The sequence below is a fragment of the Pelosinus sp. sgz500959 genome, assembly GCF_042610375.1.
Taxonomy (GTDB): Bacteria; Bacillota; Negativicutes; order DSM-13327; family DSM-13327; genus CTSoil-075.
Map to the genome: position 1 here is coordinate 461,372 of NZ_JBGJZL010000001.1, position 57,671 is coordinate 519,042.

General features: G+C 38.3%; 50 protein-coding genes, 1 pseudogene and 1 riboswitch (2 of these 52 running past the window's edge). Of the genes and pseudogenes, 11 read left to right on the top strand and 40 right to left on the bottom strand.

Annotated elements, in window-relative coordinates; genetic code table 11:
• Both pgl and zwf read right to left on the bottom strand, forming a co-directional pair.
• Nucleotides 1-526, bottom strand: the 5' portion of a protein-coding gene (gene pgl / locus ACAN52_RS02020) for a 6-phosphogluconolactonase (RefSeq protein WP_378951430.1). Its footprint begins 218 nt before the window's first position; the window shows 526 of its 744 coding nt (coding positions 1-526); its start codon is at nt 524-526; its stop codon lies off the left edge, out of view.
• Complete coding sequence (zwf, locus tag ACAN52_RS02025; RefSeq protein ID WP_378951433.1) at nt 513-2,039, bottom strand: glucose-6-phosphate dehydrogenase; 1,527 nt, start codon at nt 2,037-2,039, stop codon at nt 513-515. The genes pgl and zwf overlap by 14 nt, the downstream gene beginning before the upstream one ends.
• Nucleotides 2,040-2,405: 366 nt before the next feature.
• On the opposite strand from zwf, the gene ACAN52_RS02030 reads away from it, so the two are divergent.
• The gene (locus ACAN52_RS02030; protein ID WP_378951436.1) at nt 2,406-2,696 is read left to right on the top strand and encodes a hypothetical protein; all 291 of its coding nucleotides are present in this window, start codon (nt 2,406-2,408) and stop codon (nt 2,694-2,696) included.
• A 55-nt stretch (nt 2,697-2,751) separates the two neighbouring features.
• Here the strand turns inward: ACAN52_RS02030 and ACAN52_RS02035 are convergent, their stop codons facing one another.
• The 8 genes from ACAN52_RS02035 to ACAN52_RS02070 are packed head-to-tail and all read right to left on the bottom strand — an operon-like array spanning nt 2,752 to nt 10,864.
• Nucleotides 2,752-3,654: an alpha/beta hydrolase gene (locus tag ACAN52_RS02035; protein WP_378951439.1), complete on the bottom strand. Its 903-nt coding sequence runs from the start codon at nt 3,652-3,654 to the stop codon at nt 2,752-2,754.
• Nucleotides 3,655-3,659: 5 nt separating this feature from the next.
• On the bottom strand, nt 3,660-5,387 hold the full coding sequence (locus ACAN52_RS02040) for a sulfate adenylyltransferase subunit 1 (protein WP_378951442.1): 1,728 nt from the start codon (nt 5,385-5,387) through the stop codon (nt 3,660-3,662).
• Nucleotides 5,388-5,427: 40 nt separating this feature from the next.
• Complete coding sequence (gene cysD, locus ACAN52_RS02045; protein ID WP_378951445.1) at nt 5,428-6,228, bottom strand: sulfate adenylyltransferase subunit CysD; 801 nt, start codon at nt 6,226-6,228, stop codon at nt 5,428-5,430.
• A 13-nt stretch (nt 6,229-6,241) separates the two neighbouring features.
• Nucleotides 6,242-6,556 (bottom strand): ferredoxin family protein, encoded by a 315-nt coding sequence (locus ACAN52_RS02050; RefSeq protein ID WP_378951448.1) that lies wholly within the window; start codon nt 6,554-6,556, stop codon nt 6,242-6,244.
• Nucleotides 6,540-8,228 (bottom strand): adenylyl-sulfate reductase subunit alpha, encoded by a 1,689-nt coding sequence (locus tag ACAN52_RS02055; RefSeq protein ID WP_378951451.1) that lies wholly within the window; start codon nt 8,226-8,228, stop codon nt 6,540-6,542. Before ACAN52_RS02055 ends, ACAN52_RS02050 begins: the two co-directional genes overlap by 17 nt.
• 36 nt (nt 8,229-8,264) lie before the next feature.
• A complete protein-coding gene (locus ACAN52_RS02060; protein WP_378951454.1) occupies nt 8,265-9,059 on the bottom strand; it encodes an ABC transporter permease in 795 nt (264 codons plus the stop codon).
• Entirely contained in the window at nt 8,971-9,810 is an 840-nt protein-coding gene (locus ACAN52_RS02065) for an ABC transporter ATP-binding protein (RefSeq protein WP_378951457.1), read from the bottom strand. The genes ACAN52_RS02060 and ACAN52_RS02065 overlap by 89 nt, the downstream gene beginning before the upstream one ends.
• A gap of 10 nt (nt 9,811-9,820) precedes the next feature.
• Complete coding sequence (locus tag ACAN52_RS02070; protein ID WP_378951460.1) at nt 9,821-10,864, bottom strand: aliphatic sulfonate ABC transporter substrate-binding protein; 1,044 nt, start codon at nt 10,862-10,864, stop codon at nt 9,821-9,823.
• A 307-nt stretch (nt 10,865-11,171) separates the two neighbouring features.
• Nucleotides 11,172-11,274, top strand: a riboswitch (SAM riboswitch).
• Nucleotides 11,275-11,370: 96 nt separating this feature from the next.
• On the opposite strand from ACAN52_RS02070, the gene ACAN52_RS02075 reads away from it, so the two are divergent.
• From ACAN52_RS02075 to ACAN52_RS02095, 5 genes are all read left to right on the top strand, one after another.
• Nucleotides 11,371-12,507 carry a trans-sulfuration enzyme family protein gene (locus ACAN52_RS02075; protein WP_378951463.1) on the top strand — a complete coding sequence of 379 codons (1,137 nt, stop codon included), beginning with the start codon at nt 11,371-11,373 and terminating at the stop codon, nt 12,505-12,507.
• A gap of 496 nt (nt 12,508-13,003) precedes the next feature.
• Nucleotides 13,004-13,573 carry a tryptophan transporter gene (locus tag ACAN52_RS02080; protein WP_378951466.1) on the top strand — a complete coding sequence of 190 codons (570 nt, stop codon included), beginning with the start codon at nt 13,004-13,006 and terminating at the stop codon, nt 13,571-13,573.
• The gene (locus ACAN52_RS02085) at nt 13,573-14,436 is read left to right on the top strand and encodes an energy-coupling factor ABC transporter ATP-binding protein (protein ID WP_378951469.1); all 864 of its coding nucleotides are present in this window, start codon (nt 13,573-13,575) and stop codon (nt 14,434-14,436) included. The genes ACAN52_RS02080 and ACAN52_RS02085 overlap by 1 nt, the downstream gene beginning before the upstream one ends.
• A complete protein-coding gene (locus tag ACAN52_RS02090; protein ID WP_378951471.1) occupies nt 14,429-15,271 on the top strand; it encodes an energy-coupling factor ABC transporter ATP-binding protein in 843 nt (280 codons plus the stop codon). The genes ACAN52_RS02085 and ACAN52_RS02090 overlap by 8 nt, the downstream gene beginning before the upstream one ends.
• Entirely contained in the window at nt 15,246-15,920 is a 675-nt protein-coding gene (locus tag ACAN52_RS02095) for an energy-coupling factor transporter transmembrane component T family protein (protein ID WP_378951474.1), read from the top strand. Before ACAN52_RS02090 ends, ACAN52_RS02095 begins: the two co-directional genes overlap by 26 nt.
• A 54-nt stretch (nt 15,921-15,974) precedes the next feature.
• Here the strand turns inward: ACAN52_RS02095 and ACAN52_RS02100 are convergent, their stop codons facing one another.
• The 6 genes from ACAN52_RS02100 to ACAN52_RS02125 form a co-directional block, all read right to left on the bottom strand.
• Nucleotides 15,975-16,307 carry a PTS lactose/cellobiose transporter subunit IIA gene (locus tag ACAN52_RS02100; RefSeq protein WP_378951477.1) on the bottom strand — a complete coding sequence of 111 codons (333 nt, stop codon included), beginning with the start codon at nt 16,305-16,307 and terminating at the stop codon, nt 15,975-15,977.
• A 34-nt stretch (nt 16,308-16,341) separates the two neighbouring features.
• Nucleotides 16,342-17,757, bottom strand: a complete 1,416-nt coding sequence (locus ACAN52_RS02105) for a PTS sugar transporter subunit IIC (protein ID WP_378951480.1) — start codon at nt 17,755-17,757, stop codon at nt 16,342-16,344.
• Between the two features lie 18 nt (nt 17,758-17,775).
• Nucleotides 17,776-18,087: a PTS sugar transporter subunit IIB gene (locus tag ACAN52_RS02110; protein ID WP_378951483.1), complete on the bottom strand. Its 312-nt coding sequence runs from the start codon at nt 18,085-18,087 to the stop codon at nt 17,776-17,778.
• A 216-nt stretch (nt 18,088-18,303) separates the two neighbouring features.
• Nucleotides 18,304-21,045, bottom strand: coding sequence for a sigma 54-interacting transcriptional regulator (locus tag ACAN52_RS02115; protein ID WP_378951485.1), 2,742 nt, complete (start codon nt 21,043-21,045; stop codon nt 18,304-18,306).
• Nucleotides 21,046-21,230: 185 nt separating this feature from the next.
• Entirely contained in the window at nt 21,231-22,580 is a 1,350-nt protein-coding gene (locus ACAN52_RS02120; protein ID WP_378951488.1) for an S-layer homology domain-containing protein, read from the bottom strand.
• Between the two features lie 389 nt (nt 22,581-22,969).
• A complete protein-coding gene (locus ACAN52_RS02125) occupies nt 22,970-24,211 on the bottom strand; it encodes a benzoate/H(+) symporter BenE family transporter (RefSeq protein WP_378951491.1) in 1,242 nt (413 codons plus the stop codon).
• A 112-nt stretch (nt 24,212-24,323) separates the two neighbouring features.
• Between ACAN52_RS02125 and ACAN52_RS02130 the strand changes: the two genes are divergently transcribed.
• Nucleotides 24,324-25,820 carry a PLP-dependent aminotransferase family protein gene (locus ACAN52_RS02130; RefSeq protein WP_378951494.1) on the top strand — a complete coding sequence of 499 codons (1,497 nt, stop codon included), beginning with the start codon at nt 24,324-24,326 and terminating at the stop codon, nt 25,818-25,820.
• Between the two features lie 24 nt (nt 25,821-25,844).
• Here the strand turns inward: ACAN52_RS02130 and ACAN52_RS02135 are convergent, their stop codons facing one another.
• Complete coding sequence (locus ACAN52_RS02135) at nt 25,845-27,479, bottom strand: ATP-binding protein (RefSeq protein ID WP_378951497.1); 1,635 nt, start codon at nt 27,477-27,479, stop codon at nt 25,845-25,847.
• Nucleotides 27,480-27,765: 286 nt separating this feature from the next.
• On the opposite strand from ACAN52_RS02135, the gene ACAN52_RS02140 reads away from it, so the two are divergent.
• Together ACAN52_RS02140 and ACAN52_RS02145 are read left to right on the top strand one after the other, a co-directional pair.
• On the top strand, nt 27,766-28,197 hold the full coding sequence (locus ACAN52_RS02140; RefSeq protein ID WP_378951500.1) for a response regulator: 432 nt from the start codon (nt 27,766-27,768) through the stop codon (nt 28,195-28,197).
• A 10-nt stretch (nt 28,198-28,207) separates the two neighbouring features.
• Complete coding sequence (locus tag ACAN52_RS02145) at nt 28,208-29,917, top strand: EAL domain-containing protein (RefSeq protein ID WP_378951503.1); 1,710 nt, start codon at nt 28,208-28,210, stop codon at nt 29,915-29,917.
• Nucleotides 29,918-30,024: 107 nt separating this feature from the next.
• On the opposite strand, the gene ACAN52_RS02150 is transcribed toward ACAN52_RS02145, so the two are convergent.
• Genes ACAN52_RS02150 through ACAN52_RS02165 form a run of 4 tightly spaced genes read right to left on the bottom strand, consistent with a single transcriptional unit; the run spans nt 30,025 to nt 33,557 of the window.
• Nucleotides 30,025-31,287 carry an aconitase/3-isopropylmalate dehydratase large subunit family protein gene (locus tag ACAN52_RS02150; RefSeq protein WP_378951506.1) on the bottom strand — a complete coding sequence of 421 codons (1,263 nt, stop codon included), beginning with the start codon at nt 31,285-31,287 and terminating at the stop codon, nt 30,025-30,027.
• 26 nt (nt 31,288-31,313) lie between these two features.
• Nucleotides 31,314-31,808, bottom strand: a complete 495-nt coding sequence (locus tag ACAN52_RS02155; RefSeq protein WP_378951509.1) for a 3-isopropylmalate dehydratase — start codon at nt 31,806-31,808, stop codon at nt 31,314-31,316.
• Nucleotides 31,805-33,061, bottom strand: a complete 1,257-nt coding sequence (locus ACAN52_RS02160; RefSeq protein WP_378951512.1) for a 3-isopropylmalate dehydratase large subunit — start codon at nt 33,059-33,061, stop codon at nt 31,805-31,807. Before ACAN52_RS02160 ends, ACAN52_RS02155 begins: the two co-directional genes overlap by 4 nt.
• Nucleotides 33,062-33,074: 13 nt before the next feature.
• Complete coding sequence (locus tag ACAN52_RS02165) at nt 33,075-33,557, bottom strand: 3-isopropylmalate dehydratase small subunit (protein WP_378951515.1); 483 nt, start codon at nt 33,555-33,557, stop codon at nt 33,075-33,077.
• Between the two features lie 189 nt (nt 33,558-33,746).
• On the opposite strand from ACAN52_RS02165, the gene ACAN52_RS02170 reads away from it, so the two are divergent.
• Together ACAN52_RS02170 and ACAN52_RS02175 are read left to right on the top strand one after the other, a co-directional pair.
• A complete protein-coding gene (locus ACAN52_RS02170; protein WP_378951518.1) occupies nt 33,747-34,634 on the top strand; it encodes a LysR family transcriptional regulator in 888 nt (295 codons plus the stop codon).
• Nucleotides 34,635-34,902: 268 nt separating this feature from the next.
• The gene (locus ACAN52_RS02175; RefSeq protein ID WP_378951521.1) at nt 34,903-36,663 is read left to right on the top strand and encodes a methyl-accepting chemotaxis protein; all 1,761 of its coding nucleotides are present in this window, start codon (nt 34,903-34,905) and stop codon (nt 36,661-36,663) included.
• Nucleotides 36,664-36,757: 94 nt separating this feature from the next.
• Here ACAN52_RS02175 and ACAN52_RS02180 read toward each other — a convergent pair whose 3' ends face one another.
• The 19 genes and pseudogenes from ACAN52_RS02180 to ACAN52_RS02270 all read right to left on the bottom strand — a co-directional run.
• Nucleotides 36,758-37,633 carry a sugar phosphate isomerase/epimerase family protein gene (locus tag ACAN52_RS02180; protein ID WP_378951524.1) on the bottom strand — a complete coding sequence of 292 codons (876 nt, stop codon included), beginning with the start codon at nt 37,631-37,633 and terminating at the stop codon, nt 36,758-36,760.
• 54 nt (nt 37,634-37,687) lie between these two features.
• Nucleotides 37,688-39,061, bottom strand: coding sequence for an MFS transporter (locus tag ACAN52_RS02185; RefSeq protein ID WP_378951527.1), 1,374 nt, complete (start codon nt 39,059-39,061; stop codon nt 37,688-37,690).
• A 381-nt stretch (nt 39,062-39,442) separates the two neighbouring features.
• Nucleotides 39,443-40,111 carry a GntR family transcriptional regulator gene (locus tag ACAN52_RS02190; RefSeq protein WP_378951530.1) on the bottom strand — a complete coding sequence of 223 codons (669 nt, stop codon included), beginning with the start codon at nt 40,109-40,111 and terminating at the stop codon, nt 39,443-39,445.
• A gap of 403 nt (nt 40,112-40,514) precedes the next feature.
• Nucleotides 40,515-40,988 (bottom strand): annotated as a pseudogene (locus ACAN52_RS02195) (sigma 54-interacting transcriptional regulator); the annotation flags it as partial.
• Nucleotides 40,989-41,160: 172 nt separating this feature from the next.
• On the bottom strand, nt 41,161-41,373 hold the full coding sequence (locus ACAN52_RS02200; protein ID WP_378951533.1) for a hypothetical protein: 213 nt from the start codon (nt 41,371-41,373) through the stop codon (nt 41,161-41,163).
• Between the two features lie 236 nt (nt 41,374-41,609).
• Nucleotides 41,610-42,737 (bottom strand): MFS transporter, encoded by a 1,128-nt coding sequence (locus ACAN52_RS02205; RefSeq protein WP_378951536.1) that lies wholly within the window; start codon nt 42,735-42,737, stop codon nt 41,610-41,612.
• A gap of 37 nt (nt 42,738-42,774) precedes the next feature.
• On the bottom strand, nt 42,775-43,944 hold the full coding sequence (locus ACAN52_RS02210; protein WP_378951540.1) for a glycerate kinase: 1,170 nt from the start codon (nt 43,942-43,944) through the stop codon (nt 42,775-42,777).
• 137 nt (nt 43,945-44,081) lie between these two features.
• Nucleotides 44,082-45,041 carry a D-2-hydroxyacid dehydrogenase gene (locus ACAN52_RS02215; RefSeq protein WP_378951821.1) on the bottom strand — a complete coding sequence of 320 codons (960 nt, stop codon included), beginning with the start codon at nt 45,039-45,041 and terminating at the stop codon, nt 44,082-44,084.
• A 20-nt stretch (nt 45,042-45,061) separates the two neighbouring features.
• On the bottom strand, nt 45,062-45,973 hold the full coding sequence (locus tag ACAN52_RS02220; RefSeq protein WP_378951543.1) for a sugar phosphate isomerase/epimerase family protein: 912 nt from the start codon (nt 45,971-45,973) through the stop codon (nt 45,062-45,064).
• Nucleotides 45,974-46,015: 42 nt separating this feature from the next.
• Nucleotides 46,016-46,909 (bottom strand): 4-hydroxy-tetrahydrodipicolinate synthase, encoded by an 894-nt coding sequence (gene dapA / locus ACAN52_RS02225; RefSeq protein WP_378951546.1) that lies wholly within the window; start codon nt 46,907-46,909, stop codon nt 46,016-46,018.
• Nucleotides 46,910-47,015: 106 nt separating this feature from the next.
• The gene (locus ACAN52_RS02230; RefSeq protein WP_378951549.1) at nt 47,016-47,783 is read right to left on the bottom strand and encodes an HpcH/HpaI aldolase/citrate lyase family protein; all 768 of its coding nucleotides are present in this window, start codon (nt 47,781-47,783) and stop codon (nt 47,016-47,018) included.
• Between the two features lie 239 nt (nt 47,784-48,022).
• Nucleotides 48,023-48,688, bottom strand: a complete 666-nt coding sequence (locus ACAN52_RS02235; protein WP_378951552.1) for a GntR family transcriptional regulator — start codon at nt 48,686-48,688, stop codon at nt 48,023-48,025.
• 165 nt (nt 48,689-48,853) lie between these two features.
• The gene (locus tag ACAN52_RS02240) at nt 48,854-50,029 is read right to left on the bottom strand and encodes a lactonase family protein (RefSeq protein WP_378951555.1); all 1,176 of its coding nucleotides are present in this window, start codon (nt 50,027-50,029) and stop codon (nt 48,854-48,856) included.
• Between the two features lie 38 nt (nt 50,030-50,067).
• The gene (locus tag ACAN52_RS02245) at nt 50,068-51,441 is read right to left on the bottom strand and encodes an MFS transporter (RefSeq protein WP_378951558.1); all 1,374 of its coding nucleotides are present in this window, start codon (nt 51,439-51,441) and stop codon (nt 50,068-50,070) included.
• A gap of 205 nt (nt 51,442-51,646) precedes the next feature.
• Nucleotides 51,647-53,638 carry a methyl-accepting chemotaxis protein gene (locus ACAN52_RS02250; RefSeq protein WP_378951561.1) on the bottom strand — a complete coding sequence of 664 codons (1,992 nt, stop codon included), beginning with the start codon at nt 53,636-53,638 and terminating at the stop codon, nt 51,647-51,649.
• Nucleotides 53,639-53,932: 294 nt separating this feature from the next.
• Entirely contained in the window at nt 53,933-54,874 is a 942-nt protein-coding gene (locus tag ACAN52_RS02255) for a transketolase family protein (protein ID WP_378951564.1), read from the bottom strand.
• A gap of 2 nt (nt 54,875-54,876) precedes the next feature.
• On the bottom strand, nt 54,877-55,707 hold the full coding sequence (locus tag ACAN52_RS02260; RefSeq protein WP_378951567.1) for a transketolase: 831 nt from the start codon (nt 55,705-55,707) through the stop codon (nt 54,877-54,879).
• 133 nt (nt 55,708-55,840) lie between these two features.
• Nucleotides 55,841-56,809, bottom strand: a complete 969-nt coding sequence (locus tag ACAN52_RS02265) for an ATP-dependent 6-phosphofructokinase (RefSeq protein WP_378951570.1) — start codon at nt 56,807-56,809, stop codon at nt 55,841-55,843.
• Nucleotides 56,810-57,008: 199 nt separating this feature from the next.
• Nucleotides 57,009-57,671, bottom strand: the 3' portion of a protein-coding gene (locus tag ACAN52_RS02270; protein WP_378951573.1) for a DUF362 domain-containing protein. The gene runs 426 nt beyond the window's last position; only the last 663 of its 1,089 coding nucleotides appear in the window; its start codon lies beyond the right edge, outside the window — the gene reads right to left on this strand; its stop codon occupies nt 57,009-57,011.

Genomic DNA, 57,671 nt, shown 5'->3' on the forward strand with positions numbered 1-57,671 from the left:
GATACATGTCTTGCTCTTGAAGGTAGACATGGCTTACCCAATCATTTTGCACCTTGAGAACATCAGTCCCAGGAAAAAGAGAGGCTGTATGCCCATCATCACCTAATCCTAAGAAGACAAAATCAAACTGTGGTGCTTGATGACTAAAAGTAGAGTGCAATACTTTTTCATAATTTTTCGCAGCATCACATGGCGAATCCTCATAGATAATAGGATGAATATTCTCCTCTGGAATGGCGACATGATTCAAAAAAGCCTGGCGCGCCATCTCTTGATTGCTCAAAGAATGAGTTTGGGGTACACACCGCTCATCACCCCAATAGAAATGAATTGCTTGCCAAGGCAGACGACTACAATAAGGTTCCGACCTTAGCAGTTCATAGGTTTTACGTGGCGTCCCTCCTCCAGCTAAAGAAACATGGCAAATGCCCCGACTTTGTACTGCTTGTTCTACGGTCTTAACAAATAATTCTGCAGCTTCTATACTTAGTTGCTGTGCATTTTCATAGACTTTAATCGTTGCCATCTGATCCCTCTTTTCTGATTTCACATTCTAGGCATGCAGGTTTTAACCATTCTCGTCCATCTGCAGTAATGAGATTTTCAGCTTCCTGGGGTCCCCACTCCCCTGCAACATAACTAGGCAATGGATTTTCTCTATCATTTTGCCAGGTTTCTAAGATCGATCCCAATACAGTCCAAGCCATTTCCACTTGATCACTGCGCATAAATAAGCCAGGGTCACCGCGCATAATATCCAATAGCAAAGTTTCATAGGCTTCTGGCGATGATACTTGGAAAACTTCATTATAACTATAATGCATTTCAACTGGCTTAATTTTCATAACAGGCCCTGGCTCCTTAGCCTGGGTTCGTAGCATAATCCCTTCTTCTGGTGCGATTTGAATGGCTAGACGATTAGGTTGAATTACCTTTTCAGAAAAAGGATGATGAGGAACAGGCCGAAATTGCAAGGATATTTCCGAAGCGCGCGCTCCCATACACTTACCAGTGCGTAGATAAAAGGGAACCCCTTGCCAACGCCAATTATCAATATAAAATTTAATCGCTGCAAAGGTTTCCGTTCTAGAGTCAGCCGCTACATTCTCTTCTTCCAGATAACCTGGGACATGTTTACCGTCCACCACTCCACTCACATATTGGGCGCGTACAGCGACTTTTGCTACATCTTCTGTGGTAATAGGACGAATTGCATGCAATACATCTACTTTTTTATTACGAATTTCCTCAGCGTTAAAAGAAGTAGGCGGTTCCATGGCGACTAAGCACATGAGTTGCAGCAAATGATTCTGAATCATATCCCTAAGGGCTCCTGCGTTTTCATAATAACCACCGCGTCTTCCGACACCAACCTGTTCAGCAACGGTAATTTGTACATGATTAATGTAACTTCGATTCCAGATCGGTTCCCACATGGCATTAGCAAATCGAAAGGCTAAGATGTTTTGTACGGTTTCTTTCCCAAGATAGTGATCAATGCGATAAGTTTGGGATTCATCAAAAACATCTGCCAATATTTTATTTAACTCTTGTGCTGACTCTAAATCCCGCCCAAAAGGTTTTTCAATGACAATTCTATATTGGTCGTTTCCATGAAGGATTCTAGATTGGCCTAACTGCTTTACAATGGGTTCAAATAAGGTCGGTGGTGTTGCTAGATAAAAAATCTTAGTGGCTGACTTTTGCCACCCTTGATCTAATTGTTCGAGCAAGGATTTATAAATGGTAGAATCCTGATAATCAAGTTTACTATATGTCACAGCACTTGCAAATTTATCCCAATCCTCTTCCTTATGGATTCCACTGCGAGAAAATTTTTCGACTCCACTTCGTAGTTGCTGGCGAAAACCATCATCGCCTAAGGAAGTACGAGCTAAACCAATAATACAAAATGGATCAGGCAGCAGGTCATTCATAAATAAATCATAGATAGCTGGTATAATTTTTCGCTGAGCTAAATCACCAGATGCACCAAAAATACAAATCACTGTTGGCTTTATACTCAAATCTCCTACCATATTTTTGCCCCTTTCTCATCAATCTCTACCAATTGCCGTTTTTTCTCCTTTTAGGCTTAGTATACCTCTTTTTCTTTCTGATAGATAGAATTGTATGGTCATACTTTAACTAAAATCTTTATTTTTTCTACTCTTTTTTGCCTATTTACAATACAGTCCATTACTACAAAATTTTATAATAATTTATCATCCTAGTCCATGTATTGATTTGAAAAACTCAGCAAAATGTAGTACTCCATAGGATATTAATTGACATTTTAAATAGGTAATCATATAGTAATAGAGGTAGCTTATCCGATTATGAATTTAATTAACAGCTAGAACTAAATAGGGAACTTTAAAGTTATTTCACAAGGGGGTATTATTATGTCAGCAGTAAAAGAATTGGTTAAACTAGGTAAATTATATGCTTGTTTAGGAATTTTAGGGTTATTTGTTTTTTTAATGATAAACCCGCCGCATCCTGTAAACCATACGATAATCGAAGCTGCTAAAGCTAGCGTTCAATCAATCATTGTAAATCCAACGATAAAAAATGTATTTATGTTATCCTTACTTCTTTATACTCTCTTCGTAGTCGTGGAAAGCTTGTCATTTATCCGTGATCTAGCAGGACGTTTATTTCATAAAAGCAAAGAGAATAATGTGACTGAGTAACTTTGCGATTTAAATCAATAATTCCCTGTACTAATCTAGTACAGGGAATTATTTTTTATGCAAGCCATTGTAGTATCATTGTTTGTAGCTCTTTTTCCCATAATGGAGAATTATAAGTATGATCGGCTCCCTTTATCACGTATAAGTTGCAATGACCTTGCGATCTCTTTTCCAATATCCGTTTATATTGGTAAGCATTTTCTAGTGGTGTATCCTTATCATCACTTCCATGAATCAGTAATACATCACCTTGAAATTGATGAATTGCCTCGAGAGGCCGTATAGTGGGCAAAGAGAGAAATAATTCCCGCCCGATTTCAAACCCTTCATAATTAATAACACTCTCTTTAAGACATTTTTCGTAAAGTTCTGGGCCTACAATCTGGGTAATATCATCAAAAGGATTCGCCACAGGCGATAGCAAAATCAGCCGATGGATTCTATCATCCACAGATGCTACACTTGCTGCAATAGCCCCTCCTAAACTATGACCGACTAATGTGATTTGTTTGCAATTCACATTAGGATGCTCTAGTAAGCGATCAATTGCCTTACTAGCTTCCTGAATCTGCTGAGTGATGGTAACATCCCGATACTCACCTGAACTCTCACCACAACCGCTAAAATCAAAGCGTAATACTACAAAACCAGCCTGACATAGCTGACGGGCTGTTTTAACAAAAATTCGATGTTGTCCAACTTTACTGCTAATAAACCCATGACATATGACTACAGCAGGTTTCTTTTCCTCTTTAGTACATTTAGGTATATGCAGTACACCACTTAGTTGATGCGAATCTGTATGAATGATGATCTGTTGTTCCATAGCTTTCTCCTCCCTCCTTACAAAACCTAAAAAATCTCTATTAAGAGCAAGTATATCTTTTTTTTCATAAACTGAAAAGGCTAAGATCATATCAATCAGATATGTCTTAGCCTTCGGTTTTCCAATTAGCATCAACTTTAAATTTGATATTCAATTTCCAATGCTTTTACTGCTGTTAAATAGCGTATTTGTCTAAATTTCATAAACTCAAACCATTGATTTGCAAAAGCAGTTAATTTAGACTGTCCTGACTGCTGAAGAGCTCCAAGATCTGCTACAAATTTCGCAAACTCTTCGGCGGAATGAATCCGAATAAATGATCCTTGTGAATCAATAAAAGGTAGGGCATCATATTCATAATCACTAAGCGCCCCAATATCTTGTAATTTGGATTTTCTGATCTTAGCGACAAGATTAGTTTTCAAGTCCAAAACATTAAAATCTCCTGGATATTCATAGGTCACACCAGTGGATGGTATAACGTCGCCAATAGCAAAAGAATGAGGAATCGCACCGATTTTTTTGATCCCGTTTTCAGAGAATAGATAATAATATTCATCAAAAGCGCTGACCACAATTTCAGCATCTTGTTTCAGGAATTTGCTCACTAATTGACGTTCTTGTACGAGTCCTGTCACAATGCCGCCACCACATACATCATAACCATCAACAATGACAAAACGTCCTGTATTTTGATTATTTCTAAATTCATCAAAACAGATTGGTCTTTTCGTTTTAATCGTAACTTCAGCCACATCATTAGTTTTTGCTTGATTGGCATTTTCAATATTTTCTAAGGTTGTGGCATCAATGACCTTATTAATCGCATAAATTTCGCACTCTACTTCTTGTGTAGCCAACTTGAATTTATATTCCTTATTTTTAACTAGATCATTTTTTCCCATCCAAAATAAGCTGACTTTAAAAACATCTGCCGTTTTAGGCGTATCATAGGTATGAGAAATGAATTCACCACGTTGATTAAAAAACTCATCTTCTACAGTAATGCCTACAGACATACCAGCAGAAATACTATCTTTCTTGTCTTTATCAGCCCAATACTCAATGCTTTTTACCTTTGTTACTTTGTTGCTGGGAGAGATGAGAATTTCATCACCAGTTTTCAAGGTACCAGCTTCAATTCGACCGGCAATAATCCGCCTGTTATCAAACTTGTAAACATCTTGTATAGGAAAACGCAGTGGTTTGCCTTCAAGGCCTTTATCTTTTTCAAATAAATCAATGGCCTTGAGGATTGGTTCCCCTTTGTACCATGGCATTTTATCAGATTCAGTTGTGATATTCTCTCCATTAAAAGCAGAAATAGGTATATATTTTAAAGGATATACATGAAGACCGTTCAAAAACTCATTCATTTCTTGCTTAATCGCATTAAATTTTTCTTCTGAATAATCAATGAGGTCCATTTTATTGACTAACACATAGGCTTTTTGTATCCCAAGCAGTGATAAAATATAGCCATGTCTTTTTGATTGTTCCTGAATACCTTCATTAGCATCAATAATAAGGAGAGCCGCCTCGGCGCTTGCTGCTCCAGAGATCATATTTTTCAAAAATTCTTTGTGACCCGGGGCATCAATAATGACATAATCCCGTTTATCAGTACGGAACTGTAATTGTGTAGTATCAATTGTTATCCCTTGTTTTTGTTCTTCTTCAAAAGCATCAAGGAGATAAGCGTATTCAAAAGGTTTACCTTTTTCCTTAGCAATTTTCTTAACCCGATCAATGGCTCCCTCAGGTAGGGATTTTGTATCATATAATAAACGACCGATGACTGTGGACTTGCCATGATCAACGTGTCCTACAACAACAATGTTTAATACTTCTCTTGTAATATCCATGGTTTTCCTCCTTAAAATAGATCAAATTTCGTCCACAGTGCTACATATACCCATCCTTGCGAAGTTTTTGCATAGCATAGGAATCTTCTTGGTCTTGTGCTCTCCCGGCTCTCTCGCCTACTTTAGTATTTTTAAGTTCTTCAATGATTTCTTTTACTGTCACAGCATTAGAATCGATTTGTCCTGTGCATGGAGCGCACCCTAAACTGCGATAGCGTTTACCATTTTTCGCGAAATACAGATCAACGAGTTCAATATTTTCTCGTTCGATATAGGCCCATATGTCCATTTCATTCCAATGTAAAATCGGATGGACTCGAATGTGGTTACCTTTAGGGAAGTCAGTCTTGAACTGATCCCAAAGTTCTGGAGCTTGGTTCGTGTAATCCCACTCTGAATCTTTATTCCGTTCACTAAATACCCGTTCTTTCGAACGTGATCCTTCCTCATCGCGGCGAATTCCTAAAATTAACCCTTCAAATTCATATTTAGTAACAACCTGCTGCAGACCATCTGTTTTCAACGCTTTGCAGCAAACAAGTCTTCCTTGGTGTGGCCCCATGCCAGCATCTAAAGCCTCTTGGTTCTTATGGACAATGAGTTCTATATTGTATTCTTTCGCCATTCGATCCCGAAAGGCAATCATTTCTGGAATTTTATTGGTTGTATCCACATGGATAAAAGGAAATGGGCAGTGACCGAAAAACGCTTTCTTAGCCAGCCATAACATAACCGTTGAGTCTTTACCGATTGACCACAACATCCCGAGTTTACCAAATTTTTTGTAGGCTTCTCTTAATATAAAAATACTTTGCGCTTCTAATCGATCTAAATGGTCCATATTCTTATCCTCCTTAATATGCATTAGCTTGGTTTTTATCTGTGGTCAGCTTTTGTTCACTACCATCTGGTGCAACAACAATCCAATGAAGGAGTTGCCCTTCCCGTTTGGTATATAAAAAGCTTCCTTGCCCACCCATATCTGTACCAAGATAATATTTAATGGCATGATCATTACATTCTTTTACACAAGAGGTGCAGCCCCAACATTCTTTGGGATATTTTATTTCCGTTTTTCCAGCACCATTTTTATAAAGCAAGCTACCAGGGCATACCTGACGGCATTTTCCGCAGCCTGTACATTTGTGACTATCAATCATTATGCTCATAAACGTCATCCTTCTTTACTAAATCCCGTAATATGATCTTAACTTTTCCATCTTCCAACTGTGAATTAACAAATTTTAACCAATTTTCATCATCTTGTTTAGGATAATCCGCATTTTCTTGGAAAGAGTGCCATCGGGTCTCTTGTCTAGCCTCAAGATGTTCAATGAGAGTTGTACAAACATAAAGACGATCTATCACTTCATGGATAAACATCAGCTGATGTAAATCACTTGCTTTTAGCTGTTGACTAATGACTAGTAGTTCACCAATTCGCTTTTTAGCAACTTGCAGTTTAGCATGATTAAAAACATATCCCGAAGAAATTCCACCCGCATAATCATCCATGACTTTCTGCATGGCATCTTCGATTTCTTCCACTGTATAAAGTCCCGAATCATCCTGTAAAAAACCATTGATCTTTATCAATTTTTGTTGAACATCTTTAACGTTAGGTGCCTTATTACTTTTGTCTTGTACATAAGTTAATGCCGACAAGGCCGCAATTTCACCTTCTACAAAACAGCCTGTTACGTATTTCTGAGGACTTCCCCCTGCTACATCACCAGCTGCATATAGCCCAGGGATGGTCGTCCCTCTAGCCGTATCTACCCAATAACCACTGCCTGTATGGCCACCAACGATATAAGGTTCAGTACCTTCAATTTCAACATTTTCTTTAGCTGGTCCTTTGCCGCTTTCCAGCCACCGTAAGGTTTGGGCAGGCGCCATATTAAGATACGCTTTATAAAGATCGTCTTCTTGTTTTTCCGTAATTCCAACTGTTTGTAAATAACAAGGTCCGCGGCCTTCTCGATTTTCCATTACTGTCGAATACATACGAATGGAAGTTTTGGGGATGCCAGTACTTTTGTCATATTCTACGCCCAGACTATTAATTTGTTGCGCCCCTATCCCTTGGGCAATGGTACCTGTAGGTGCAATGGTATCTTTACAACGCAAGGCAATAAAACGCATTTCAAAAGTCGTCATTTCAGCCCCAGCTCGTATGCCCATGGCATAACCAGCTCCCGTATTAAAGGGAGAATACCACATTTTATGTTTAGAAAATCCTGGATTGTTTGGCTTATAAAGCCCTGCGGCACCTCCCGTGGTACAGATTACAGCTTTAGCAGAAATCACATATAAAATATGAGTATCAAGAGAAAAACCATAAGCTCCGATTACTTTTCCCTCTTCTACAATATAATCTGTAATAGAAACGCGATTAAGTACTGTAACCTGAGATTCTTTCTCCACAGCATCAGCAAGGAGTGGCTTAATATTTTCCCCGTTAATTTTTATATTCCGCGTGCCCCTAGACACATATTCTCCAACCTCATCCTTTAGAATAACAAGTCCTAATTTTTCCATTTTTTCTGTAACAGAATTGAGACCTTGGGCCATGGTATATACAAGATCTTCTCGCACCAGACCTTCAGCATCATTTTTAACATAATTTAAATAAGATTCCGGTGTTTGACCTTTGACAATATAAGCATTTAAGGCATTAACACCAGCCGCCAAACAACCACTTCGTTTGATATTTGCTTTTTCAGCAATTATAACCTTCGCCCCTGATTTTTCAGCAATGGTGATAGCGGCAAAACAACCAGCCGTTCCTCCACCAATAATCAGAATATCAGTTTCAAGATTTTTAATTTCTAACTCCACCTGTGTAGCACCTACTTTCACATTAAGGACGGTTGATTAGACCTTATCCAATCCCCATTTTTGCCTAATATTGATCTCCATCCGACCAAAGATCAGCTTATCCACAGCAACTCCGAGTACAACAATTACAATCATAATAGCCATAACCTGGCTAATATCAGCTAGATCTCTCCCCACCATCAGAACTTGCCCCAATCCCTTAGTGGCTGAAATCATTTCCCCAGCCATGAGCGCCCGCCAAGCAAAAGACCAACCTTGTTTTAAACCAGAAATAATGCTCGGCAAACTGGCTGGAATAATCACATTCCAATACAGATTAAAACCTTTAGCTCCCATGGTTTTTGCTGCCCGCACAAAGAGAGGATTGATGTTTTTCATCCCAGACTCAATGGCAATCGAGACCGCAAAAGTAGAACCAATTGTAATAACAAAAATAATAGCGCTCTCATTTAATCCATACCAGAGAATAGAAAAAGGTAACCAACAAATACTTGGTAGGGTTTGTAATCCTAAGATCAATGGGCTTACATGTTCATCAAGATATTTAAACCGTACAATAGCAAGCCCTACAATAATCCCAATAACAATGGATAATAAATAACCAACAATGATGCGTTTAGCACTGGCAAAAACTGCAATACCTAAACTACCATCAGCAATCAAATCCCATAAGGTCGTGAAAACAGCGATGGGAGATGGAAAAATATAAGGTTTCCATAACCGTAACCAATCTACACCAATTTTATATGCCAGTTCCCATATTGCTATCAGAATCAGATAAAATAGTATCTTTTTTACTAGTCCAATCATTGTCGAATTCAGCTTTGGCAACTTTCTCCACCTCCTCTTTCAATTCTTTCATAATATCTGCTGCCAGATAAGCTAAATCAACATTTTCAGGCTGCCTGGGTCTGGCAAGCTGAATGTGAAACTCTTTTTTAATAACCCCAGGGTTCGCTGCCATAACAATGACTCGATCAGCTAAAAGAACAGCCTCCTCCACATTATGAGTGACAAAGATAATATTCTTTTTTGTTTCAAGCCAAATTTGTTGGAGTTCAACCTGGAGAATACTCTTCGTCTGACTATCAAGAGCTGCAAAGGGTTCATCCATCAAAAGTACTTCTGAATCAAGAGTTAAGGCTCTCGCCAGTGCAACTCGCTGCCTCATTCCTCCAGATAATTCATGAATGAAACAATTTTGAAACCGAGTTAAATGCACCATTTTAAGATACTTCTCTGCTTTTTCTCGCCGCTCAGCTTTTGGAATTCCGGCAAGTTTCATCCCAAATTCAACATTATCAATGACTTTAAGCCAGGGAAATAAGGCGGCCTCTTGAAACATGACAACACGATCAGGACCGGCCTCTTTCACCTCGTTACCATTACAAATTACTCTACCCGTTGTGGCCTGTTCGAGACCAGCAATAATATTGAGGAGCGTGGATTTTCCACACCCTGATGGTCCCAAAATGCAAACAAATTCACCTTTATGAAACTCAACATTAATGTTATGGAGAGTATTGATCTTATCGGTTTTTGTGATAAAACTTTTACTTACATTCTCTACAATGACACTCATCCATAGCACCTCAATTTTCTATTTCTTTTAGCCCTTTTTCTTTTAGCACTTTATTTAAAATTTTAAAGTTAAACAAATCTTTAAGGTCTGGAGCTGCTTTAATAAACCCTGCATCTAAAGACAACTTTACAAAATCAACTACAGAATCTTTTTCTGGATCATTGGTCACTGTTAAGCGTTTAAAAGCATCATCCAAGATTTGTTTGGCCAAAGGTTTACCTGTTAGCTCTTTGATTTGTGCATTTATACTTTCTTTTGCTTTCTCAGGATTTTGATTAATATAAGATGTTAACTCAACATGAGTTCGAAGAAATTTTTCAATGAGTTCAGGATGTTCTTTAATAAATTTCGTATTGGCAACAACAACAGCTGTCGTATAATTCCCATCACGCCACACTTGTTTTTGATCTAACAATATATTCGCTTTGACTTCACTCACAAGACGTGCTCCCCATGGTTCGGGAACAAGAGCAGCATCAATTTCGCCTTTATCAAGTAAGGTTTTTATATCAGGATTATCCGCTTGCCTAACTTCTACCGTACCACCTTTGGTCGTATCCTTTAAGCCATTTTCCTGTAAAATATGGCGCAGAGATAAATCTTGGGTATTGCCGAATTGGGGAACAGCAACCTTTTTACCACTTAATTCTTTTACATTCGTTAACACTAAATCTTTTCTTGTAATTAAAATGGCCCCTGCATCTGTTGCTCCTGCAATAATCTGCAAATCACCTTTCGATTTCGTATAACCATTAATCGCAGGACCAGGTCCGATATAACCGATATCTACTTCACCAGCAAATAGAGCTTCAATTTCTGCAGGACCCGCATTAAATGTTTTCCATTCAATGGGATTTGATTCTCCTAATGCTTTCTGAAACTCACCATTGGCTCTGCCCACAAGGGCTTGAGAATGAGTAATATTAGGGAAATGAGCAATCCTAACTTTCACATTTTTGTTTTCTGCCGTATTCGTAGAAGTAGAGCATCCGCTTATTCCCCCAGCTACTGCAACAACCAGTGCCACTATAAGTCCAAGCTTTACAAATTTCATTTTCATCGTCCTCCTTATTACTTAATTTTTAATAAAATAAAAAAGACTAAGAGTATCCGCCCTTGAATAGGACATACTCTTAGCCTTTGGTTTTCCAATCGGCTGTTTTATTTAATTTTTCTGATTGTACCATGATAACTTTTACGTGTCAATCTATTTTGATTAAGAAATTTTATATACTAATACAAAAATTTTTAACTCCAAACATCAAAAATGCGATATTGAAGTTAATTTCTTTAATACAACTTATATATATAAATATTGACATCATATCACTGATTATGATATTATCATTAAAAAATTAAACTTCTTATCCAGAGTGGTCGAGGGACTGGCCCTATGACACCCGGCAACCGGCAGCAATGTCACGGTGCTAACTCCAGCAGGATGATAATCCTGAGAGATGAGAGGAAGATGTTGCAAGTTCGCAAACCTCTTTCCTCGAAAATCGGAAAGAGGTTTGTTTTTTTACTATTATTTTACGGTCATATAATAAGGAGGTTTCTATGAATCTACACTCGAAAATTGTTCATATTGGTGTCTGTACTGATGAAAAAACAGGTGCAATTAGCACACCGATTTATCAATCGGCAACATTCCGTCACCCTGCCCTTGGTCAAAGTACAGGTTTTGACTATACACGTAGTCAGAATCCTACTCGCAAGGTCTTAGAAGAAGGAATCGCTACCCTCGAAGGCGGCAGCTTAGGACTTGCTTTTGCTTCAGGTATGGCCGCTATTACGGCATTATTGATGATTTACAAGACAGGTGATCATTTAATTGTGATTGAAGATTGTTATGGCGGTACTTACCGCGTCATCGATAAAGTTTTTAACAATTTTGGTTTAACAGTCACCTTTGTTGATGGCAGCCATCTTAACGAAATCGTGGACGCCATCACACCTTCAACAAAAGCAATTATCGTTGAAACACCAACCAACCCCCTCATGAAAATTGTAGATATCTCTGCAGTTATAAAAGTTGCCCAACCTCATGGTATTCATACGATTGTTGATAATACTTTTTTAACCCCTTATTTTCAGCGTCCTCTTGAACTAGGAGCTGATGTGGTCATTCACAGTGGCAGTAAATACTTATCGGGACATAATGATTTAGTTTGTGGACTCATCGTAGCAAAAGATCTTGAACTTGGTGAACGCATTCGTTATATACAAAATTCTACTGGTGGTATCTTAGGTCCAAATGACAGCTGGCTACTCATTCGCAGTATTAAAACCCTAGCTATACGAATGGAAAAACATAATTCCAATGCCTTAGCCGTCGCAAAATGGCTCCAAAAACATCCAAGAGTGGTGAAAGTTTATTATCCAGGTCTTGATGATCATCCTGGAAAGGCTATACATGACCGTCAAGCATCTGGTTATGGCGGTATGTTATCTTTTGTTGTCGATGATGCAAAATTAGTTCCGACCATATTACGTGAGGTTAAGCTCATTCGCTTTGCGGAGAGCCTTGGTGGAGTAGAATCCCTAATTACATTACCCGCTGTACAGACCCATGCCGATGTGCCTGTTGATGTGCGGAATCGTCTAGGAATCTCGGGCTGTCTGCTTCGCTTATCTGTGGGCATTGAAAATGAAGACGATATTATTCAGGATTTAGAGCAAGCCTTATCTCTATAAGTTGCTGCCTTTAAACTTTGACTTGGTGATTCCTTGAATCTTCCACTCATTTTATCAGCCGCATCGGCGTCCAAGATTTCCCCAAAAAGTTAAATTCATTTTCACAATAAGTCTAAAAAACACCTTGACAACGATCATCTTAACTGTTACAATACGTTAAAATACATCCTTATTATCATCTATGATCAGGAAGAGTATACAATACGAAGAGGGTTTCAGCGAGCCAATGACAGTGAAAGTTTGGCACTACTCGGTATGTAGAATGGGCCTGTGAGATACAGTCTGATCCACAAATTGTGGGGTAGGCGCTGTCGGGATTCTTCCGCCGTTATCAGGAAGCAGGTATCGGATATCATGTATCCCGTACTGTGTAACACCTGGCTTTCATGAAAGCCAATCAGGGTGGCAACGCGGATTCACTCCTCGTCCCTATACAATGGGATGAGGAGTTTTTTATATTTAATTTTATAGTTAAAAATAAAGGAGAGCGATCAATATGGAACTGAATAAAAATGAACCTGAACTCATTATTCATGAAAATAATAAAGGTGGTAAGTATCGCTGGGTTACTGTCACAACCTTACTCTTAGCGATCGGGGCTATTTTACATTTAGTAAGTCCTAGTATTGGCGGCATCACTCCCAATTGGACAATTGCCATGTATTGCATTGCCATCAACTTAACCAAACCAACGGTTAAACAATCTTTCGGTATCGGACTTGTTGCTGCGGCAATCAATATTCCTACTTCAAAATCAGCTTTTCCTTACGGTAACTTATTAAGTGAACCCATCGGTGCCGTTGTTTGTGCATTAATCGTCTGTCTTTCCTGCCAAATATCCTTAGGTAAACTCAATATCAAACCTGCTATTACAGGATTTATTAGTACGGTTGCCAGCGGCATGACTTTTATTACAACCCTCAAAATTGTTCTTTCCTTACCAATGTCCGTTTATCTATATGCCATGATGCCTGTTGTCTTTTCTGTCGCCCTTCTCAATGCAGCCATCACCCAAATTCTTTATTTCCCCGCAAAGAGATTATTTGACGCTAAAGGTGAGCAATAATGTCCGACATTAGTCTGCAAAATTTTAGTTATGCCTATAACCATCCTAAAAAAGTCCTCCATAATATCAACCTTACGGTGGAAAGCGGTTCTTTTTCTGTGGTACTTGGCCCCAGTGGAGCTGGTAAAACAACCTTATGTCTTGCCATTGCAGGAGCTGTCCCCCATTACTTTGGCGGCAGTTCCGCTGGTGAAGTCCATGTAGCTGGAATTCACACGCAAAAATCTACCATGCATGACTTAGCCCTCACCGTCGGTACGGTCTTACAAGATTATGAAACTCAATTAGTCACAATGACTGTAGAAGAAGAAGTTGCCTTCAGTCTAGAGAACATCGGTACTAATCCTATAGAGATTGCCCAAAGGGTCAAAGACTCTTTGGAAAAAGTCGGTTTAACAGGTTATGATAAGGAGCCTGTCACTGCTTTATCTGGAGGGCAAAAGCAACGTCTCGTTTTGGCTAGTGTACTCGCAACAAATCCTAAAATATTAGTTCTGGATGAACCAACCTCAGCCTTAGATCCAGAAGGAACTGCATCCCTTTATCGTTTATTGGGAGAGTTAAATAAAGAACACGGTATCACAATTCTAGTCGTAGAGCACGATATTGCAACCCTTCTCCCTTATGCAGATCAGTTTATCCTTCTTGAAAATGGTCAATTGATTTTAAGCGATACCCCAGAAAATGTACTCTCTTTCATGAATAGCCAGCAAATTTTTGTTGAAGCCATACCACCTCTTTGGCAGCTTAAATTCCAATTAGAAAAACAAACCACAACACAATTTGGACCATGGCGTCGAGAACAAGACGCCATCACGGAACTTAGGCAGTTTCTTCTCAAGGAGGTAGCCAAGGATGCTTGAACTACAAAAAATCAATTTTGCTTACAAAGGTAAAGCTCCTGTGATTCATGATGTATCCCTAACCATCAACTCAGGTGAATTCATTGGGATCGTTGGTCGTAACGGCAGCGGTAAAACCACCCTGACTCGTCTTATAATGGCTTTGTTAAAACCGATATCCGGGGATATTTTATTTCAAGGCAATACCATTGCCAATCCTACCCCAGCCAAAATGGCACATCATATTGGCTATGTTTTTCAAAATCCCGATCGTCAAATTTTTCATGATACGGTCGCAGAAGAGGCTGCCTACGGTCCAAAACAGCTAGGCTATAATCCCGAACAAATCAAAGCTTTTGTCACTGAATCCCTCGCTGTTACCGGTCTCTCTGAGTTAACCAATGCCTATCCCCTCTCATTATCAAAGGGTCAAAAACAACGGCTTACCATTGCTTCGGCCCTTGCCATGCAACCGAAAATATTAATTCTTGATGAACCAACTAGTGGTCAAGATGCTCGTGAACGAGATGACCTCTTACAATTATTACGTAAGCTCAATGGTCAAGGTATGACTATCCTCCTAGTAACTCATGATATGGAACTTTTATCAGCCTGCGCCCAAAGGGCAATTGTAATGGCAAAGGGACATAAAGCTTTTGACGGCACTATTGCTCAATTGTTTGAAGATACGACCCAATTGGCAAGTTGGGGGCTAATTGAGCCAGCTGCACTTACCATTTCGAGGCAACTTGCTGATTTGGGCCTAAAACAAACAGCCTCAATTCATGAACTCAGCCAAGAACTAGTCACTCGATTAGGGAGGAATCACTATGCACACAATAGCACCCATGACTAAACTCGCCTTAACAGTCTTCGTTACCATATGGGCGATTGTACTTCAATCCCTACCTGCCTTAACCTTACTGATTATTTGCCAAATTCTCATCCTCATATCAGCTCGGGTAAGCCGTACAGTGTATAAGGGTATTGCTAGCTTATTTGTTTTTGCTGCACTACTTGCTGGTATGCAATATTTGATCAATCATGATACTCTCTTAGCCGCTGTCACCGCGAGTAAAATGATTGCTATGACACTGGTCTTTTTCATTTTACTCGCTACAACACGCATGCAAGATTTATCTGCTGCTCTGGTCATGCAATGCCATATTCCCTATGAATATGCCTTTATGCTAACGGCAGCCTTGCGATTTATCCCTGATTTCTTAGCTGAAATCACAGCCATTCAAGAAGCCCAAGCTTGCCGCGGTTATGCCCCCCAAGGCAATCTGATTCAGCGTTTTTTTTCTTATATGGCAATCATTAAACCCCTCGTCTTAAAGGCTGTCACCCGTTCAGAAACTATGGCCCTCAGCCTAGAATTACGTGGCTTTGGCAGCCGGAAAGTACGTAGTTTTGGCAATAAAGTGGCCTTGAATATCCCTGACTATGCACTGCTCCTCTCAATGGTCACAGTGACTTCATACTTAATTATTCAAATACATTAATCTTTAGAAATCAGAAATGGCGCAATCCCTATGGAATAAGGGATTGCGCCATTTTTACAGTTTTAAACTGTTCTTTATTTCTCGAATTTCTTTTTGCATGTCCATCATATTAGCCATAATATCTTTGGCTAACATACATGTCATCAGATGGTCTTGGGCATGTACCATGAGTAATTTGACTACGGTGCTATCACCCGCCGCTTCTTTTTGTATTAAATCAGTCTGGACTTTATGGGCCGCTTGCAATTGTTCTTTGGCCGAGTCCAAAGATGTTTGCGCTTCTGCATATTGCCCGTTCTTACAAAGCTGAAAGGCCTCAAAGATATCACTTCTCGCTCCGCCAGAATAAACAATGATTTTAAAAATTACCTCTTCACTGATTTCCATAATAACCTCCATATTTTATAAAATTAAGACAAGATCAGATACTAACACTATGGCTTTTACGAGAAGAATGATTCTCTGATTTCTCTTCCTGTTCTAGCAATTGTTTTTCAAAAACACGGAAGAAAGGATAATACAATACATAATCTAGTGCAACTAGGAATAAGACAAACACGCCAGCTTTCCAGTCCAATGTAGAAATGAACGCGCTGATTGGTGCTGGAGTCGTCCAAGGTGCATTTACAAATCCAGGGGCTATCATTCCGGCTTTAACAACGATGTATGCAATCACGCCATTAATGGCTCCAACAAAAATGAAAGGAATTGCTAGAACTGGATTAAAGACCAAAGGTACACCAAAAATGATAGGTTCATTGATATTGAATAAAACAGGTAACCATCCAAGTTTTGCGATGGTTTTCATCTGCTGTGATTTACTCCTTATCATTAGAAGGACCAGAGCCATCGTAGCCCCTGAGCCACCGATTAAAACAAAGCAATTCCAAAAGGGAGTTGTAAAAATATGAGTCAACGGTAATCCCGCAATTTTTTCAGTAGCATTCGCTAATAAATTGGCATCCATAAATGGCGACGCCACTCCGCCCACAATCGCGGCACCATGTAACCCCATGAACCATAATATTTGACAAAAAACAGATATAAAGAAAATTCCTGGTGCACTATCAACAGCGCTAACAAGTGGTGCAATCAATTTCATAATGGCTTCTGGTAGAATTACGTGGAAATTACTTTGTATAATCAGACTTACCATATAGAATAAAAATATATTTACAATCATAGGAAGAAGAGCTTCAAAGGATGCCGCTACAGCAGGAGGTACGCCTTCAGGCATCTTAATTGTATATTTTCTTTCCCTCATAAATTTCATCACTTCGACTACAAGTAAACCGACAATGATGGCTGTGAAAATTCCTTTGGCATCCAAAAAGTTCGAAGGTAAGACTCCTGATCCCAATTTAGCAAGTGCTTTGGCATCCATACCATCTTTTACTTTGGATAACAAGACTGCACTTTGTGTGGGTGCTGAAACCAGCAAGAAAGTTGTAGCGGCCATAATCGCGCCTGAAAGCGGATTAAGTTTATAAGATGATGCTAGATTATATCCGACTGCCATGGCAACAAACAAAGCCATAATACCCATAGTCATGGAAAAAGGAACCATAATTTCTGTGAAATTAGCCTGAGCCCACTGATGCCACCCCAATAATAATTGAGTAAAAATATCTGTCCCGGTTGCCGTCTTTGGATCAATCGGTGGGAAGGCAAGTATTAAGCATAGACCACCAACAATTGTCAGTGGAATGGCGGCAATTACACCATTACGTATCGCTAAAATATGAGGTTGGCTGGCAATGGCAGTCGCCACAGGTCCGAGTTTTTCTTCCAAGAATTGATTAACTTTCTCACCAAATGCTTGTTGTTGATCGCTCATGATAGATTCTCCTTTTATTTAATTTTTACTTTGATATAACTTTCTAGCAAAATCCAATATTTTAGCTCCTTGAAGAGTACCATAATCCATCATGTTAATGACATCTAAAGGGATGCCTTTAGTAGCTGCAATTTTCCCTAGATCCCCTTTACGGAACTTTAATTGTGGTCCGAGTAACACTACATCATACTCACTGAATTCATCCTCAAAGTTTTCTGCTGCGATGGCATGAATAACGCTACTTGCCTCTTCTGGCGTAAGAGCTTTTTTCATTTTTTCAACAACTAAGCTGGTAGACATACCCGCTGAACAAACCAATAATATTTTCATTTCATCATTTCCTTTCTTCTTTTACTCTTTTATAATGCAACTATCATGCCAATGTCCCTTTACAGAGTCCCGTATACGAGAAAACAGGCTACTATCACTGTTAGCCTGTCTATACTCTAATTTAATTTATACTCTTTTTATACACTAAATCTAAAATTCCCCAGTGCTATTCATTATTTTATACACATTAGCGTTCTTTTCTGTAAATTATACACATCATATACTCATAATTGTCCTAAATATATACCAGATCTCATCTTCTGTAAAATGTATGTGATAAAAATTTTCTAAATTTTCAATACTCAATCTAATTAATCCAAATTCATAAGAAAATTTACTCATCAGATCATCCTTACTAAAACAAGATGGACCTGGCTCATTTAATTTTATGCGTCGTATGGCACATGCCAAATGCATGATTAAGCCGACAACAATTTCGGGCTTTACTATAATCTGCATTTTTTCTTGTAATTGATCAATAAAATCATTAAAAATCCTTTGATAGTCTTCCATGTCAACATCGTCAAGTTCATTTTCCATTGCTGCAAATACTCGATTATAGATGGTATTTGTTTCAGCTTTATCAACGACTTCTCTCAGCCGTCCCAATTTATCGTCCTCAAAAAGTTCTGATACAGATACAAAGGGTATATTATAAAGATCTGGATTAAAGCTCCCTACGAGGGCTATGATTTTAGTCTCTTTCGAAAGCTTATTAATTTTATTCATGAGTTGATTTTTATCATTAATCGCAAGAGGAATGATTTGAATATTTTTATCTTTTATATTCAGCCGATCTTCTAACATATTTTTGATTTTAATCGCACTACCTTCACCCGTTGTACATAATGTAATGATAATATTACTTTTTTCAGGAACTAAGGTTTTTGTAATACTCGTCGTATAGTTTACAAATAAAGATTTATTATTTTTGATATCATCAAGCACATCGATAATACTATTTCCACTTGATGTCTTTCTCGCACACTCAATCACAATGAGAGTTGATACCATATCTAACACTTGTATTTCCAGCCCTGTTTCTTCACTAATCAGTTCACCAAACATCGTGAGAGCTCCCATATCCACAAGCAATAGCACCCCAGCACCTCGATGTTTTTTTATAATAATATCTTTTATATCTTCATAGGCGGCCTGCGGGCTCTTATCAAGTAACATATCATAAGCATAAACATTATCTGCTCCTGCCAGCTTTATCGCTACCTCTGCCATGGATGAAGCTGTACCTCTTCCATGAGTGGCAACAACTACAATAGGAATATTTTTGATCATATGTTCGCTAATGTCATCTACGGATAAAAACATGGCAATAAAACCGACTTCATCAATGGGAATATGGATATCATATTTTTGCTCAACCATCTCAGAGAAATTAAGAGCTACGGCATATTCTTTAGGATGTTTTTCAATAATATCTTTAAGGTTGTGATTGATAATTTTTTTATCTTGTTTGATTCGTTCAATACTTGATTTCATATGTAAACAAAGACCATAAAAAACCTTAGTTGGAAATACTTTTCTCAGATTTTCCCCTGCAAATTTTAAGAGATTCTCTACAATGATGATAATATCATGATCAACAATTTTAGAAAGTTCGTCTTTATTAACTCCTTGTTCAAAATTTCTGATGAATTTTTTGAAATAATTTTCAATATCAAATGACATTACAAAATTAATTTCATGTTCATCAACGCCTCGTTCCTGCAAATCCTGAATGCGTTTTTCAATATCCCCATAAAAATTTTTAGGGAGCGAATAATCATCATTTTCGACTAGTTCTTCTGTCTTGTTAGGCTTAAAGCAAATTCTAGCATCGCCTTTCAAAAGCTTATCCACCAAATCAACATGGTTTTTATATAAAATAAGACCTTGACGAACACGATTGGAAAAATCAGTACTATGTACTTGTATGCTTCTTTTTCCTCGCGAAATACACTTCATAAAAGCATTGGCACAACCAAGCTGAATGTCACTCTTGAGATGTCCAACATTACCAAAACAATTATAGAGCAGCAAACTGCGCAATGTATTATTCGAAACAATGATTTCTTTGCCGATCCGATGTGACTCTATTTTAAAAAATTCACATACTAGCTCAAATCGTTCTTCGAGCGTTCGATCTTTTAAGGCTGGTAAAGAGATATTCATGGGTATCCTACGGGTAAATGTCATGAGTAGCGAGCTATCTATTTCTTCAGTGGTCGCACAAATGATTAATAATTCGCTTTTCTTTTTATTATCAACATCGCCCAAAGGACTATATAACCCTTTATCAATCAGATAAAATAGCATTTCCTGTCCTTCTGGTGGTAGTCTATGTACTTCGTCTAAAAATAATATGCCCCCGTTAGCCTTCTCTACAATGCCAGGACGATCCTTATCCGCACCAGTAAAAGCGCCTTTTTTACAACCAAATAGATGCGCTAATAATAATTGAGGATTGTTAGCATAATCAGCACAGTTAAAGGATACGAAGGGAGCAATGGGTGAATAAATGCCACTTTCGACAGCAAAATTATGCATCATTTCAGCGAACATGGTCTTCCCCACTCCTGTAGGTCCAAGAATAATGGTATGTAGACCATGAGGCGGATACAATACGGCTGCTTTAGCGCGTTGTATACATTTCTCCAAACTTTTTGTCCCACCAATCAGCATATCAAAATTATTCTTAACATGTTGCGGTTCTGCTATAGCACTATTAGAATCCACAGCATACAAAACTGGCTTTCCTTTAATTTTTATAATTTGACCTGTATCATATAGGGCATTTAATATAGCACTTACATTTGTACGTTGCATGCCTAGACTATCAGCAATTTCACTTGCACAACAGCCGATAACACCGTGATCAACATATCTATTTTGCTCCATACAGGTTTTTTTCAAATAGTTCACGATAATATCTTGACTCTTCTTTGGTCTCATCATCATCATACTCCATCTTCCCTGATTTAAGGCGAGACTATCGAATTTATTAGATCAAATAAATCCTCAGCAATTATAAATTCTCTTTCCATCTGTTTTTCCCTTCCGAGGAACATTTTAAGAAAAGAAAAGGCTTATTATTACAATTTGCAAAAGACCGCTAACACTCGTTAGCGGCCTTTTGTATCATAATACTAAAAATGAAGGTCAACAGAAGTACGAATTAGCTTGCGCGAAAGATCTTTGGTTGCTCCAGTTGTGCCAGAAGTGTTAAGTTTCTGATCAGAGTAAAAGGTTGACCATTGAATATTTTTTCCAAGTGCATAGTCAACACCTAAGATCCATCCCTTAGAATCTGTTCGTAATGAATCCCATTCATCATCATGAGAAGGGTCACCATTTGCTCCAAATTTAAAATATCGAGCGTAAATTCCGTAAGAACCAGGAACATTAGCATCATAACCTTTATAATCTAGCCTTACATGTTGACTTGTATTAAAGTCATTTGCATTGGTTCTAGCGTAAGTCGTAGTCAATTTAAAATCTTGAGCAATTTTCGTAGTCACTGTCAATCCACCCCAACTACTCATTTGCTGAGTTGTTGTTGTCGAACTTGCAGGAACCCATACTGATGGATTCTGGGAAATATCCCAATGCCCTGCTGTTGTCGTTACCAGATTATTTTTTTTGTTACCACCAACTAGTAAATTGATATTTACATTTTTTGAAATATCGCCGTTGAAATTAACGCCATAAATGCTTGTATTCGTGGCATCCTTGAGAGTCATTGCCCCATTTCCCTGAGTCGGTTTAGCAACAAATGCAGTCGTTTTCAATTGGCCGGTAGGAAGGTCAAGCCATAAACCTGTTGCTTCATGCCCCCACACAACATTGTCAGTGAAACCAAACCATTTTCTACCGCCTGTAACACCGACGTCGCCAATCTTACCATCAGCCCAAATTCTGAACCAAGTACCATCACCAGCATTATTATCAGGAGGATTTACGCCGCCCCAACCGCTAGTCGTGTACTCATGTCTTGTCTCACTTGCCCAATGGCCTGTCCAATTGTCATTTACTTTACCAGAACCTTCTAATGCTAAGAAATAATGTTTGTTGCCGCCACCATTATTCACACCATTACTGCTATCACTATCGTATTTAGCGCGAACAAATCCACTCCATTTTAAACTATCAACTTTCTTTTCTAAACGATCATATTTCACATCCAACTTAGTTAACTCAGCGGCATATTCAAGGGATAATTTATCAATAATTGCTTTATTATTTGCGTCAGCTTGATCTAGCTTAGACATGGCTTTTGCTACAATAATTGCCATTTCATAACGGCTGATGGGTTGATCGCCACGAAAACTATGATCCCCATACCCTTCAAGAATACCATTATTAACCAATTGAGTAACCGCACCATATGACCAGTGTTTTACAGGGACATCAGAAAAAGGATTTGCCGCTGCAAAGGATGTACCCGCTACGCCAAGTACCATTGCAGCTGCCAGGGAAGCTATTACTTTCTTTTTCATAATACAATCGCTCCTTAGGTTTTATTTCTCATGTATCGATTATGATTGCGCTCAATTCGCTCGGGAACGATCTAAGTGTCTACATTTCCTTACATCATCCAGAGCTCACTAAGTTACTCATCTATATTGCAATTAACATGCCAATATTTTCAGAATAAACGATCATTTTCATAAAATGAATTTAATTTTATTTTGAATACTATAGGCGATTCAATACTTTAGCGCAAAAAAACTTCCAAAAATTTTTTTTGGAAGTTTTAAAAGAAATTTTTTAAGAAATGGTGTGTATAATTCCCATTTCAATGTGTATATCCTTATCCTTTGATGTGTATAAATTATTTCTGAATGTGTATTTCTTTTTCTTCTTATTTGCAATGAGAGTATATTATTTATCCTTGAGACGTTATAGTTTCTTCTGAAGTTAGACTCTTAGTATTTCCTGTAAGAATATAATTCGTTACCAGACCTGCAATCAATCCCCAAAAGGCCGCTCCGACTCCTAAAATTGAAATTCCAGATATGGTAACAAGGAATGTAATCAGCGCACTTTCTTTTTGTAGTTCCTCGCTCATAGCCGATGAAAGACTAGAAATGATCGAACCAAATAATGCGAGTCCAGCGATCGTCGCAATCAATTCTTTAGGAAAAACCGAAAAAACCGAGACGATTGTTGCGCCAAAAATACTTACCAGCATATAAAGCAAACCACATGAGATCCCTGCAATATAACGTTTATCAGAATCAGTATGAGCTTCTTTGCCAGTGCAAATCGCAGCTGTAATGGCCGCTATATTGATACCATGGCTACCAAAGGGAGCGAATAACACGGATAGAATACCAGTAGCCGTAACAATCGGACTTATAGGAGCATCGTATCCATCAGCTTTAAGTAAACCAATGCCAGTAGCATTTTGTGCAGTCATGGTCACTATACACAATGGAATACCCAGACCAATAAATGCTTCCATTGAAACAGTAGGTTTAACAAAAATCGGAGTCACCAGTGAAATACTCATGTCCTCAAAATGTAATAAATTGAGATGAGAGGCCACGATTATACCCACAAATAAGGTTGCCGCCACTGCATAACGAGGATACCATCGTTTTAACCCTAAATAACATAGGATCATAGGCACTGCTAAGATTGGCAATTCTTTTAATGAAATAAAAACCTCGACACCAAACTTAAGTAAAATTCCTGCAAGCATTGCTGCAATAATGGGTTGTGGAATTCGCTTAATCACAGATGAAAAAATGCCAGAGATCCCTAAGACAGTAGCGATTAATCCTGATAAAACAAATGCACCAATGGCATCAGAATAAGGATAAATACTCCAACTGGCAACTAACAAGACCGCACCTGGTGTTGACCAGGCAGCAATGATTGGTATTTTAAACCAATAACTAAGGATAGCTCCAGTGATCCCAGCACTAAATGAGATCGCCCATATCCAAGAAGACAACATCGAATCAGTTAAACCTGCAATTTTTGCAGCTTGAAAAACAATCAATATTGGTCCTGCATAGGAAACTAAAACCGCAATCCCTCCTGCAACAATCGCAGAAAATGAACAATCATTTTTTATTCCTTCAATCACTCTACATATGCGATAATAAAATTCTTTCATCATAACTTCTCCCTTGTAGTGTTATATTTTTTCAATGTATTATAGATATATAATCATTATTTTTATATAACAGTCAACAGATCAGTATAACACTTAGATATAGAGGTGAAGGCAATTGAATATTTCTATTACTCGCCAATCTGGAATATCGATTAAGGAACAGATTAGACTGGAAATTGCACAGCGCATCCGCTCAGGACTCCTTGAAGAAGGTCGTGCACTCCCTTCCGTTCGTCAACTCGCTGCTCATTTAAAAATTAGCTTAGTGACTGCCCACCTAGTGTATAAAGCACTAAAAAAGGATGGGCTTATCGAGTCCACCCATGGTAAAGGAACTTTTGTAAAATATCGACAATCCACCTCAAATACAAATCAGCCCAACATTCCTAGAATTATAACCACAGCCTTTGACTGGCAACTTGCGATTTCTGATTATCTCCCCCGCGCTAGCTTTTGGAGCCAAAGTGCTGTGCGTCTGCCTCCTGAAATCCTTGATTTATCAACAGCATCCATTCATCATACCTTATTACCCCTTGATTTGTTACAAACTTCAATCAAACAATCTTTACATCAATATCCTCATTCTCTAGGCAGTTACCCACCTTACCAAGGTGATCCAGAATTCTTAGCTGCGATCAGTCATTATTTATTGAATCAAGGAATTTCCCTCTCTCCTCATCAGCTGATTGTTACGAATGGGACTCAACAAGGCATCGATTTATTTGCCCGAACTTTCCTCGGCCCTGAGGATGTGATCGCCATGGAAACGCCTTGTTTTTCCAGTGCCATCGATGCCTTTCGACTGAGTCACGCTACGATTCAGCCTATACCGATTGACCAAGACGGAATTCGTATTGATATTTTAGAACAATTATCCATGCATGTAAAAATCAAAGCTATTTACACCGTTCCCACATGTCAAAATCCTACTGGATCGATCATGTCTCTCAAACGTCGCAGAGAACTGTTGAACTTTGCAGAAAATAATAATATTCTCATTCTTGAAGATGACCCCCACAGAGAATTAACATTATGCCATGATACACACATAAAAAAATTACCACCAACGCTTAAATCTTTAGATACAACCGGGCGAGTGATCTATCTCAAAGGGTTTAGCAAATTTCTTTTTCCTGGACTCAGACTAGGCGTTATCGCTGCTGATGGCTCTATTTATAACCGCTTACTGGCAGTCAAGTCAATTACTGATCTAGGATCTCCCTTATGGCTTCAAAAATCCCTTATTCCCTTATTTTTCAATCCTCAACTGACAAAATATATTAAAAATCTAAATCAAACCCTCGCATATCGCAGTCAATTAGTAACCACTAAACTCGCCCAGGAATTGACTCCACACATTCAGTTTCAAAAACCACTAGGTGGCATGCATTTGTGGCTCACCTTACCATCTGCAATCTCTACAGATCACTTAATCCCCATCGCTCACCAGCAAGGAATACATTTTTTACCAGGGTCTATCTTTTTCCCCGGTGAACCAGAACTCAATCATCTGCGTATTTGCTGGACGAACCTTTCCGATCATGATTTACCAAAAGCATTAAATATACTCTGTAAAATACTCAATCATTCTGTAAATTCCATCATAGACTAATCTCTTAACAAAGAGCCTTATAACTTAATTATTGATTAATAATACCTCTTTGGGCCATGTAAAGATAAAGCTAGCTCCCTGCCCCACCTGAGAAACCAGCTCAATTTTACCGCCATGATATTGAATAATTTTCTTCACAATCGTCAAACCGACTCCTGTACTTTCACTCTTATCGCGTGGCGTTAAAGTCTGAAACATCACAAATATTTTCTCATGAAATTGGGGATCAATTCCTATACCATTATCTTTTACTACAAATTGATAATATAAGCTATCATCCGTCACTGTGATCGAAATTAAACCTTGTTTTTTATCATCTCGATACCTAATTGCATTGCCGATTAAGTTCGAAAAAACTTGCCGTAACATCGTTGCATTAGCCTCTAGGATCGGCATACCGTCTCCCACTATAATGGTTATATCATTAGGAGGCATTAATTCTTCAATGACTTGCCTAATAAGAACGTTAACATCAATCTTCGCAATCTCTATACTGGTTCGTCCGACCCGAGAATATTGCAAAATACCATTAATTAAATGCTCCATTCGTTGAGCACGACTCCGTATTAAACTTAAATATTCTTTCGTCGATTCACTGAGCTTCTTATCACTTAAATCATCTTCAACCCACTGTGACAAGTGAGTAATCGCACGTAATGGTGCCTTTAAATCATGAGATGTTACATAGGCAAACTGCTCCAATTCCAAATTACTCGCTTGCAGTCTTGCAACAACTTGATTTAATTCACTGCTCTTTTCTTTTAATTCTCCGGTGCGCATCATGACCGTATGCCTTAATTGTTCTTGCCAATTGAAAATACTATAAAATAAACCTAGTAATAGCACTAAGATAAGATATCCTAATCCCCTTACGACGATCATTTGATTCTTGACTGACTCACCCCATGAGATGCGAGGCCCTGCTGCAAATTCCCATTGTCCATCTGGTAATAATACGGTTAAAATAATCGGTTCTTCTTGAAAGAGACGATCTTCTCCATAAAATATTTTTCCATCTGTTCGCCGAATGGCAAATTGAGTGTGTTGACTTTCTTTATCAAGACCAGTTTCTGCAAAAACAACAGGCATATCGATCACCATTGTTGCAAGACCCCAAAACTCATCATCTCGATATATGGCTTGCCTCGCCACCAAACCTAAACCACCTTGCAAGAGTTGATAAGGTCCATTAAGCACCATCTGCCTTGATTCACGAGTACGCTGCAAGGCTTCTAATTGCTCTGGACGAGCTGTTTCAAAAATATTTGTTCCTATGACTTTTTCGTTACCTTGTAGTGGATACACAAGACTTGCTTTTCCACCAGGTGCAATGATCAACGTTCGAATACCACTCGTATTCTTTAGTAGTCCTTCAGCAAATTCATCAAAATGCATGGCAATATCTCCATGATTTTTAACGGCATCTGTAAAAGCTAATAATCCTTGTAAAATGGCAAAGCGTCGATTTACAGCCGCACTTAAAGCCGATGTCTTTGCAACCAACTCTGATGCAGCTGCAGCTTGAACATCTTTAATTAAAACTTCTTCATATTGTTTCAAAAAAATGAACTCTAATAAGGCTCCTAACCCAATTGCCAAAATACAAACAAGAACAACCAGTTGCTTTTGCCAGAAAATCTGTATATTTTTTTCTTTCATGCCACACTCTCCTAACCCGACTTACTGCGTTAAATGATGGCTATCTCAAGAAAAGAAAATAGAGGATTCTTATAGCGGATAGAGAATCATTCAATTATTGACTTAATTCCTTAAGAATCTACAAAATAATCAGGTTAAACGTTAATATCCATTATCGTTATTTGGATATTTTATACTACTATCATACACGTTAACAGCACTGTTGTTAACTGTTATATTACAATTTCATGATCCCTTTCTTGAATTTACATTACAACATTATTGTTTATAAAGGAGTGTATAAGGAGTGGCGAATAAAGAATTACACCTTCTACTTGTAGAAGATGATGATATAGACATTCTTAATGTAAAACGTTCTTTACGAAAACTTAATCTATTAAATCCTATACATGTAGCGCATGATGGTTTGGAGGCTCTATATTTGCTTCGTGGTACAGAAACCACCCCTCCCATTCCCTCTCCAACACTGATTCTCCTCGATATTAATATGCCTCGCATGAATGGCCTAGAATTTTTGCGTGAAATTCGTTCTGATCAGCAGCTACATCATTTAAGCGTCGTTGTATTAACAACGTCGGATGAGGAAAGAGATATTGTCGAGGCTTACCAATTCCATGTAGCAGGTTATATTTTAAAACCTGTTTTACCCGAAAAATTCTTTGAAGTGATGGTTGCCATTGAAAAATATTGGAAGTTATGTGAAAAAACAACTTCCTGAGGTGAGAAATATGATCAAAGATACTCTCTGCATTTTAATTATTGATGATGATGATATTGATCGTCAAATCATTATTCGTGCCTTGAAATCTGCCAAAATAAAACACACTGTTTTGGAAGCATCAGATGAAGAAATGGGCCTTAGCCTGTTAATGGAGCATGCTGTTGATTTGATTTTTATTGATTATCAATTGCCGGGAAATGATGGATTAACAGTCCTACGGCGACTCAATAGCCGCGGAATCGTCATTCCTATTATCATGCTTACAGGTCATGGCGATGAAACCATCGCCGTTGAAGTGATGAAAGCCGGCGCTTATGATTATTGTCCTAAAAATAAGATCACTCCAGATTTTTTGCAAAAACTCATTCAGTATAGCCTCGAATGTTATGAATCTCGTCAAAAAATCCTACATGCTAAAGAACGAATTCATAAATTAGCTTATTATGACAGTTTAACAACCCTACCTAACCGTACCCTTTTTCACGAACATGTTACCCAACAGTTAAAGATTGCCTTACTCAATCAAGAAAAATTGGCTCTCATCTTTCTTGATATTGATCGTTTTAAATCAATTAACAACACTTGGGGACACTCCGTTGGCGACAGCTTACTCCAAGGAATTAGCTCACGTCTGCAAATGGCTCTTCCTGACCAATTCATTGCTCGCATGGGCGGTGATGAATTTATGGTATTGTTAACGAATGCCACCATTCAAAAGGCAGAAAAAATAGCAAGAACAATCCAAACCGTACTGGAACCAGTTTTTATCTATAACGACTACCGTTTCTATATTACCAGCAGTATTGGCATTGCCCTTTATCCTGATCATGGTAATCAAATGGATTTTTTAATGCGTAACGCAGACACCGCTATGTATACAGCAAAGAATTTAGGACGAAATAACTATCAAATTTATACCACTGACATTGGAATTGCTCTTGCTGAATCCATGTCATTAACCAATGAGCTACGTCCTGCTTTAGTTCATGATGAATTTTTATTGTACTACCAGCCAAAGGTGAGTATCAAAACAGGGCGCATTGTGGGTGCAGAGGCCCTAATTCGTTGGCGTAGTCCAAAATATGGTATGGTGGGACCTGACAAGTTTATTAAATTAGCCGAAGAAACAGGCTTTATCATTACATTAGGAAAATGGATTTTTACTACAGCATGTCAGCAACTTCATCAATGGCAAAAAAAACGAATTCCCATTGTTCCAATCGCTGTAAATTTTTCTCCTAAACAATTATTCCATGAGCAAGTTTCAACAATGATCAAATCTACCCTAAAGGCAACAGGTGTCGATGCTCATTATCTAGAAATTGAAATTACCGAAAGTGCGGCCATCGAAAACGAAATCTTCCTCCAATCCCTACTTCACGAACTGCGTGATATGGGTATTAAAATTGCCATTGATGATTTTGGTACAGGTTACTCCTCTCTTCACCATATTATTCAATATGCCGTTGATACATTAAAAATTGATAAAAGTTTTATCCAAAAAGCCACTAAGGAAAATAGCAAAACAAGGTTATTAGTCAGTACGATTATTACCATGGCACAAAATTTAGGACTTAGTGTAATCGCCGAAGGAGTAGAAACAGAAGAACAATTAGCGTTCTTACAGGAGCAAGGCTGCGATGAATTTCAAGGCTACTTATATAGTAAACCCCTCCCTGCTGACGAATTTATTCAATTACTTCTCAAGCAGGGATGAAAATTAGAAACCTCTCTATTAATCATGTAAAACAAGAGGACAGGGACTATATTTCATTTGTGAAACATAGTCCCTGTCCTCTTGTTTTACTTTATTTTAGCTTATTATTATGCTTTTACTAAATACTTTTTGGGATCAACAATCTTACCCTCCACTACTGCAGCAGCAACGGTTGCAGGTGAAGCAAGAAAGATTTCTGATTTTGGACCGCCCATGCGGCCTAAAAAATTACGATTATTTGTAGCAATGACTCGTTCTCCGTCAGAAACAATGCCGCCACTGCGCCCGCAACATAAACCGCATCCAGGAGGATTGACAATTGCTCCAGCTTCCACTAAAATTCCAATAATACCGTTTCGGGCAGCTTCAGCATAAATACTTTTACTAGCAGGAGTCACAATTAATTTCTTATATGGAGCCACTTTACGCCCCTTTAGAATGCGGGCTGCAATTTCTAAATCTTCCAGCCGACCATTTGTACAAGAGCCAATAAATCCTTGGTCAATAGTAGTACCAATAAGTTCTTCCACATCTTTGATATTATCAACGTTAGAAGGGCATGCCACAACAGCTTTAAACTGAGATGCATCATATTCGATTACTTTTTCATAGAAGGCATCTGGATCGCTTTTTAAATCTTGATATTCACTAGCATCCACTCCACTAAAAGCAAATGTCTTATCATCTGGCGCTATAACACCAGCCTTGGCTCCTGCTTCTACGGCCATATTACAAAGAGTCATTCTACCTGCAATACTTAAAGAATCAATTGTAGAACCACCAAACTCCATGGCTTTGTAAGTCGCACCATCAGCTCCAATATCGCCGAGAATCCTCAAAATAATATCTTTCGCATAGACACCTTCAGGTAATTCTCCATTGATAATAAACTTAATTGTCGGCGGAACCTTAAGCCATAATTGTCCCGTACCAAAAATAGCTGCCATTTCCGTATAACCAATACCAGTAGAAAAAGCACCTACTGCTCCATAAGTCGTCGTATGTGAATCCGTACCAAAAGCAACTTGCCCAGGAGTGACATAGCGAAGTTCAGGCATTAATTGATGACAAACTCCATCAACCCGGTGAACAGCCTGAATGCCTTGCTCAGCTGCAAATACATCCCCAATTTTGTGATGACGAGAATCTTCAATAAAACTCGTTGGTATCAGATGATCATAAACAAAAACGATCTTGTCTGGATTCCAGACTTTTTCAAAGCCCATTTCTCTAAATTTTTCAATGACAAAAGGGGCAAAGATATCGTGGACCATTACCCTGTCAACCTTTGCAATAATCAAATCCCCAGGTTTAATTGAATCTTTTCCAGTATTTTTCATTAATATTTTTTCAGTTAATGTATAACCCATATTCTTTCCTCCTTCCCTAATAATTTTTATTTACCATTTAGTTTTCTCATAAAAGGAACGAGCCCACCAGCTTCGACCATCTGTAATAAATCTTCAGGAATCGAAGCCACTTCAAATTCTTTTTCCTCAAATATAACCTGGCCTTTTTCCAGATTGACAGCAACCTGATCGCCTTCCGTACAGCAATCAGATAGCGCATCATTTTCTAGAAGCAACAAACCATTATTAAAAGCATTCCGATAAAAAATCCTAGCGTAGGATTTGGCAATCACACAACTTACCTTAAGAGCTGCCAATATTTCTGGAGCTTGCTCCCGGGAGGAACCACAGCCAAAATTTTTCCCTGCCACAATAATATCCCCAGGTTCAATCATTCCTGCCAGTTCTGGTCGAAGAGGATGAAAGGCATACTTTTTCATGGCCTCTACACTCTCAAGAGCGAGAAACTGAGTAGGGATAATAATATCTGTATCAATGTCGTCGCCTAATTTCCACACTTTCCCTGAAAATTGTTTTTTCATTCGATGAACCCCCTAGGATCAGTTATTTTTCCTGTAAGAGCAGAAGCCGCTACAGTCGCTGCCGAAGCAAGATATACACTAGATCCTGGATGTCCAGCTCTACCTTTAAAATTTCTAGTACCAGTGGAGATGAGAACTTCGCCTTCACCAATTACCCCCTGACAACTTCCCCAACATACACTACAATTGGCATTTAATACCATAGCGCCACTTTCAATGAAAATATCCATCAATCCTTCTTCTAATGCCTGCAAATAGACATCTTTCGAAGCAGGTGAAATGAGCAGCTTAACATAAGGAGCTATTTTTTTCCCTTTTAAGATTTGAGCTGCCACACGAAGTTCTTCAATCCGACCATTATTACAAGAACCAATAAATCCTTGATCAATTTTGACTTCGCCAATTTGGGTCACAGGAACTACGTCATCTACACAATGTGGTATGGCAACCATAGGTTCTACTTCAGCAAGATTATAGTGATAAGTCTCTTCATAGATGGCATCGTCATCACTCTTAAATAAATCCATTTCATTACGTCCCTTGGATTTAACATATTCAATAGCGATGTCATCAGGTTCAACAATACCACTTTTTGCCCCAGCTTCAACGGCCATATTACACAATACAACTCGATCATCAATGGTCAAATTTTTAACTGCTGGTCCAGCAAATTCCATCATTTTGTAGGTTGCACCATTGGCTCCAATATCACCAATCATTTTCAGAATCAAATCCCGGGCATACACACCCTGATTAAAATTCCCTTCCATCATAAACTTTAACGTTTCAGGAACCATGAGCCAAATTTCCCCAGTATGCATAACAGAGGTAAAATCCGTACAGCCTACACCTGTACCAAAAGCTCCCAGTCCACCATAAGAACAAGTATGAGAATCTGCAGCAATAATAAGTTGCCCTGGTACAACATAATCTTCAATCATAATTTGGTGGCAAACACCAGCCCCTTCATAAAAAGGAATGTTATGTTTTTGCGAAAATATTCGCATTTTTTTGTGTACTTCAGCAGTTTTGGCACTTTCCGAAGGTACATTATGGTCAATGATAAAAACTACTTTCTCAGGATCAAATACTTTTTCTGCCTTTAATTGTTTTTCAAAAATATCAATATTTAAATGGGTTGTACCATCATTACTCATACATAAATCAACTTTAGCATTAATAATTTCACCTGGTTTAACAAGATCCTTACCGCTAGCCTTTGCTAAAATCTTTTCGCCGATTGTCATTCCCATTATGAGATCCCCTTTACTTTTTATTTAAAAAACCAATTAAACCGCCTGCTTCTAAAATATTCATCACATGTTCAGGCAACTTCGTTGATGTAAATGTTTCATTGGATTTTAGACTAGAGATACTTCCTTGCTGAACGTCAATCTCCAGTGTATCCTGATTTTCTACACTTTCATATATCTCTTTACAGATGAGAACCGGTAATCCAATATTAATGGCATTTCTAAAGAAAATTCTTGCAAAAGATTTGGCTACAACAGCGCTTACACCAAGGGCTTTCAGAACTAGAGGAGCCTGTTCTCTTGAAGAACCTGAACCAAAGTTTTCTCCAGCAACAATGACGTCACCTTCATTTATTTTTGATGCAAATTCTCGATCTAAGGGCTCAAAGGTATATTGCTTCATTTCCTCAACTGTTGGTAAAAGTAAGTATTGGGACGGAATAATTTGATCCGTATCAACATCATTTCCGAACTTCCACACTTGGCCTTTCATCATGTGTATCATCTCTCTTTCTAATATAATTTGGTCATTTTTGTGAAACTCACTTAAAAGATTATATTCATTTTCTAATGCTACGCTATCTCACTTAACTTGATGCTCTTACATCTTCCTATCATTATAATTTTTCATCTGATATAATAATAATACCTATATATTATATTATCCATAACAAGGGGTTATATCATGAATAAAGATTTAGAACTTTACAAAATTTTTTATACTGTGGCCTTTTATAAAAATATTTCCCGTGCAGCTGAGGCTTTATTCATTAGCCAACCTGCTGTCAGCAAATCCATCAAAAACTTAGAAAATGCTCTTGAGGTTAAATTATTCTCTCGCAATTCAAAGGGAGTAACGTTAACGACAGAAGGGAAAATTTTTTATGAATACATTGAAAAAGCACTGACAATCATTGGCGATGGAGAAAAAACCTTAGCCGAATTAAAAAGTAAACAACAAGGCATGATTACAATTGGCGTGAGTACAACGCTGTGCAAGCATTTTCTTCTTCCTCATCTTAAACCTTTTATGAACCGTTATCCCAATATACAAGTAAAAATCATCAATAATACCACCTTTGCTACATTAAAGCACATTGACCAAGGAATCATCGACGTCGGGATTGTTGGTTGCCCATTTAGTCTGAGTTCTTACACATTTGTTAAACTCGCTGATATTCAAGATATCTTTGTCTCTGAACCAGAATATCTTAAAACTATCAACATCACAGAACCAAATGATATTTTCAAAAAATGTAAATTTATGTTATTAGAATCAGATAACATTACCCGCCAATATATTGATCAATTTTTCCTTGAAAATAATATTTTTATAAAGCCAGAAATTGAAATCAATACTATGGACTTCATTATTGAATTTGCCAAAATTGGTCTTGGCATCACTGTCGTCATTAAAAGTTTTATCGAAAAAGAACTGGCTGAAGGACGCCTGATTGAGATTCCTGTATCCCCACCCATTCCTCCACGGGGAGTTGGTATTATTCATGATAAAAATAAACCCTTATCAATCGCTGCAGAAACCTTTATTTCCTACTTTAAGGCGCTTACTTGAAAAACAGAAGTTTTTATGGCATTTTACCATATCTATCATTAAAATGTTACTATCGCATCAATAGGATTGTACATAAAAAAACGATTATAGAAGTTCCAACGATAAAACCCTAATAAACATCTTGTCAAAGACATGTACTACTGTTATAATCAAAACATGGAGATATTCTCCACCAGTGGACTTGAAATTATTTATTGTTGTGGCAATGTAGCCCGTGCGCGTTTACGCATGGGCTTTTTATTTTATACAAATAAGGAGTGAATGCATCATGAAACTTATGGCACGATTTCAATCGATTTATCCTTTAAAAGGCGTCAAGAGTTTGCAAAAATCTATTTCTACCAAGAGCTCCATCGGAAAAAAAATCTCAGGCGGCTTTAGCATCGTCATTGCCCTCGTTGTCATGATGAGTACATTCACCTACTTCACAGTCGCTGAGCTAAACGAATCCTCCCAACAACTAATGAAAGATAATCTTTATAAAATTCAACTTGTTGAAGAACTGACCATTGATGTTGCGAATACAGCAGCCGCAATGCGTGGCTTCATCATCACAGGCGCTCTTGCAGATGTGGCAACATTTGAAGAAGGCCGCAAATATGGCGATGATAAGATAAGTAAATTAGAGCAGTCTCTAACGACTGAAACGTCTCGTAATTTTTTAGCAACGCTAAAAAAGGAAAAGGCCGCTTATGATGATATTGCCATTAAAATCATCAATGCCAAACGAGCCAATAATATTGAGCAAGTTACAATCAGTATGAAACAAGCTGAACAACCCTATAATAATTCCATGTCGGCTGCCAAATATTTAATTGCATCAGTAAAAGAATATGTACGATCAGAAATGGAAGCCAACACCAATAAAACCACACAAGTACAACTTATCCTCGTCATCGTAAGTCTTTTAGTTATGGGTATCTCAATTGTAATCAGCATCTATATTAGTCGAGGTATTTCAAGACCCGCCAATATGATTGCTCAAGTTGCAGCAGAAATTGCTGATGGCAATCTCTCCTTAGATGATATCGTTGTAAAATCTTCCGATGAAATCGGTCAATTAGGAACTTCTTTTAATAAGATGAAGATAAACCTGCGTGAATTATTGTTAAAAGTTTCTATTTCAGCTCAACAAGTGGCCGCCTCTTCCCAGCAACTCACCGCTAGTGCCGATCATTCAGCTGAGGCTGCCAATCTAGTAACGTGTGCAATTTCAGACGTGGCACAAGGTGCTGAAATGCAGTTAATCGCTATCAGTAAGACCTCCCAAGGAGTACAGCAGATGTCAGATAGTATTCATCAGATCGCCAATAATGCCAATAGTGTTGCAGCAAAATCAGCGCAAGCTTCTGAAACTGCGACCTCTGGCGGGACCTCTGTCGCAGAAGCTGTCAGGCAGATGGCTCAAATTAAACATACTGTTATCACATCAGCTGAGGTTGTTGGCAAGCTCGGAGCTCACTCTAATGAAATTGGACAAATTATTGATACCATTTCAGGCATTGCTAGTCAAACGAATCTCTTAGCCTTAAATGCAGCGATCGAAGCTGCAAGAGCTGGGGAAAATGGTCGAGGTTTTGCCGTCGTTGCTGAGGAAGTGAGAAAGCTCGCTGAACAATCTCAAGGAGCCGCTAAGAAAATAGCGCAATTAATTGGAGAAATTCAAGGTGATACTCAAAAGGCGGTGATTGCGATGAAAGAGGGAACAAAGGAAGTCAACACGGGAGCTGAGCTAGTCGATATCGCGGGTAAAGCTTTTCAAGATATCGCCGTTTTGATTATCGAAGTATCAAATCAAGTCACAGAAATCTCAACTGCGATTGGGCAAATGGCTGGTGGTAGCCAACAAGTTGTTGCATCAGTAGACGAAATCGATTCTGTGAGCAAAAAAACATCAATGGAAGCTCAAACGGTATCGGCAGCAACCCAAGAACAATCTGCTTCCATGGAAGAAATCGCTGCATCCAGCCAAACTTTAGCCAAAATGTCCTCTGATCTACAAGAAGTGGTGAGCAAATTCCGCTTTTAAATCTTCATTTTATTTAAAAGTCAATTCATAGCAGCTATAGAAAAAACGAGCGATTGATGAATAAAATTCATCAATCGCTCGTTTTATGTATTTTTTATAAACTATGATTTAGATATGCAATACTCTTGCAATGATTGCTATAAATAATCTCCAGTGTATCGAGTGCAGGCAATTCAAGTGCTACATAGACTTTATTGTTTTTGTTAAGAAGATCTAAATAACGATTTAATGGCAAATCACTCTGACCAATAACTGGCTGAGGTTGACCATTTTGAGAGCTCTTTAAATGAGTATAATCAATTTTATCCACATGTTGTTCAAAAAATTCTTTAACTGCATTTGGATCATTGTCAACCCGTGACACTGTAAAGAAATTTGCCGTATCCAGTTGCCAGCCAACGTTGGCATCTACACCTTGTCTCCCAAATAATTCAGCAGTACCAAATGTTTGCACACCATCCCCTTGTAATCCTTCCCTAGCATTTTCAACGGAGAGTTTCAATCCAAACTTTTCTGCAATATCTCCTGCATCATTTAGATTCTGCACGAGTTTCCGAAAGTCATCCTCAGTCCAATATAATTTTTTCGCCTCATTTACAAATTCCGGCCCATTGGCGCCAGTCCTAATCATTTTAGGACCATCAAAAGCAAGACTATTACCAATCGCACGAGAAAGTACATCAAAGTAGGTAGGATCCATGGCCCCTACATTCACTGCATAAATAACCTCTACTTTTTTCTGACGAGCATAAATAGCCAAATCTGCACATTCACTCAAATTCAAATCAGCGGTTGGATCTCTTAATTCAATGAAAGAAAAGCCTTCTTTATTTGCAAAGTCAATCATCAATTTTATATTTATTGCAATGGGTGGAAGAAATTTTGCAAAATTAGCCGTCGTAAAACCAAACTTTAAATTAGGATATTTGCTGAGACGAATGTTTTTTTCTATTCCCTGTTCACTCATCATAATCCATCCCCTTTTTTGTTTTGCATTTGGGCCACTCATCTACAACAGAATGTTCTAAGCAGCTTCTTCAGCTTCTATAATCGGCTCATCAATGGTAGCAAGAATAGCTAAACATAATATTCCGCTACCAGCCATATAGAAAAATACACTATTCCAACTGTAAGCATCCAGTAGCATCCCAACAACCAAAGGAGCGCATGCACCACCGATTTGTCCTACGGTATTCACTATACCAAAGGCAACAGGATATGTGGACTTACTCGCTAATCCCATGGGATAAACAGAATATCCAGCAAAACCAATGCCGACCATTAGGCCAGCCATCAATAATGTTAACCCTAAATACAGTGCATTATTAGGTGCATAAATTAAGGCTACCATCATAAGAATTGTGCCAAAAGCACCAACCATCATCATTGGTTTACGCCTTTTGTCCAATATTTTATCTGAAATAAAGCCTCCCAGTAGATTTCCTAAGACAGCCCCCATGAATGGCGCTGATGCCAAGAAACCCATTTTAACTGATGCAAAGCCCTTTACATTCATCAAATAGGTTGGGATCCATGACATAAAGATATTACTGATGCCAATCATACAACCATAACCAATTGCTGTTCCAATCACATTCCATGATGTGAATACTTGACGGAGAGTTTCTAATCGCACAACATTCTTCGTCCGATTAAACTTATCAAGCCAGGTGAAATCATACTGTTTGCGAGTAACTGTTGCCTGCGTCCCTTTGATTATCGGCCCTTCTTCGCTACGAATATAATGACACTCTGCACCCGAACAAAACTTATTGTCTTCTGGAGAATTCGTAACCATTAACATCCACAGTATAGAAAAAAAGATTCCTGGAATAGCAAAAACATAAAAAATTTCTCGCCAACCCCACAATTCCACAATAACCACACATAAAGGTGGTACAATGACTGGACCTAACTTCGACGCTGCAATCCAAAGCCCTGTCGCTGTTCCCTTTTCTTTGGCAGGAAACCAGCGATTAATTATATTTGTACAACCAATGCCTAAAGGACCTTCAGAGAGTCCTAAACCCACACGGAAAATCTTCAACAGAAGTACAGATGAAGTTGTCCCCATTAAGCCAGTAAAGGCTGATGTAAGTATCATGAACATCGGGAATAATCGCCCAGTGATTTTATTACTTAATTTTTTATAAATTAGGCCCATGGGAATCTGCACGACACCATAAGCAAAAGAGAATAAACTAATAATAGCTCCAGCTTCAGTATTAGAAATACCATATTCTTTTTTCATGTACGGTAATGCAATGCCTAAATTTGCACGATCAGCACAAGCGATCGCCCAAATGACAAAAATCAGTCCCATAACGACCCAACGATAGTTGGTTTTTTTCCCTATGGATTCTTTCGTTTTTTCAAGAAGTTCTACAGATTGTGACACACTTGATCCTCCTCTTATATTCCGATTACTACATCTGATCAGCAACAGCCTTCTCTGATTGCAACTCATCTCCCATAGATGAATCATTCCACCTCCTTTTTATTCGACATAATGAAGAAATTAATCAGCACCATACTTTATCAGCCTAATCCATTCATGGTGCTAGAGATAGACATCGTCTTTTTTTTGCACGCTATCGAAGATTAATTTTTGATATCTGGTATCTGATATATCACATTATTTATTTTTATTTTATCATAATATTTAAACGTGTCAATATTTTTCACACTATTTGCTTATCTGAGAAGAAAATTGGCTTCCACAAAACTTTTAAATGCAGGCAGAAGCCTTCGCCCTTCTTATTATTCAATCACCCTTCTCTTACAATTGTTGCTTTCCATCAAGAACGAACCGAGTACTGCGATGAATATGCATGCGAACTGCATTCTCGGCTCCATCAGGATCTCTCATGATGATTTTCTCATAAATTAGATGGTGTTCATGGAAAGCACGGTCTAATTCATCGAAATTTGATAATATTTTATTTCTAGGACCAAGATCAAACGACCGAATGGCTTCAATTTGTTTACATACATAGTTATTTTTTGCAAAAATTCTGATTAACTTATGGAATTGAGTATTCATTTCAAGAACTTTTTCAGAGTTCCTCTCTTTAGTATACAATTCCATTTCCTTAATGACTTGACCCAACTGAAGAATCTCATCCTCATCAATCTTAGTGGCTGCCAATCGAGCCGCCACGCCTTCAATGGCAGAACGAACCAGGTTAATTTCTTCAATTGAAATCATTACATCATTTGAAACAAAGGCACCGACTCTAGGCCGAGTGATCACAAGTCCTTCTTGCTCGAGATGCCGCAATGCTTCTTTTAAAGGAGTCGTACTTATCATAAATTGCTGTGCGAGTTGTCTTTCATTTAAATGGAATCCTGGTTTATACTCGCCCATTAGAATTGCTTCTTTCAGCTTTTCATAAACAACATCTCTGACTGAGCGAGTCTGAGATGTAATATCCATTGTATTTTCCATGTATGAGTCACCATTCCTTTGATCTGTTGATATTTTATATATCATTCTTCTTATTTTATCATAAGATATCAATAAATGAAATTGATAGCCACACCTCTTGCAATAATTCCAACTCCGTCTATCACAGCACCAATAGCTGATTAACAAATTTTCATGCTGCAATACCAAAATTTAAACACTCTACCTTATCCTCCTCTCCAACATCTTACACTACATATAAAGAATCATTGCCTTTCTTACATTACTCATGCATTTTCCATGCCATAATATCAATCAGCAGTATTTTTTTTTAATATTCACTATTGCGCCTTGATGCAGCTCATTCAAAATTCATTGTCAACCATTAACTTTCATAAACAGCAACCCTCTTCCTATGACCAAACAACAAAACGTTACAAGTTGAACCAAGACGCATTACAGCCTTTTCCTGCAAAACTCTTAGCAGCCTCGATTGCAAAGGCAAGGGCATTTCACCAATTTCATCTAAAAAGATCGTTCCCCCATGAGCTAACTCAAACAATCCAACTTTGCCACCTTTTTTCGTACCGGTAAATGCCCCTTCTTCATATCCAAACATTTCACTTTCAAGTAAATTTTGTGGAAGAGCTGCACAGTTGACTGCGACAAAGGGTCCTAATTTTCGTTTGCTCAGATTATGAATGCTTTGTGCTAGCATCTCCTTACCTGTACCTGACTCACCAGTAATCAATACTGTAGAATCAGTTTTAGCAAACTTTTGCCTTCTAGTTTTTAAACTTTCTATCTTTTGAGAAGAACCAATAAATTGGTCCAGTGTCATTTTGGCAACCCAGCCTTTACTTTGTAGCTTTTGCTTAATATTTCGCTCAAGCATCTCCAATCGATTAACATCTTCAAAGATTGTTGCACTTGTAGACTTATCAGCCATCGTGGCTTCATCAATGGCTGGCTCTGTCATCCCATTTATTTTTTAACTTGTTCCATTGTGTTACGCCGAAGCAATGCCAGAGCTTCCGCTTCTGTGATTGCTTTATATACAGCATTTTTATCTGACTCGATCAGTATTCCTTTTATACCGAGTTCAATCGCAATACCAGCAGCACTAGCTCCCCTAGGATAACAGTCGTACCCATCTCAATTGCTTTTTTGATTACTTCATACATGCTCTCTATTTCATCTTCGATCAGAAGTTGCTGAATGGAAACTCCCAGCAATTCACCAGCTTTCTCACACTCGTAGACAATACCAGGAAAAGGGGCCATAATCGTAATCTTTATCTTCATGTTTCTTTTTCCTTTCGATCATGTATCATCTCACAATCAATCTTTTTAAAGAAAAAAATTGATTATGACCAAATCATTTCTCTTGTTGAGATATTTTCCCCTTTGATTACAATATACTTTCGATCTTATGAAAATTAACCCCTTTTTAGCTATGGATCATAGATAAAAAGAAATAATCATACCTTGTACAAATTAGGTATGATTATTTCTTATCAGCCAGCTCTTGAAAGAGAATCCTACTGATTATCATCAGACTGCGTTATTAGTTTTTTATAAAAGAAAAAATGATATAAAACCATATATAATGCAGTATATAATCCCGCCACATAAAATATCGTTTCATAGCTCCATATATCAGCAATAATACCCATCCCGATCGCCCCAATCGCAAAGCCTAAATCCACAGCCATGGTAAAGAAACCAAAAGCCGTAGCGCGATTTGCAGCCTGAACATGAGCTCCAACAATGGTCGCTAATGCTGGGAATGCCAAACCATACCCCGCACCGATTGCGATTCCATTTAGCGCCAACACCCACATATTAGAAAAGCATGCCGTGATGATCATACAACTCATAAAAATTAATAGAATATATTCTGCTAAACGCTGGGGCGTTAGTAAAATACAAAGTTGCTTTACCCAAATTCTCGAAAAAACAACTGCGATTGCATAAGCAATATAGAAAGGGTGAATTTCACTTACCCCTTTACTTAACAATAATAATGGCCAAAATGTCATCATACTAGCAAAACACATATTAATCGCGAATAAAGTAAGCGTCGGAATATAAACCCCTGACTCTCTAATAACCTGTAGTAAAGACAAAGAATCTTCGACCACAAGTTTTGTTTTGAGTACTGGATTTTTAGGAAAAAGTATAAAGGATAAGATGGTCGCAATCGCTCCAGCCGCTACGACTAAATTAAAATCACCAATCTGATAGAGCCAATTTGCTGATCCTGCTGCAACTCCTACACCAAGCATGGTAAATAGAGTGTAGATGGCAACAACTTCTGTCATATACTGTTCATCATGCATCAACGTCGCCATAGTCAGAGAAGCACCCGAATAAACTGAAATACCTACACCATGTAAAAAACGAGAGAGCGTTGCACTCACGATGGTCGTACTGTAAGAATAAGTAACAATCGCCAAAGTTGATACGACAATACCAACACTCAAAATAGGCTTACTGCCATAACGATCGGCTAATTTGCCACAGAAAACTCGAAATAAAACAGAACCGATGGAAAAAGCACCGATTGCAATACCAATCTGATGATCGCTCATCCCGAGTGTATGATAGTAGATTGGCAAAATAGGAAGAAAGAAATTATTACTCATCCAAAAAAATAGATTCGCCAATAATAAGCCAATAAATTCTTTCGTATAAATAGTATTTTTAACTATTTTCCTTACCTCCCTTATTTAGTTCAATTTCCATCCCTTTTCTTATAATGCGGCAAAGTCGTTCTGTCGCTGTTTGAATCAACTCAGGTGTCTTGTTCACATAATCACCTACATTCATCGGTGAAGGAATAATGCTCATTAGTCCAGCAATTCCAGATGAGTATACCTCTTCATATCGTTCACCTAAGCTGCCTGATATGCAAAAAGTAGGAACATGATACTGCTCAACAAGACGAGCTATCTTTACGGGTGCTTTACCGCAGACCGTTTGATAATCAGTACATCCTTCACCTGTGATGATAAAGTTGGCATCCTTGGCAATCTCAGAAAAGCGTATAATTTCTAGTACAATATCAACGCCGACCAGCAGTTGAGCATTCGTAAAAAGCAACAATCCAGCTCCCAATCCTCCTGCTGCTCCTGCTCCTGGATATTCGATCACATCTTTACCTGTAGTCTTTTTAGCAATGGCAGCAAATTTTTCAAGAGCTGCATCTAGTTCAACTATCATTTCTGTCGTAGCACCTTTTTGTGGACCATATACATTCGACGCTCCCCGCGGACCACATAAAGGATTATCAACATCACAGACTACGATTATGGTAGTCTCTGCTAATCGGGTATCCATTTGACTTATATCAATTGTCGTCAATTGTTGCAAGGCCGCTCCACCACTCGGCAAGGAATTACCAACTGCATCTAAAAATTTCACTCCTAAAGCACAAGCCATTCCCATCCCGCCATCATTAGTTGCACTATCACCAATTCCAATAATCAATTTACGTATTCCTCGATCGAGGGCTGCTTTTATTAATTCTCCTGTTCCAAAGGTTGTGGTAATGCGTGGATTGCGTTTTTCTCGGGGTACTAAGGGCAATCCCGATGCCGCAGCCATTTCAATGACAGCGGTTTCACCATCCCCAAGTATACCCCAATAGGTTTCTATTGGTTTCCCTAATGGCCCAAAGACATTTTCTCTAATAATTTGACCGCCAGTGGCGACAATAAAAGCTTGAATCGTGCCTTCACCACCATCAGCGATTGGCATTTTAATCACTTCTGCATTAGGAAAAACAGATAATACACCTTGCTCCATAACTTTTGCTACAGCGACAGCCGATATGCTTTTCTTAAAAGAAGTAGGAGCCACAACAATACGCATCTTTTCACACATCCTTTATTAATCCGTAATAATCGTAAGAATAGATTTAAGAATGAGAGTATGGAAATTATTCCCACACTCTCATTCTTATCATTTCTTAATCATTTTTCATTTTTGTTTTTGTGGCAATCACAATTTTATTTGTTCACAATATTAACTGGTGTATTATCTAAGAATTTTGCTAGATTATCAACAGCAATATCCATGAGCCGTGATCTAGATTCTTTAGGAGCCCAAGCAATATGAGGAGTAATGATGCAATTTTTAGCAGTCAGTAGTGGGTTATCCCCTTTAATCGGTTCTGTTGATACAACGTCAACTGCAGCTGCATATACTTTTCCACTATTAAGGGCTTCCGCTAAATCTTCTTCTACAATCAAAGGACCACGGGATGTATTAATGATGATAACTCCATCTTTCATTTTAGCAATATTGTCTTTGTTGACGATACCTTTTGTACTATCAAATAATGGACAATGCAAAGAAATCACATCAGAATTTGCCAAGAGTTCATCAAGGCTTACATATTGCAAAGTATCACTTTTTAAGGATTCAATTTCATAAGAATCAAAGGCCAATACTTTCATCCCTAAGGCCTGAGCTATTTTAGCCGTACCTTGACCAATTCTGCCAAATCCGATAATACCAAGTGTTTTTCCAGCAAGTTCAATGAGTGGATAGTTCCAGTAGCACCAGTCAGCGCAATTTGTCCAATCCCCATTCATGACACTTTTACTATGTTCACCGATATGGTGACAAACTTCTAGCAGAAGAGCTATGGTAATTTGAGACACAGCTGTCGTACCGTACGTAGGAATATTGGCTACAAGTATCCCTTTACTTTTAGCGGTATCCACGTCAACTACGTTATACCCAGTTGCCAATACGCCAATAAATTTTATTCCAGGACAAGCGGCGAATACGGCTTGATCGATTACGGTTTTATTTGTAAATACAATTTCAGCATCGCCAATTCTTTCAATGGTTTGATCAGCAGGTGTTCTGTCATATACAACAACATCACCTAAGGCTTTAAGACCATCCCAACTTAAGTCTCCAGGATTTAAAGTATAACCATCTAATACAACTATTTTCATCATAACATCTCCTTCAATTTTTAAAGTTTAGCCCACGCTAGATTTAAAGCACGTTTTGCATTTGCAACGACTAGATCAGGATCTTCATCACCCCAAGGTTTAACTTCAAAACTCACGATGGGACAATTTTTTTCGCTAATAAACCCAATATCCATGAGTACGCGTAAGAAATGAACGATTTCATCTACACCGACTACACCATTAGGGAAACCAAAACGAGGATGTAAATCGCCATAACCTTCCATTGTAGGATCTTGAATGACACAATTGGCAATATGAGCATGAACAATATAATCTTTTATTGGCAATATGGCTTCTTCGATGGTTTCATGGAGCTGCATAATGTGGCTTAAATCAACCATCAAACCAAAATTATCATATTCAGCTCGAATGACTTGCGCAAAACGTTTCGCAAGGGCTGCAGGACCAATTAATGATTTCTTATCAAAATCATAGTCAAAGACTTCAAGGATAATTTTTATATTCCCTTTTGCTTTTGCATAAGCACAAAGTTCTTTTGTTGATTTGACTAAAGCATCAAAAGCTGCTTCTTTTTTATCTTCTTCATATTTTCCAGAAAGAAACGCACATCCAACAGCGCCTAATTCATAAGCTTCATCAACACCTTCTTTGAGGGAAGCCAGCGCTTCAAGACGGATATTTTCATCAAGGGAGTTAATGTTTAAACCTGTAGTCAAATGTCTGGGTTGGCAGCCATATCCCACTGTTAAACCAGCGGTTTTGGTCATCTGAGCAACTTGTTTTCTAGTGTCCTTGTCCTTAATCCAAGTCACTTCAATGGCATCAAAGTAATCATCGCTAGCAATCTTTTTAGTCGCTTCCAGTATGGGACCTTCGCCTTTTATTGTAGAAGGATACGCCATAAAATTTACAATTCCAACTTTCATGTATTTCTTCATTGATTCAATCATTAACAGATACCTCCATTTTTTTATATTATAGAACGTCTTTGCCTATTTGATTAAATTCATCTTGGTTAAAATATTTTTTAATGTCAGCATGTTAGCTTCTGAGCAACTGGTATTGGGTTTAATGGGTTCACCAGCCTGAAAGCCAATGAGATTCATCGCATCTTTGGTCACCACTGGCCAGCTGCCAAGCCCCATAGCCACCCGCAATGGGGCCAATTCATATTGAGCTTCCAGCGATCCTTGGATATCGCCAGCCATAAATTTATTATAAATTTCCACCACTAACTTAGGAGCAATATTGGCAGTAGCGGCAACACATCCTACACCGCCATAGACTAGAGTACCAAGTATCATCGTGTCCCTGCCAGCCATGACTTTAAAACCTTTATCCCGGGTCCTGCGAATGTACTCAGAAGTCAAAGTTAAGTCACCACTACTGTCTTTGGCTCCTACGATATTCGGAATATCTGCTAAACGTTCAATAAGATTTGCTGAGATATTGGCTTTCAATCGGTCAGGATTATTATAAATCAGTATCGGTAATGATGTTGCCTCTGCAATGCTTGCAAAATGCTGATATAACTCTTCATCATTAGGGCTAATAAACATCGGAGGCAGGACCGTAATGGCTTGAGCACCTGTATCTTCTGCCATACGGGCAAGCTTAATGGATTCTTTCGTCGTAATTGCAGCAATTCCTGCATAGACAGGAACTCGTCCTTTCACTTGATCGACTGCAATTTCGATCACGCGTTTTTGTTCATGAGCGTCAAGACCATAAAACTCACCATTGCTACCAAGGGCAAAGACGCCATGTACACCACCTGTGATTACATGTTCGATGATTTGTCGAAAAACACTTTCTACTACCTCATTATTTGCATCTACAGGAGTTACGACTGGCGGTATAACACCTTTGATAAAGCTAATGTCCACTCTAGCACCATCTCCTCATTACTAAAGATTGATTACCTGATTTCATCTAGGCTATATAGAATGCATTAAGTCATTTGATAATCCGATTTAACTCGGCGTGTATGCTTTATTTTTTAAGTTTAGCGAGACCAGCCTTCGCACCGTTCATCAGATGCACTACATCATTCGACCATAAATTCAAGCTCATACCTTTATCCATCCAAGATAAAATTGCATCAGCAGATGTCAAGTGAGTTCCAGAATATTTGCCGCGTTGTTTGGCTGACAAAATCACATGGTCAATGGCAGCGATAAAATCTGGATGATCAAATTGTCCAAGAATCCCCATACTTTGCGATAAATCATTAGGACCCATAAACGCTGCATCAATACCTTCGATGTCGAGCATTTTGCCGACATTCTCCACACCTTTGAGCGACTCAATTTGCACCATAAGCACTGTTTCTTTATTAGCTTTCTTCATATACTCCACTGCATTCCCCACATTTTCAAATCCAGTATGAGGGCGCAGCAGAGATACTCCGCGATTGCCTAAAGGTGCATATTTTGAGTATTCAACCAATAATTGTGCTTGTTCAGCGGTTTCTGTATTCGGTAATAAAAGACCTGCCGCCCCCATTTCCATATATTTCAATACAACTTCGCGTTTGATTTCAGGAATACGAACAATTCCAGGAATCCCAGCTTCCCGAGCAACTGCAAGTATCGTAGCTACTGAACTATAATTGTAAGCCCCATGTTCACAATCAATAATAAAATAATCAAATCCACAGACTTTCAAAATTTTTGCAATTTCTGGACTATCGAAAACTGTGATCATGGTTCCCATGATATTTTCACCATTTTTTAAACGGACTTTCAGATTGTTGCTCATCATCATTACCCCTTTATTCTTTATATGTTAGATTGAAAATCACTTACTTTTCAAGCATTATTCAATATAAATTTTTCTTTTTTACTATTGATCAACTTCTGATATAGAAAATTATGCTTAAAATAACTGGGTATTATTTTTTCTGATATCTGATATATCAATTGTGATATAATTAATTTTATCACAATCTTTTTCTATGTCAACATGATTCGCAATATTTAGTTCTTTTACTAGAAAAATTACGATTTACTGCCTTTAAATACAAACTGAGTACTTCGATGAATGTGTGCCCGAACTGCATTTTCTGCGCCATCAGGATCTCGCTTACTGATCATTTTATAAATAAGCTCATGTTCTTTATATGCTCGATCTAATTCATCAAAATTTGATAAGGTTTTATTTCTAGGAGCTAAGTCAAAGGAACGTATCGCTTCGATTTGCTTTGATACATAATTATTTTTTGCAAAAATTGTAATTAATTTATGAAAATTTAAATTTACTTCCAAAGCTTTTTCGGAATTTCGTTCTCGCCGATAATGCTCCATTTCTTTTAATACTTGCCCTAATTGAAGAATCTCATCTTCAGCAATTTTAATCGCTGCTAATCGAGCAGCTACGCCTTCTATGGCTGAGCGTATGGAATTGATTTCTTCAATCGAAGCCATCACATCATTTGAAACAAAAGAACCGACTCTCGGGCGAGTTACAACCAGTCCCTCTTGTTCGAGACGCCGTAATGCCTCTTTCAAAGGAGTGGTACTGATCATAAATTCTCCTGCAAGCTGCCTTTCATTCAAATGAAATCCTGGTTTGTAGGTTCCCATTAAAATTGCTTCTTTTAGTTTTTCATATACAACATCTCGGACTGATCGAGTCTTAGAATTAATATCCATCGCAAATTCCATATATAAGTCATCCTTCCTACGAACCTATTGATATTTTATATATCACCGATCTATTTTATCATAAAATTCCAATAGATCAAATTAAGAACTTTTATATACGGAATTTGCTCTCATAGAACTATCTTTCTTTTGATTAATGATAAAAAAGCTTTGCAATACCGTATTTTATCGAAAAACAATACATGTTGGCGATCCAGTCTTAATGACTTGACCCGTTGGTATTAATGTACCTTTCAATGAATTTATACGAAAGATTACAATGTTATCACTATTTTGGTTAGCCGCATAAAGATTTTGCCCCAATGGATCGAGTGCAAAAAACCGTGGTCCTTTGCCTTGGGTCGATACCCACTCAATAGGAGTCAGAGTACCTGTCACCTGATCTATGGAAAAAACTCCAATATTACTAGGTCCTCGATTGGCTCCATAGAGAAATTTTCCTGATGGTGCAATCATGATTTCGGAAGCAGCACTGTTTCCGACAAATGCTGTTGATAACGTTGGCATCACTTGAATGGGCTGTAACTTACCACCCTTATCATCAAATTGATACGTTGTAATCGTAGAGTCTAACCCATTAATAACATATTGATAAGATTTAGTTGGATGGAAAGCGAAATGACGTGGTCCTGCACCCGAACGTGTTGCCATTGAAGGAGGATCATTCGCAATCAATTTTCCTCTAATTTGATCTAGGCTATATACAAAGATCTTATCTAAACCTACATCAGATACTAAAACAAAATGACCTGAGGGATCGAAGGAAACTTGATGTGGATGAGAACTAGCCTGTTCTGCTCGATTGGGTCCCATCTTACCAGGTAAATCTACCAAATCACTGAAATCTGCAAGAGATCCATCGATATTGATAGGAAGAACGGTTATATTGCCAGAGGTATTATTCGCAACAAGGAGAAATCGTCCACTTGGATCAACAGTTAAATGAACTGAATTCTTACCACCGGTTGCTTGTTGATTTAATAATGTTAATTGACCACTTTCTTGGTCAATGGCAAAGGCGCTAACAACAGTACCATCTCCATGAGCTGCATAGAGAAAATGTCCTTCATGATCCAGTGCTAAAAATGCTGGATTAAAGCCGTCTACTGATTGAATACTTTTCCACTCACCGGACGTTGAATCAATACGATAGACTTCAATTCCTTTACCATGTCCATCTCGTTCTTTAGCTGTATAAGAACCAACATAAGCAAATTTTGGTGTTTGTATGTTCAAGTTTTTTCCTTGTTGACTCTTCATCACTTCTTGAGCACTTACTGGAATGATCATACTGATGAATAAGAACATAAGAATCATGACTTTTATGCATTTTCTAAACATCCATTTTGCCTCCGCACATAAATTAATCCAATAGCCAATTAAGCAACTTTCTCTTGATCTACTCTAGGTTCATCTACCGTGGCAAGAGCCCCTAAGCATAATAATCCACTGCCGGCCATATAGAAAAATACACTATTCCAGCTATAAGCATCGAGTAACATTCCGACAAATAAGGGAGCGCATGCACCACCGATTTGCCCAACACTATTTACAATACCAAAAGCAACGGGATAGGTCGCTTTACTCGCTAGCCCCATAGGATAAACAGAATATCCTGCAAAGCCGATACCGACCATTAAACCAGCCATCAGCAGAGTAAAACCTAAATACACGGCATTATTAGGTGCATAAATCAGAGCAACCATCATCATGATTGTACCAAAAGCACCAAGCATCATCATGGGTTTACGCCGTTTATCGAGAATTTTATCTGAGATATAACCTCCAAGCAAATTCCCGAGGACAGACCCCATAAAGGGTGCTGATGCCAAGAAACCCATTTTTATAGATGCAAATCCTTTTACAGTCATTAAGTAAGTAGGTATCCATGACATAAATATATTACTGATGCCAATCATGCAACCATAACCAATGGCAACCCCCAAAACATTCCATGAAAAAAACACTTGGCGAATGGTTTCCAGTTGTACAACTTTCTTCGTACGATTGAATTTATCAAGCCAACCTAAATTATAGGATTTACGGACTGTTACCTCCTTCTCTTCTCCTAATATAGGTCCTTCTTCATTACGAATATAATGGCATTCAGCCCCTGAACAAAACTTATTATCTTCTGGGGAATTAGTCACTAAAAACATCCAAAGGATTGAAAAGAATATTCCTGGAATAGCAAAAACGTAGAATATTTCCCGCCATCCCCACAATTCAATAATCACAACACATAGTGGAGGTACAATCAATGGACCCAATTTAGATGCTGCAATCCAAAGTCCTGTCGCTGTCCCTTTTTCCTTCGCAGGAAACCAACGATTAATGATATTGGTACAACCAATACCCAAAGGACCTTCAGAAACACCTAAACCGATACGAAAAAATTTCAGTAAAAATACGGATGAAGTCGTCCCCATCAAACCAGTAAATAGAGACGTAAAGAGCATAAATATCGGAAATAATCGTCCAGTCATTTTGTTGCTCAATCGTTTGTAAATAAGTCCCATGGGAATTTGAACTACACCGTAAGCAAAAGAAAATAGACTAATAATAGCTCCTGCTTCAGTATTTGTAATATGATATTCTTTCTTCATAAAAGGTAATGCAATCCCCAAATTAGCTCGATCAGCACAGGCAATGGCCCAAATAACAAAAATCAGTGCCATGACCACCCAACGATAATTAGTTTTTTTCCCTAGAGATATTGTCGTTTTGTCAATGATTTCTGCGGGTTGTGACATACATAATCCTCCTCATTATTCATATTGATGATTCCAATCAACCGACTTGGTCCTCCCACGCCTTTAAAGTATCATAATAAAATACCGTTTTTGATATCTGATATATCAGATATCCTTGTTTTTTATTTTATCACAATATTTTGTTCTGTCAATATTATTCTGAATATTTATTATTAATTAAACAATCTAATAAAGACTAGTTTATCTACACCTTGAAATTTTCGACCGCTGATTGAAGTTCTGATGAAGCTTGAGCCAACTCTTGACTAGAAGAAGCGATCTCTTGCATGGATGCTGACTGTTCCTCTGTGGCAGCCAAGACACTTTGCCCTTTCAAAGCATTCTCCTTGCTGACTTGATCAATTTTCGCCACAGATGAAACAAGATTTTGACTCCCCATTGCAATTTGGTCGATAGATTGCGTAATGTTATGAATTTGGTCGACTAAGCAACTTACTGCATCTGCAATGCCTTGGAATGTATCGCCTGCCACTTCCACTACATGAATGCCAACCGTTACACCCTCACTACTAGCCTTAGTCGCTGCAATAACTTTTGTCATGTCAACTTCATTTTTTTGAATAAGAGCAGCAATTTTCTGGGCAGCTTGGTTAGATTCTTCTGCTAATTTTCGGACTTCCTCAGCTACTACAGCAAATCCTCTTCCTGCTTCTCCTGCCCGGGCAGCCTCAATAGCAGCATTTAAAGCCAACAGATTAGTTTGTCCTGCAATGGAAGAAATCAAGGTGACAATTTCACCGATCTCTTGAGATCCTTTGTCAAGCTCACCAATTGTTCTTTGCACAGTCTGAGATCCTTCACCAATGATCTTCATCTGTTCCATTGTTTTATGAATGGTTTTGCGTCCCTCTTCAGAAGAGTGAGATGTTCCTCTCGCGATATCCTCGATCTGCTTACTCGTGTCTGCAATTTGTTTGATACTTGTTGACATAGCTCCTACAATGATCGACATATCATGTAATGCCTCCACCTGCCGGTCAGACCCATTAGTCATCTGACTAATGGATTCAGTTACTTGAATAGCAGTGCTTGCTGATTGTTGAGCACTTGCCGTTAATTCTTCACTCGATTTTGCAACGATTTCAGCTCGTGACTGTACTTTAGTGACCAAGTTTTGCAGTTTAGTAGACATGGATTTAAATGTTTCTGCCAGTTGGCCAATTTCATTCTTAGAAGGAATATTAATTTCTCTTTTTCGTAGATCACCTTCTGCCATCATGAGTGCTTCATCTCTCAGCCTTCCTATTGGTCCAGTGATTCCATTCGTAATCCAAAAAGCTGTTAATCCTGCAAGAATTACTGCAAGACATCCCCCTCCAATGACGATCCAAATCGTCATCTTCGCTGTATCATAAATTTCTTTCATCGGTTGATGAATCAATACACCCCAGTGATAATTGAGGACAGGTGCAAAAGAAGTAATGGAATTTTCGCCATTACTAGAGGCCCCTTGCATATATCCTCCTTGTCCTGCTATAACCTTCTCAACATACTCATATTTCAGAAAATTTTCACTTTCCAAAATCCTATTTTCATTTGGGGTTGCTAGAACAGTCCCTTTCTGATCAACGATATCAATATATCCATTATTGCCAATCTTAGTTTGCTTAGAAATCTGCACAAAGGACTTCATACTTAAATCTGCATTTACAATTCCAATCACTTTACCACTCTCATCTTTGATTGGAACAGAAAGCCAAACGACAGGAAGTTTTGATGCTTGAGAAATTTTACCTTCAGAAATATAAGACTGTCCTTTCATCGCAGTTTGAAAGTATTCTCGATCGCCGCGAAAAGCCAACTTTGCCATTGGATATCTCGCCAATTGCATTCCATTGGGCGTAATCACTCCAATTGCTTCGAACTGAGGATTATGTTTCGCTGTTTCTTCCAAAAATTTATTAATTGCTATAGGATCTAGGGATTTAACTGTCGGAGAGCCTGCTACAGTTTTGATTAAACCTTGAGAATTCCCAATAAATAAATTAATTTGCTCTGCTACATTTTTCGACATGGATAAATTATTTTGCCCTGTTGTCTCTTTGGTAGAGTTTATTGTCATATAAGTGCTAATGATTCCCAAAATGCAAACTGGGAAAAAGGCAAATAAAATAAAAAACATGATTAATTTAGTTTTTAGGGTTTGACTAAAGTTTCGTTTTACTGTCTGTAACATAAATTTTATCCACTCACTTTTTAACAATTATATTGGACGTTACTGGTCACTTATGAATGTCACAAATTGACCTCCTTTTATTTACTTACAATGGGTAAATGATCACGTCGATTACATACCTTGCAACAGTTTTAAATTCTCATTGATATATCAGATATCACATTGTTCATTTTAACATATTGTTCTAGTATGTCAACATTATTCTGAATATTTATTTTTTGTACTATAATTATTCCTTTTCACAAGTAGAACCTCTCATCAAATGATAAGAGGTTCTACTCGAAAAAGTTTTATTTATTTTCTTGCTAGGGCTCTTTGGGCTGCCAATACAATATCTTTGGCAACAAGATTATACTTAACGACCAACTCTTCAGGTGTACCACTCTCACCAAAGGTATCTTGAATACCGACCATTTCAACGGGTACAGGCTTATTTCTTACCAACACTTCAGCGACAGCACTGCCCAATCCTCCAGCAACTTGATGTTCTTCTGCAGTGACAATTGCTTGAGTTTCTTGAGCAGCTTGTAGTATAGCAGCTTCATCTAAGGGCTTTATCGTATGCATATTGATCACCCTAGCTGAAATACCCAAAATTGCTAACTGTTCATGAGCTAAAAGAGCTTCATAAACAATTGGACCACAAGCAATAATCGTTACATCTGTGCCATCTTTCAGCACATTAGCCTTACCGATTTCAAAAGAATCTTTTTCTTCAGTAAAGACAGGAGTTGCTTCTCTAGCAAAACGCAAATAGCAAGGTCCCTTTACGCCAGCAGCTGCAATGGTCGCTTTCTTGGCCTCAACAGCATCACACGGAACAATCACTTGCATATGAGGCAATACTCTCATAAGAGCAATATCTTCCAAAGCTTGATGAGTAGCACCATCAGGACCAACAGAAATACCACCATGAGCACCAGCAATCTTTACATTAAGATCAGAATAGCAAATCGTAGTCCTAATTTGATCCCATGCTCTACCTGTGACAAAGACACCATAAGTAGTGGCAAAAGGTACTTTCCCCCCTAAAGACAGGCCTGCAGCAGTACCAAGCATATCTTGCTCGGAAATTCCAAGATCAAAAAACCTTTCAGGGAATTTATCAGCAAACCAATCCGATCGTGTTGATTTTGCCAAATCAGCATCTAATACAACAACTTCAGAGTTTGTTGCTCCGAGTTCAACAAGTCCATGACCATAGCCATCTCTATTTGGTAACATTTTAACGCTCATTGTTAATTCCCCTTTCCATAAATATCAGCTAGTGCTGTTTGAAGCTCTTCTTTATTGCAAGATTTTCCATGCCACCCTGCTACATTTTCCATAAAAGAGCAGCCTTTGCCTTTGACAGTATGAGCGATGATTACACTTGGTTTGCCTTTCATTTGCTTTGCTTCTTCATATGCCGCAAGGACCTGAGAAAGATCATGTCCATCAATTTCGATGGTATGCCAATTAAAAGATTGCCACTTTTCAACTAAAGGCGCAATGCCCATAACAGATTCTACAGTACCATCAATTTGTAAATTATTATAATCAACTAGAGCACATACATTATCTAATTTGTAATGTGCAGCCGTCATGATTGCTTCCCATATCTGTCCTTCCTGTAATTCACCATCTCCCATAAGACAATAAATTCGAAAGTCTTGCTTATTCAGCTTAGCAGATAATGCTAGGCCATTAGAAACAGATAATCCTTGTCCTAACGAACCGCTGGAAACTTCAAGCCCTGGAAGCATCTTACTACTAGGATGACCTTGCAACCGAGAACCAAACTTACGCAAGGTTAGTAATTCCTCAACAGGAAAATATCCACTTCTAGCCATTACTGAATAGAGCACTGGGCAAACATGACCTTTTGATAAAATGAAACGATCACGTTCTGGCCATGCTAATTCTTGGGGCCGATGATTCATGACATTAAAGTACAAAGCAGCCATTAATTCCACAGCAGATAAACTTCCCCCTGGATGACCTGAACCAGCAGCTGCAGTCATTCTCACGATATCGGCTCGCACTTCTTTACAGATTTCCTTAAGTTCTTCTAAACTTTGATTATACAAAAACCTCAACCCCTCTCAATTTATATGCTAAATAATACTTATATTTTGTAACCTCCTACCAAACGAATCAAAATCGCTCTTCGGAAGAGATACACGCAGCAACATGTTAGCGTATAGAACTCATGTAATATTTCTATCCCATTCCCAAAATCATTGATAAATCATAGTCACGAACTTCAATTCCTGATTCAAAACCATCTTCCACTTCATAAGGTACTGTGAGCAAATTGCCCTTACGTAAGGCAACTAGAAAATTAATATGACCACTCAAAATAGTATCAATTGCCAAGGCTCCCATTTTGCTTCCCATAATATTATCTGTGGCTGATGGACAACCTCCCCGCTGAATGTAGCCTAATACAGTGACATGAACGGCAAGTTTTGTGCGGATAGCAATTTCTTCAGCAATATCAGGTCCTTTTCCAACGCCTTCAGCGACGATAATAATGCTATATAGTTTTCCTTGCTGAGAACGTTCTACTAAACTTTGGCAAATTAATTCCATATCCGTTGGTATTTCAGGCACTAAAATGGCTTCCGCACCAGAAGCCATGCCGGACATTAATGCTAAATGCCCAGAATTGCGGCCCATCACTTCAACAATCGCCACCTTACTATGAGATGCAATGGTATCTTGTATCTTTCGGACGGCCTCGAGTATTGTATTTAAAGCAGTATCAAAGCCTATACAGTATTCAGTACCAGGTATATCATTATCAATACTTGCTGGTATAAGGGCTGTGCCAATACCGACGCTTGCCAGTTTCTTAGCTCCCTGCAAGGACCCATCACCACCGACGACAACCACCATATCAATACCATGTTTTTTGATTTGCGCGACGGCCATTGAAAGCCCTTCTACCGTCTTAAACCCTTCACTTCGGGCAGTCTTAAGTATTGTTCCGCCTTGATTAATGACTCCAATGAGATCGTTAGACGACATCTCAATAAATTCTCCATTGATTAATCCTTCAAAACCATTTTGAACTCCTAGCATCTCAAATCCATGATACAGTCCTTTCCCCAATACCCCTCTTATCGCAGCATTCATGCCTGGTGCATCCCCACCGCTAGTTAAAATTGCGATTTTTTTCACTGTCATACTATCACTCCCCACGCATATTCTAAAACTTTTTTCTAGCATTTTATTTGTCATATAGCATCTATTTTTAACATTTGCTAACCAACTGTCTAGGTGATCGTACCACTAAGATCAAAAAATTATAGTTGAGTTTTACTATGATCTTATCCTGATCCTTTCAATTGATCAGAACAAGATCATAGAGTGCTCTAACATTACATTAGTTACGCTCCAATTCTTTTATAATATCAGCTGCTGTCGGTGGACACCCTGGTACAGATTGCATACATTTACTTGTACAACGGCCAATACCAATTCCTTGGAGTTCTTTTCCTTGAAAATCTTGTCCAATATAAATAGGTTTCTTAATCTTTTGCAACAGATCTCGTTCATCTAACCGTTGTAAGGCATGAACCAAACTACCATAACAAGCTGAACAGGCACTTTGCGCAATGACTTTTTTAGTCAGATAACGTACCTTATTGGAAGGTTTAAAATCACTACTTTTTTTGAGCTGTGCATCATATTCTTGAATCTTGGCCATAGCCAAATTACTAGAGCCGACTCCCATGTTCTCGGCAACGCCAATATATTCAATATCCTCTTTCGTATAGCCTAATAAAGATGCGGCATAGGTATCCATCAATACAGGATCTTTTCCCACGATGACTCGATCCATCTGCACTGGATTACCACCTTCTTCAAAAGTAAGATCACCGGCCATTCCATCAACAATAATAAGTCCCATAGGAATTGCCTTTGCTAAATAGCCAATTGGTTTCGTAAGGCCTAAGGCATGAAATCTTCTTTTTTCCTTATCAGGAATACAACCTTTTAAGTTCTTTAATGCACAGGTCATTAAAGTTTGGCAATGAGCTTTTAG

Coding starts and splice junctions, on each gene's coding strand:
- ACAN52_RS02200 (WP_378951533.1), bottom strand. CDS start 41,373: ATGAAGATAAAGATTACGATTATGGCCCCTTTTCCTGGTATTGTCTAC.
- ACAN52_RS02240 (WP_378951555.1), bottom strand. CDS start 50,029: ATGTTTAGAAAATGCATAAAAGTCATGATTCTTATGTTCTTATTCATC.
- ACAN52_RS02165 (WP_378951515.1), bottom strand. CDS start 33,557: ATGATGAAAGGCCAAGTGTGGAAGTTCGGAAATGATGTTGATACGGAT.
- ACAN52_RS02265 (WP_378951570.1), bottom strand. CDS start 56,809: ATGACAGTGAAAAAAATCGCAATTTTAACTAGCGGTGGGGATGCACCA.
- ACAN52_RS02100 (WP_378951477.1), bottom strand. CDS start 16,307: ATGGAAATCAGTGAAGAGGTAATTTTTAAAATCATTGTTTATTCTGGC.
- ACAN52_RS02095 (WP_378951474.1), top strand. CDS start 15,246: ATGCACACAATAGCACCCATGACTAAACTCGCCTTAACAGTCTTCGTT.
- ACAN52_RS02065 (WP_378951457.1), bottom strand. CDS start 9,810: ATGAGTGTCATTGTAGAGAATGTAAGTAAAAGTTTTATCACAAAAACC.
- ACAN52_RS02105 (WP_378951480.1), bottom strand. CDS start 17,757: ATGAGCGATCAACAACAAGCATTTGGTGAGAAAGTTAATCAATTCTTG.
- ACAN52_RS02040 (WP_378951442.1), bottom strand. CDS start 5,387: ATGGATATTACAAGAGAAGTATTAAACATTGTTGTTGTAGGACACGTT.
- ACAN52_RS02085 (WP_378951469.1), top strand. CDS start 13,573: ATGTCCGACATTAGTCTGCAAAATTTTAGTTATGCCTATAACCATCCT.
- ACAN52_RS02235 (WP_378951552.1), bottom strand. CDS start 48,688: ATGGAATTTGCGATGGATATTAATTCTAAGACTCGATCAGTCCGAGAT.
- ACAN52_RS02180 (WP_378951524.1), bottom strand. CDS start 37,633: ATGATGAGTGAACAGGGAATAGAAAAAAACATTCGTCTCAGCAAATAT.
- cysD (WP_378951445.1), bottom strand. CDS start 6,228: ATGGACCATTTAGATCGATTAGAAGCGCAAAGTATTTTTATATTAAGA.
- ACAN52_RS02150 (WP_378951506.1), bottom strand. CDS start 31,287: ATGGGTTATACATTAACTGAAAAAATATTAATGAAAAATACTGGAAAA.
- ACAN52_RS02120 (WP_378951488.1), bottom strand. CDS start 22,580: ATGAAAAAGAAAGTAATAGCTTCCCTGGCAGCTGCAATGGTACTTGGC.
- ACAN52_RS02190 (WP_378951530.1), bottom strand. CDS start 40,111: ATGGAAAATACAATGGATATTACATCTCAGACTCGCTCAGTCAGAGAT.
- ACAN52_RS02215 (WP_378951821.1), bottom strand. CDS start 45,041: ATGAAAATAGTTGTATTAGATGGTTATACTTTAAATCCTGGAGACTTA.
- ACAN52_RS02170 (WP_378951518.1), top strand. CDS start 33,747: ATGAATAAAGATTTAGAACTTTACAAAATTTTTTATACTGTGGCCTTT.
- ACAN52_RS02115 (WP_378951485.1), bottom strand. CDS start 21,045: ATGATGATGATGAGACCAAAGAAGAGTCAAGATATTATCGTGAACTAT.
- ACAN52_RS02210 (WP_378951540.1), bottom strand. CDS start 43,944: ATGCGTATTGTTGTGGCTCCTACTTCTTTTAAGAAAAGCATATCGGCT.
- ACAN52_RS02090 (WP_378951471.1), top strand. CDS start 14,429: ATGCTTGAACTACAAAAAATCAATTTTGCTTACAAAGGTAAAGCTCCT.
- ACAN52_RS02080 (WP_378951466.1), top strand. CDS start 13,004: ATGGAACTGAATAAAAATGAACCTGAACTCATTATTCATGAAAATAAT.
- ACAN52_RS02050 (WP_378951448.1), bottom strand. CDS start 6,556: ATGAGCATAATGATTGATAGTCACAAATGTACAGGCTGCGGAAAATGC.
- ACAN52_RS02135 (WP_378951497.1), bottom strand. CDS start 27,479: ATGAAAGAAAAAAATATACAGATTTTCTGGCAAAAGCAACTGGTTGTT.
- ACAN52_RS02155 (WP_378951509.1), bottom strand. CDS start 31,808: ATGAAAAAACAATTTTCAGGGAAAGTGTGGAAATTAGGCGACGACATT.
- ACAN52_RS02125 (WP_378951491.1), bottom strand. CDS start 24,211: ATGATGAAAGAATTTTATTATCGCATATGTAGAGTGATTGAAGGAATA.
- ACAN52_RS02175 (WP_378951521.1), top strand. CDS start 34,903: ATGAAACTTATGGCACGATTTCAATCGATTTATCCTTTAAAAGGCGTC.
- ACAN52_RS02230 (WP_378951549.1), bottom strand. CDS start 47,783: ATGAGCAACAATCTGAAAGTCCGTTTAAAAAATGGTGAAAATATCATG.
- ACAN52_RS02160 (WP_378951512.1), bottom strand. CDS start 33,061: ATGGGAATGACAATCGGCGAAAAGATTTTAGCAAAGGCTAGCGGTAAG.
- ACAN52_RS02075 (WP_378951463.1), top strand. CDS start 11,371: ATGAATCTACACTCGAAAATTGTTCATATTGGTGTCTGTACTGATGAA.
- ACAN52_RS02145 (WP_378951503.1), top strand. CDS start 28,208: ATGATCAAAGATACTCTCTGCATTTTAATTATTGATGATGATGATATT.
- ACAN52_RS02245 (WP_378951558.1), bottom strand. CDS start 51,441: ATGTCACAACCCGCAGAAATCATTGACAAAACGACAATATCTCTAGGG.
- zwf (WP_378951433.1), bottom strand. CDS start 2,039: ATGGTAGGAGATTTGAGTATAAAGCCAACAGTGATTTGTATTTTTGGT.
- ACAN52_RS02255 (WP_378951564.1), bottom strand. CDS start 54,874: ATGAGCGTTAAAATGTTACCAAATAGAGATGGCTATGGTCATGGACTT.
- ACAN52_RS02110 (WP_378951483.1), bottom strand. CDS start 18,087: ATGAAAATATTATTGGTTTGTTCAGCGGGTATGTCTACCAGCTTAGTT.
- ACAN52_RS02220 (WP_378951543.1), bottom strand. CDS start 45,973: ATGATTGAATCAATGAAGAAATACATGAAAGTTGGAATTGTAAATTTT.
- ACAN52_RS02250 (WP_378951561.1), bottom strand. CDS start 53,638: ATGTTACAGACAGTAAAACGAAACTTTAGTCAAACCCTAAAAACTAAA.
- ACAN52_RS02030 (WP_378951436.1), top strand. CDS start 2,406: ATGTCAGCAGTAAAAGAATTGGTTAAACTAGGTAAATTATATGCTTGT.
- ACAN52_RS02035 (WP_378951439.1), bottom strand. CDS start 3,654: ATGCTAATTGGAAAACCGAAGGCTAAGACATATCTGATTGATATGATC.
- ACAN52_RS02070 (WP_378951460.1), bottom strand. CDS start 10,864: ATGAAATTTGTAAAGCTTGGACTTATAGTGGCACTGGTTGTTGCAGTA.